This is a genomic window from Ancylobacter aquaticus (genome assembly GCF_004339465.1).
In the GTDB taxonomy this organism is placed as follows: Bacteria; Pseudomonadota; Alphaproteobacteria; order Rhizobiales; family Xanthobacteraceae; genus Ancylobacter; species Ancylobacter aquaticus.
Genome location: NZ_SMFY01000005.1, coordinates 226439 through 281314, shown reverse-complemented (window position 1 = coordinate 281314; position 54876 = coordinate 226439). Strand labels below are relative to the sequence as shown.

Here is a 54876-nt window from a genome sequence, read left to right as displayed (position 1 = left end):
GGCCTCTATGCCGGCGGGTCGGTCGGCTATGGCTTTGGTTCGGTCGACGGCACTATGACGCTGGCGGATGGCAGCTACGCCCCGCGCGCCTTCGCGGAATCAGCTGATGAAACCTTCAGCGGCGGAATCTGGGGCGGGCAGATCGGCTATAGCTACCAGTTCGCCAATGGCTTCGTGATCGGCGCCGAAGCGGACTATCTTCATGCCGGCATGGGAAGTTCGAGTGTCCTTGGCGCCACCGAGGGGGCAGCCCTGATCGCCAATCGCATGCAGGAAGCCCAGACCGACTATTCTTTCGACTGGATGACGACCATCCACCTGGAAGGGGCGCCCGCTTCTCAACACGGCCCAAATGATCCTGGCCATCTTCGCCGCGAGCGCGACCACGGCCGTGTTCATATGCGTTCGCGCGAGCAATCCGCGCAGCCATTCGCCGAGCAACGTCCGCCCCTTCGCCAGGGACGGCAAGGCCGCTCGCGCGCCGTGGATCAGCATCCGACGAAGATAGCCGTTGCCGCGCTTGCTGATCCCGAGAAGACGAGGTTTGCCGCCGGTTGTCATCTGGCGCGGTACGAGGCCGAGCCAGGCGGCAAGATCCCGGCCCCGGCCAAACGTCTCCGCTCTTCCCACCGAGGCCACGAAGGCAATCGCATTCAACGGGCCGACCCCCGGGATTGTCGAAAGGAGCTTCATTGCGGCATCCTCGCGCGCGATCGCAACGAACTCGGCATCGAAGGCGCCGATCCGCTCGTCAAGGGTGCGCCACTGGGCCCGCATGTCCTCGACCAGCAGTCTGATCCGACGGCTGATCGCCACCTCGCCAGCAAGGAGTTGATCCAGTCGAAGTTCGAGCTTGCGCCGTCCCTTCGCCATCACGATCCCGCGTTCGAGAAGGATCGCTCGCAACTGATTGATTAGCGTCGTGCGCTCGCCGACTAGCCGATCCCGCGCCCGATGCAGGCTCTGCATGTCGAGTTGCTCGTCGCTCTTGAGATCGACAAAGCGCATCGTCGGGCGGGTTGCCGCTTCCGCGATCGCCTCGGCGTCCCGATCGTCATTCTTCTGAGCCTTCACATACGGGCGAACATACTCTGGCGACATCAGCCGCACATCGTGACCCTGCTCGCGAAGCAGGCGGCCAAGATGATGCCCGGCACGGGCCGCAACGGCGAGCGGAACGGGCCCCTTGCCCCGTCCCAGCGTGTCCAGAAATGCCGGCAGAGCCTGCGGCGTGAGGGCTGCTTCGGCGATCGAGGTGCCGATCAACCGGCCTAGCGCCTTGGCCGCCGCTGCGTTCTGGCTGATGACGAGCCCCATGGGGTCGATCATCAGGAGCATCCGGCCGCCCTCAGGCAGGGGACAGTCGAGGTTGCGCAGTATCTCCGGCAGACATTCGAGATGGCAGGCCAGCTTTTCGATGCCGCCGGGATCGTCCAGCGACGCTTCTACGGCGTCGATATAATGCGCTTCGCCTCTGCTGCTTCCCATTTGCCCAGCACCATCAAAGCTCGCGATCAAACACCTAGCCCCCGAGGGTGGCCGCAGCGGAGTCCTGTCCACGCGGCCCCTGTCCTCGCCGGATGGAGATCGGGGCAATTCGATAAAGGCCGCCCTTCCGGGCGGCCTTTGCTGTTCGTGTGGCAGGAAGCTGCGCCGGCCGATCAGAGGATTGAGAAATCATCCGCATCGAGACGCGCCTTGGTCACGCCTTCCAGCAGCACCGTGTGATCGCCGCTGTCGTCGAGCTGGATCACCACCCCGTCTTCGCTGTCGATCATCGCCGCGAGAACGTCGTCGAAGGTCTCGAAGTCGAGGCCGGTGAACTCGATCGTGTCCTGCCCGGCCCGGAAGTCGACGATGACGTCGGTGCCGGAGTTCGCCGCGAACACGAAGGTGTCGCGGCCGAGGCCACCGCGCAGCATGTCGTCGCCGGCACCGCCGATGAGCCGGTCATTGCCCAGCCCACCGTCGAGATGGTCATCGCCGGCGCCGCCGTCGAGAACATCCTTGCCGATGCCGCCATCGAGCATGTCATCGCCCTCGCCGCCGTCCAGCTGGTCATCGCCGAAGCCGCCATTCAGCGTGTCGTCGCCGGCATCCCCCTTGAGGGTGTCGTTGCCGAAGCCGCCATGCAGCGCGTCGTTGCCCTCGCCGCCGTCCAGCCGGTCATTGCCGAAGCCACCATGCAGCGTGTCGTCGCCGGCATCCCCCTTGAGGATGTCGTTGCCGAAGCCGCCATGCAGCGTGTCCTCGCCCTCGCCGCCATCCAGCTGGTCGGCGCGCATGCCGCCCCGGATGACGTCGTCGCCGGCGTCGCCGTAGATCTTGTTGACCTTCAGCAGATCGCCACGCAGCGTGTCGTCCCCGGCCGTGCCGCGCGTCCAGCCCTCATGCGGGTCCGAGGACACCGGCTCGACCGTCACCTTCACGGTAGCTGTCGACGTGCCGCCCTCGCCGTCGGTGACGGTGTAGCTGAACGAGGCCTCGCCGGTGAAGCCTTGCGCCGGCGAGAACACCACCTTGCCGTCGACCAGCGCCACCGTGCCGCCAGTGCCCGAGGTCACAGACTGGATAGCGAGCGTGTCGGCATCGGCGTCGGTGTCGTTGGCGAGCAGCAGTGCAGCCGCCAGCGTGGCGGCGATTCCCGCCTTGGTGGAGAAACCGCTGTCATTAGCCGCGACCGGCGCCCGGTTCGGCCGGGCGTGCACCGCGACCGTCACCGTCGCCTTGTCCTGCCCGCCCTTGCCGTCGGAGACGGTGTAGCTGAAGGAGGCCTCGCCGGTGAAGCCGCTTGCCGGGGTGAACACCACCTTGCCGTCGACCAGCGCCACCGTGCCATGCGTCGCTTCCTGCACCGAGACGATGGACAGCGTGTCGTTGTCCGTGTCGCGGTCATTGGCCAGCAGGCTGGCGATCGAGGCGGTCACGGCCTTGTCCTGCAGCGCGTAGAGCCGGTCATTCTCCGCCGAGGGGGCGTGGTTAGGCGCGCCCGCGACCGTGATGCCGACCGTCGCGGTATCGCTGCCACCCTTGCCGTCGGAGACGGTGTAGGTGAAGGAGGCGGCGCCGGTGAAGCCGGCCGTCGGCACGAACAGCACATTGCCCGCATCGTCGAGCTTCACCGTGCCGCCCACCGCATTGCCGACCGAGAGGAGAGCGAGGGTGTCGCCGTTGGCATCGCTGTCATTGGCCAGCAGCAGCGCTGCGCTCAGGATCAGCGCCTCGCCGCCGGTGGCGGTGAAGCCGGTGTCGGCCACCGCGTCGGGGGCGGCATTGTCGCCCGGCTCGCCTGGCCCTTCTTCCGCCAGCGAGACCACCGTCACATTGTCGAAGGAAACGCCGGCGCTGTCCCAGGAGAACAGGCCGACCGTGCCCTTGCTCTGGGCATGGTCCTCGATGGCGTAGGCGAACAGCGCCTGGCCGTCGACCGTGGCCTGGATCTGCCCGTCCTTCACCTCGACGCGCAGGTCGAAGGCCTCGCCCGGCGTGTACTTGGCCGGGAACTGGTTGAGGTACTTCTCGACGCCGTCCTTGACCTGGATCAGCTGGAACAGGCTGCCAGCGCCATTGCTCGGGTTGCGGTCATAGTCGCCATTGGCGTCGAGTTCGAGCTTGTAATAATTGTTCGCGTCTTCGTAGTAGAACAGCAGGCCGAGAGCGCCATTGTCCGGGGTCTCGATGGTGGCCTCGACGGCGTAGTCGGTCCATTCCTTGGCCGCCGGATCGTTGTAGAGCGCATAGGTGCCCTTGCGCAGCACGTTGACGCCGTCGCCGAGCGGGCTCCAGCCGGTCTTCCACGGATCGGAGTTGGATGCCCCGTTCCAGGTGAGCTGGCGGCTCTTGATGTCGGTCAGCTGGACGAACTTGCCGTCCTGCAGCTCCCATTGCGAGGCAGTGCCATTTGGCCCGATGCCGCCGGATTCGCCCTCGTCGACGATGGTCCATTTGCCGAGCGAGGCATTGGAGGCGAAGTCTTCCGCCAGCAGCACCCGGTCGGATGCGACCGCGTCGACCCGCACCGTGTCGTTGGCAGTCTTGCCGCTGGAGTCGGTCACGGTCAGCTTCAGGGTCTGCGAACCGGTGCCGAGCGTAGCCTGCGCCGACTTGCCCTCTGCAACGACATTGCCTTGCGCGTCGGTCCAGACATAGCTGACGATGTCGGCGAGGCCGTAGCTGCCTTCCGCATCGAGCGCCACCGTGACATTGCCATCGGCATCGAGGTCGAGCACGCGGATGTCGTCGCCGGCATGGGCGGCGAGAATCACCTTGTTGACGGCGACATTGTCGAACTGCGAGCTGCGCTGGTTGTTCGAGTAGAGGCCGACCGTGCCACCGGCGAGCGGGGCGGCATCCACCACGGTGCCGAACACATTGTGCCCGTCGAGGAAGACGTTGATCTCGCCATCCACCACCGCCACCTTCAGGTGGAAGTCACGGCTCCACGGCGTACCGGCATGCTCGGTGGCGAGCACCGTCTCGGTGCCGCCGGAAACCTTGACGAGCGAGCGGGTGTTAGTTTCGGCGTTGAGCACGACCTTATAGTGGTTCTGCTCGTCCTGATAATAGAACACGACGCCGATGCCGTCATTGTCCGTGGTCTTGAGGGTCGCCTCGAATTCGTAGTTCGACCAGGACTTGGCCGCCGGCTCGCCCCAGAGGAGAAGATTTTCGGCGGTGTCGGACTGCTCGAAGACGCGGCCTTCCAGCGCGTCCTGCCCGTCGGCGACCGTGTCGCGCGAATTCACCGTGCCCTTGACGATGAAGCCGCCGACGCCGGCGCCGATGGTGGTGGCCGCCACCTGGGCATTGCCGAAATCATCGGTCATGGCCGGGGTGCTGAAGTCGATCTGCACCGAAAAGTCGGTCGGCGCCTCGCTGACGATACCGTCCGCCTTCACCCCGCCCAGCGCGGCGATTTCCTCGTCGGTGTAGAGCTTGTCGGTGAACAGGAAGTGCGAAACGTAGAGGTTCGAGGTCTCGCCGTCCTCATCGGTGAACAGCAGCACACCCTTGCTCAGGTCGATCGTGTAGCGGTCGTCATCCATGGACTGGGTGCCGACCTTCACGCCATCGATGTATTTCGAGATGGTGACGGTGTCGCCAGTGTCCTCGATCTTGAACACCACGCGCTGCCATTCGTCGTATTTGAACGCGCCGGTATAGACGCCGCCAATGCCGAGGCCGCCGGTGCCGTCATCGCTGCTGCGCACGAACAGGTCGCCGTCATTGGTGTTGGTGATGTCGGTCTGCAGGAACGAGGTGAAGCCGCTCGCGCCGTCCGAGGGGATCAGCACGTCATAGACCAGCGTGTAGCTCGACACGAGCGTACCGGCGGGAACCGGCGAGGTCGGGGTCAGCAGCAGGCCCTGGCTGCTGGCGAGCTTGGGGATATAGGTGACATCCGGCGCGCTGCCGCCGACGGCCGGCACCGCCGGAACGTCGAAATCCTCGACCGAGTCATAGCTGACGGCAAGATCGCCCTGCGGCGCCAGCGTGCCGGTGCCGAAGCTGGGGGTGGCGCTGCCGGCATTGAAGTCGAACTGCACCGAATTGGCGCTCGGCGCGGTGGCGACGATGCCGCCGGCCTTGGTGCCGCCGAGTTCGGCTACGTCCGCGGCGCTGAGCACCTTGTCGGTGACAAGCACGCTGGAGACATAGACCTCGCTGGTCTCGCCGTCATTGTCAGCGAACAGCACCAGGCCTTTTTCCGGGTCGAGCTTGTAGCGGTCGCCGCTCACCGTCTGGGTGCCGGCGAGCACGCCGTCGATATATTTCGACAGCGAGAGCGAGCCATCCTCGTTCTGGGAGTAGGTCACCGCCACGCGGTGCCAGGCATCATAGGTGAAGCTGCCCTTGTAGTCGCTGTTGGTGCCGAGGCCGGCGGCGTTGCCGCTCTTCTTCAGGAACAGCTCGGCATCCTCATTGGTGCCGCCACCGTCGATCTGTAGGAGCGCGGTGTAGGTGCCCGCGCCTTCGGCCGGGACATAGATGTCCATCACCACCGAATACGAGCCGATCAGCGTGCCGCTGGCGGTGTCGAAATCGGCGGTGAGCTTCAGGCCCTGGGTCGAGGAGGCCTTGGGGACACGGGCAAAATCCTCCGCCACCGCGCCCGCGCCCGGCAGGTCGGCAATGCCGAATTCGGCGGTCGTGCCGTTGGAGAAGCCTTCCGGCGTGCCGGGGCGGGTCCAGCCTTCGGCATTGCCGTCGTTGAAATTGTCGACCAGCAGTGTGTTCGGGTTGGAAACGACGATCAGCACGTCGTCCTTGGAGATATGGCCGGCGCTGTCGGTCACGGTCAGGGTCAGCGCATGGTGGCCGGCGCCAAGCTCCAGCGTGGGTGTCGCGGTGGTGGCGACGACATTGCCGTCGCGGTCGGTCCAGACATAGGTCAGCCCCTGGTCGTTGTTGGGGTTGAGCGTCCAGTCGCCGTCGAGCGTGACCTGCGCCTTGTCCTGGCCATTGCCGGCGGTGACGAACTGGTCGTTGCCGGCTTTGGCGATGGCGGGCACGTCGGGCGTGCCGAGCTCGACGCCGGTGACGGTTTCCTCATGGCCGCGATAGGGGCCGGTCAGACCGTCGCGATCGAGTTCGCCATCGCCGCGCACGCTGTCCATGTAGTCGTCCAGCGCGGAGAAGTAGGTCGAAGTGTAGACCGAGTTGTTATCGGGATCGATGGTGACAAGCCGGATGGCGCCATTGCCGCCGGCGCTGCCGGAACCCTGCCCGGCATCGCTGGTGATCTCGCCCGACACGCCGTTCTGGTAGTTCACCATCATCTGGTAGACAGGATTGCCGAACTGGTCATAGCTCACCAGCGTCTCGGCGGCGTCGCCGAAGATGTGGCCGGAGAAGGTGAAGGTGATGTTGGGGTATTTCTGCACCAGCTCGCGGTACATGGTCTCGCCGTCGGTGGCGCTCTCCGGCGAGTTGCCCAGGCCGTAATCATAGCCGGTGCCCTCGTCATAGAGCGGCGCGCCGGTGGCGTCGTGGCGGCCGGCCCAGGTCATGTAGGAATGGGTGGTAAGGATGACGCGGTGGTCGAGATTGTCCTCGATCACCTCGCCCGCCCAGCGCAGCACATCCTCGCGCGCGCCAAATTCGAGGTTCAGCACCAGCCACTTGGTGCCGTCGGCGCCGGTGAAGGTGGAATAGGTGTTGTTGGCCAGCGCGGCTTCCTGGTCATAGGTGCCGCCGAAATTCTCGCCATTGGCGTTCTTTAGGTCGTCGACCGAGAAATAGTCGTTGATCCGGCTCGCCTCGAAGCTTCCGGAAACGCCGTCATGATTGCCGAGCGTAAGCCCATAGGGAATTTTGCCGTCAAGGATGCCGAGCGCTTCCTTGGCATATTGCCAGTGGGTCGGGCTGTTCTCGGTGGTGATGTCGCCGACATGGGTGACGAAGGAGATGTTGAGGCTGTCCTTGTTGTCGACCAGCCACTGGGTCATGCCCTTGAAGGTCTCGACGCCGGCCGCGTTGGTGTAGTCCTGCGTGTCCGGCAGCACGGCGATGGTGTAGGCATTCTCGCCGGTGACGCGCACCCGGACACTGTCGGTGACGCTGGAACCGCCGGCATCGGTGGCGGTGATCTTCAGGTCGGTGTGGCTCAGCGTCTCCAGGAAATCGATGGTCAGCTTGCCGTTGGCGATGGTCACATTCGCCACCGAGGGGTCGCTGCTCTCGATCGTGTAGGTCAGGCCTTCGCCGGAAAACACCTCGTTCAGATCAATCACGCGGTCTTCCGAGCCGCGCTTGGACATGAAATCGAGAATGGGATTGGTGATGGTGACCATGAGCCTTGATTCCTGTTTTGCCGGCTAGTTTTCAGCTGGACGCCTGCGCCGCAACGCGGCCCGCACATGCCGAAAGCCACACCTTCAGCGGATGGGAGGCAGCAGTAAGCGGCGCACATGACAGGTTCTTAAAGCCGGGCCGGCGGCATCCATCTCAAATAACAATGCCCTGTATGGAGATAATCGACACGCGCGCCGCGCCTGTCCTGACGCCTGCGGAAAGGTTAGGGGGCCACCGATTGTCGGTAACAAGGCACCTGTCACAATTCAGAATCTTTTGCCGCGCTAAGCTGTCCTTCATCATGTGTTCCCGCGCCCACGATTCCCCCGTGCAGAACCGTCTGCCGATCTTCCGGACACCGCAGCTGCCGGCTTTTCGAGACAGGTTCTCATTCGCAGAAGGCTGCTGAGAAACATGTCGGTTACCCAGCTTCGCGCTTTCCATTTCGTGGCCGTCGCCGGCAGCTATTCCCAGGCCGCGCGCGGCATGGCGGTCAGCCAGTCGACCCTGTCTGGCCAGGTCCGCCAGCTAGAGGCGGCGTCCGGCATGGCGCTGTTCGAGCGCAAGGCGCGCGGCGTCACCCTCACCCCGGACGGGGAGGCGCTCTACAAGGTCACCTCGCGCCTGTTCGCAGCGCTGGCGGAGGCGCGCACCCTGCTCAAAAGCCGCACCAATGAGGGCGGGCGCCTGCGCATCGCCGCCGATGGCGTGGTGCACTCGTTGCCAATCCTGCGGGCGCTGAAGCAGCAGCGCCCGCGGCTGGTGTTCTCGCTCATCGTGCAGAATTCTGACAGCGTGATCGAGCAATTGCTGGAATATCGCGCCGATATCGGCATCACCGCGCAACTGCCCACCGATCCGCGGCTGCATGTGCGCCCGCTCTCCTCGATGAAGATCGGCATCTTCCTGCCCGAGCGGCACCCCTGGACCGCCCGCACAGAGCTGTGCCTTGCCGATCTCAGTGGCTGCCCCTTCGTGCTGCGCGAGCGCGGCTCGCGCACCCGCGAGGTGTTCGAGCAGAATCTGGCGCTTCAGGACATTTCGCTCGGGCCGATCCTCGAAGTCTCGACCCGCGAGGGGGTGCGCGAGGCGGTGGCCGCCGGCTTCGGCGCCGGGGTCGTGGCGGATCTGGAGTTCGGCTTCGATACGCGGCTGCGCTTCCTGCCGCTGCGAGACGCGCCACTCGCCATCGACGAATATCTCGTCTGCCTCGACGAGCGACGCCGGCTGCCCATCGTCACGGAGTTCTTCGCCTGCGCCGCCGCGACCTTCACTCCTCCCGCATCGCCCGCGCGATCTGGTCCCGAAGCGGCTTGACGAGGTAGCTCAGCGCCGTGCGCTCGCCGGTCTGCAGATGAACCTCGGCCGGCATGCCGGGCATCAGCTGCAGCCCGTTCAGCCGGGCGATTTCCTGCGCCGGCAGGGCGACCTGCGCGACATAGAAGCTGGTGCCAGCCTTCTCGTCCTTGGTGAGGTCGGCGGCGATGCGCGCCACCGTGCCGGCCAGTTCCGGTGTGGACTTCTGGCTAAAGGCGGAAAGCCGCACTATGGCCGGCTGGCCGATCAACACCTGGTCGATATCGGCCGGGTTGACATGGATCTCGACCACCAGACGGTCGTGCTCGGGCACGATCAGCATTGCCGTCTCGCCGGGGGCGATTACCCCGCCCACCGTGTGGGTGGCCAGCTCGTGCACCACGCCGGAAATCGGCGCGATCAGCTCCACGCGGGTCAGCTTGTCCTGCGCGGCGATGCGACGCTCCTGCAGCTCGGCCCATTTGCCCTCGATCTCGCGCAGTTCCTCGATCACCTCGGCGCGCATGTCCTGGCCGATCTGGATGATCTGCAGCTCGGTCTCGCTGGTGCGCCCGCGTGAGCGGGCCAACTCGGCCTGGAGCTGCCCGCGCTCGCCCTCGATGCGGACCTGCTCGCGCTGGAGCGAGCGCAGCCGCGTCAGCGGCGTCAGCCCCTTGCCGTGCAGCTCGGTGGCACCGGCGATCTCCTCGGCGATGTAGCCCAGTTCCGCGCTCTTCGCCGTGATCTGGGCGGACAGGCCGGCGGCCTCGTCGACCAGCTGCTCGATGCGGGCGCGCATTTGCAGCACCTGGCCTTCCAGTGCGGCACGGCGGGAATTGAACAGGCTGACCTCGCCTTCGATCGCCCGGCCCGCATTCTCCTCCGCGCGCCGCGCCAGCAGCGCGGCGGAGTAGTCGATGGTGCTCCGGGAATCGCGCTCGGCCTCCAGCCGGGCGCGGCGGGCAGCCAGCTCGACCAGCTGGGTATCGACCACGGCGAGATTGGCGCGGGTGACGGTGTCGTCGAGCCGCAGCAGAACGTCTGCCGCCGCCACCTTCTGGCCGTTTCGCACCCGGATCTCGCCGACCACGCCGCCCTCGGGATGCTGGATGCGCTTGGCGTGGCTCTCCACCACCACCGTGCCCGCCGCCAATACCGCGCCGTTGAGCGCGGCGGTGGCCGCCCAGCCGCCGCAGCCGACCACGAGGAAGAGCGCGACGATGAGGGCCAGCCACAGATGGCGGTTGACCCCGTCATCGGCCACGCTGGCCGCCGGAAGCAGGCGGGAGAGCCGCGCACGCAGGCGGGCGAACAGGGTGTCGGCGGCGAGAGTGTCGGTCATGCGGCCACCGGCGTCTTGAGAACCTTGCCCAGAACCTGCTCCTTCGGGCCGAAGGCCTGCTGCTGGCCGGCGCCCATCATCAGTACGAGATCGACCGCCGCCAGCGCGCTCGGCCGGTGGGCAATGACGACGACGACACGCTTGGCCTCGCGCGCCCACATGATCGCCCGCGTCAACGCCGCCTCGCCATCGGCGTCGAGATTGGAGTTGGGCTCGTCGAGCACGATGAGAAAGGGCTCGCCATAGAGCGCCCGCGCCAGTGCCACGCGCTGGCGCTCGCCGGCGGACAGCGCGATTCCGCCCTCTCCGAGGCGCGTGTCATAGCCGTCGGGCAGCTTCAGGATCAGCTCGTGCACCCCGGCGCGCTCGGCGGCGGCGATGATCGCGGCGGGCGCGGCATCGGCGCGGAAGCGGGCGATGTTTTCTGCCACGGTGCCGTCGAACAGCTCGATATCCTGCGGGAGATAGCCGATATGGGCGCCCAGCGCGTCGCGGTCCCACTGCTCGATCGCCGCGCCGTCGAGCCGCACGCCGCCCTTGGACGAGGGCCAGACGCCGACCAGCCCGCGTGCCAGCGTCGACTTGCCCGAGCCGCTATGGCCGATAACACCGACCGCGCTGCCCGCCTCCACGGCGAAGCTGAGGCCGGCAATGGTCGCCTTGGGCTGGCCCGGGGGCGCGACGGCGAGCGCGGCGACATCGAGCCGCGCCTTCGGGGCCGGCAGCGGCATCGTCTGGGGCGCGGGGGGAAACTCCGCCGACAGCGCCGACAGCCGTGCGTGTGCCTGCCGCGCCGCGATGAAGCCGCGCCAGTTGGAGATGGCCAACTCCACCGGCGCCAGTGCCCGTGACGACAGAATGGAGGAGGCGATCATCGCGCCGGACGAGGCCTCGCCCTCGATCACCAGCCAGGCGCCGGCCGCCAGCATCAGCGATTGCAGCAGGAAGCGGAACACCTTGCTCAGCGCAGAGAGGTCGCCCGCCACATTCACCGCGCGCTGGTTGTCGCCGAGATAGGCGGCATGGGCCTCGAACCAGCGCGCCCGCATGGTCGCGGTCAGGCCCATGGCGGTGATGGTCTCGGCATTGCGGCAATAGGTTTCCGCCAGCCCGTTGCGGGTGGAAGACCGGCGGGCGGCGATGCGGGTCGGCGCCCTTGTGGCGAATTCGGTGATCAGCATGAAGGCGCAGAGCACGAGGATGCCGGCAAGGCCGACCAGCCCGAACACCGGGTGGAACAGGAACAGCACGCCGAGATAGAGCGGCATCCAGGGCAGGTCGAAAATGGCGACCGGGCCCTGGCCCGAGAGGAACTGGCGTATCTGGTCGAGATCGCGCACCGGCTGCTGGCCGTTGCCATCGCGCCCACGCTTAAGCACCAGGGCGGACATGAGGTCGAAGGAAAGCGGGCGCAGCTTCGCATCGAGCCGCATGCCGAGCCCCACCAGCACGCGGGCACGCAGCAGGTCGAGCACGCCCTGAAACGCATAGAGCACCATGGCGAGCACCAGCAGCGCGACGAGGGTTGGCAGGCTCCGGCTCGCCAGCACGCGGTCATAGATCTGCAGCATGAAGAACGGGCCGGTCAGCATCAACAGATTGATGACGCAGCTCAGGGCGCCGATGCCGACCAGAACGCTTCGGCAGGAGGCGAAGGCGGCGGCGACGGGCGAGGCTGACGGGGAACCGCTCAGTATTTTCATGGCTGGCACTCTAGGGCTGGCGCTCTTTGGTCGACGGTTCGGACCGGCACGACGGCCGATCGAAGGCCGTGCTTAGTGCTGCGGGCTGACAGGTACGTGACGCGCGCCATTTCGGCCGGCCGGCGACAGGACTGGCGACCGGCAGGGGAAGACCCCACCGGCCGCCGGCCGCCGGTGGGGTCGCACGGGAACCGTTCGCGGCCGGTCAGAAGCGGGCGGCTCAGACGAAGGCGAAATCGTCGGCGCCGAGGCCGCTGCGGGTGGTGTGCTCGATGAGCACATAGTTGTTGCCGCTCGTATCCAGCTGGAGAACCACGCCCTCCTCCGTGTCGACCATGGCCGCCAACACCTGATCGAAGGTCTCGAAGTCGAGCCCCTGGAGCTCGATGCTGTCCTGGCCGGCACGGAAGTCGGTAATGATGTCACCACCCGAATTCGCTCCGAACACGAAGACATCGCGGCCAATGCCGCCCGAGAGAAAGTCGTCGCCCTCGCCGCCTTCGAGAAGGTCGCGGCCCAGGCCTCCCTTCAGCTCGTCGTCGCCGCTGCCGCCGTCGAGAGCATCATTGCCGATGCCGCCTTCGAGGACATCCTCGCCCTCCCCGCCGTCAAGCGTGTCGCTGCCGATGCCGCCGCGAAGCTCGTCGTCGCCTTCGCCGCCTTCGAGCCGGTCATTGCCGATCCCGCCCTCGAGAACGTCATCGCCGGTACCGCCGGCAAGCCGGTCATGCCCGATGCCGCCGCGCAGGAGGTCCGAGCCCTCGCCGCCATCGAGCTGGTCGTCGCGAAGGCCGCCGCGAATTGTGTCGTCGCCGGCGTCGCCGAAGATGCGGACGCTTGTCGTGGAGGGGCCGCCAAGCACGTCATCGCCCGTAGTGCCGTGCTGCCAGCCCTCATGGCCGGGCTCCTCCACCTCCGCCGCCTCGACGGTCAGCGAGACGGTTGCGGTCGAGGTGCCGCCCTGTCCGTCGGCGACGATGTAGGTGAACGAGGCCGGGCCCTCATAGCCTGCCGCCGCCGTGAACACAATCTCGCCGTCGACCAGCGCCACCGAGCCATAGGTCGCGCCCTGCACCGAGAGGATACTGAGCGTATCGGCGTCGGCATCGGTGTCGTTGACCAGCAGCGCCGCCGCCGCCAGTGAGAGGGCGAGGCCCGCCGTGACCGTGAAGCCGCCGTCATTCTGCGCCACTGGCGCGGCGTTCGGGCGCGGCTGGACGTTGACCACCACCTTCGCCGTGTCCTGGCCGCCCTTGCCGTCGGAGACGATGTAGGTGAACGAGGCGGCCCCGGTGAAGCCGTCGGCCGGGGTGAACACCACCTTGCCGTCGACCAGCGCGACCGCGCCGTTGGTCGCGCCCTGCACCGAGACAAGGGTAAGGATGTTTCCATCGGCGTCTGTGTCATTGGCGAGCAGGCTGGAGGCCGCCAGCGTCACCACCGCCTCTTCCAGGACATAGAGCCGGTCGTCGAGCGCGTCGGGGTTCCGGTTGGCTGCCGCCTCCACGTTAAGCGTGACGGTGGCCTTGTCCGTGCCGCCCTTGCCGTCGGAAACGGTGTAGCTGAACGACGCCGTTCCGGAGAAGCCTGCGGTCGCCTTGAACAGGACGTTTCCGGCATCGTCAAGCACCACCGTGCCGCCGACGGCCTCCTGCACCGAGACGATAGCGAGGTCATCGGCGTCGGCATCGCTATCATTGGCGAGCAGCAGAGCCGCGGCCAGCATCAGCGAGGAGCCTGCCGCCAGCGAGAAGCCGGTATCGTTCGCCGCCTCCGGCGCGGCATTGTCGCCGGGCTGCACCGGCACATCCGCTAGCGACACCACGCTCAGATTATCGAACGCGACGCCCGCGCTGCCCCAGGAATAGAGGCCGACCGTGCCGGCGTCGAGATTGTGGTCCTCAATGTCATAGGCGAAGACCGGCTCGCCATTGACATAGGCCTGCATCTTGCCGCCGGCCGTGTCGACGCGCAGATGGATCGGCTCGCCGCTGATATAGCGGCCCGGCACCTGGGCGAGGGTCTTCTCATAGCCATCGACCATGCTGCGCAACTGCCAGAGGCCGCCTTCGCGGTCGAGTTCCATCTTGTAGTAGTTCTGCGGGTCCTGGTAGTGCAGCAGGATGCCCAGGCCGTCATCGTCCGGGGTGACGATGGTGACTTCGACCGAATAGTCGCTCCACTCCGCAGCTTCGGGCGCGTTGTACAGGGCGTAGGTGCCCGTGCGCAGCGCGTTGTAGCCATCGCCCAGTGGGCTCCAGCCACGGTTCCACGGGTCGGGATCGGAGGCGTTGCCGTTCGAGATCAGCTGGCGGGAATGAATGTCCGACATCTGGAACAGCTTGCCGTCGCGCAGCTGCCAGTCGGAGGCGCCGCCCAGCGTACCCTCGTCGACAAGGGTCCAGCCGGCGAGCGTGCCGCCCGTGAAGCCCTCGCTCAGCAGCACCTTGTCGGCGCCCACGACATCGACCTTCACATAGTCGCTGGAGGTCTTGCCGGCGGCGTCGGTGACTTCGAGCGTCACCGCCTTGGTGCCCACGGGAAGAGAGAGGACAGCCTCCTTGCCGGTGCCGATTTCCTCGCCATCGAGCAGCCAGCGATAGGCCACGATGGCATCCGGCCCGAAGGAACCGGAGGCCGACAGCGCGACCGTGGCGAAGCCGTCGCCATCCTGGTCAATGCTGCGCATGTCGCCGGCGCCATGCGCGGCCAGCGCCACCTCGTTGACCGCCACATTGTCGAAGATCGCGCTCTTCTGGTTGCTGGAGAGCACGCCGATGGTGCCCCCGCCGAGCGGCGCGCTGTCGATCACCGGCCCGCCGAAGACGTTGACGTCGTCGAGCAGCACGGTGATCTCGCCATTCACCACGGCGATGCGCAGTTCCATCTCGTCATTGAACCGGTAGCCGCCCGTGGCCGAGGCCAGCACGGTCTCGACGCCGTCCTGCACCTTGATCAGCTGGCGTGTATAGCCCTCGCCGTCGAGTTCGAGCCGATAGTGATTGCTTTGATCGGCGTAGTAAAACGCCGCGCCGATCACATCGTCATCGGTGGAACGGATGGTGACGTCGAACACATAATTGTCCCACGCCAGTGCGGCAGGGTCGTTCCACACCAGAAGCTTGTCGGGATTGTCCTGCGAGTAGTAGAGTGCGCCTTCCGGGGCGTCGATCGACGCATCGTCATCCTTGCGCGAATGAACGCTGCCTTTCACCTTCCAGAAGCCGGTGTCGGATTCGTCCAGGAAGTCGAGCTGGGCATTGCCGAAGGTGGCGTCGAGGGTGCCGGAGAAGTCGAACTGCGTGGTGTTTTGATCCGGCGCCTGGGTGAAGATGCCGCCGGCCTTGGCGCCGCCGAGCGCCGCGATCTGCTCGGCCGAGAGCACGCCCTCGGTGAACGACACGCTGTTCACATAGGCGTCGGACATTTCACCGTCCTCGTCGGCGAACAGCAGGAAGCCCTTCTCGCCATCGAGCTTGAAGCGCTCGGCATCCACGACCCGCGAGCCGATGAGCGTGCCGTTCAGATATTTGGTGAGGGTGACGGTGCCGTCCGCGCCCTGGTCCACCACCAGCGCGATGCGCTGCCACTCGCCATAGGCGAAGGCGCCGTCATAGCCGCCGCCGCCGAGTTCGGCCATGCCGGTGCTGTTGTTGCGGCGGATGAAGACGTCGCCGTCGTTGCTGTTGCTCGGGTCGGTCTGGAGCAGCGAGATGTAGCGGCCCTGGCCGTCGGGAATTAGCACGTCCATGACGAGGCTGTAGTCGGTGATGACGTCGTCATCGCCGGCCGGAGTCACCACGAAGCCCTGCTTCTCCTTCGGCGCGGGGAAGAACATCACCTGGTCGTTACCGCCCGGCAGCTCGGGAATGCCGTAGGAAGCGGCCGTGCCGAAGGTGGTCAGCGACTCCAAGGCGTCGCCCTTCTTGTCGACGATGGTGATCGTGCCGGCGCCGAGGCTGGCGGCGATGTCGCCATTGAAGTCGAACTGCACCGTGCGCCCATCGCTCACCGCGGAGAGCGGGCCGGCGGCCTTGGCGCCGCCCATGTCGGCGATCTCGCTTGCGGTGAACACGCGGTCGGAGAACACGACGCTGTTGAGATGTCCGTAGCCGCTTTCGCCATTGTCGTCGGCGAGCAGGTAGAATCCGCCCTCGCCGTCGATCTTCAGGCGGTCCATCGCCACCACCTGCGAGCCGACGAAGGTGCCGTCGATATATTTGCTCAGCGTCGCGGTGGCGTCGTCGATCTTCTCGACCGTCAGCGCGATGCGGTGCCACTGGCCATAGGTGATGGTGCCGTGGGCGCCGCGGAGGATTTCAAGCGTGCCGGTGCCGTTGTTCTTGTTCTCGATGAAGATGACGCCGTCCTCGGCGTTTTCGAGGTCGTTCTGAAACAGCGAGAAATAGGCGCCCTGGCCGTCATAGACCATCAGGTCCATCATCAGCGTGTAGGATTCGAAGTCATCGCCGGCGGACGGCTCGAAGTCCGGCTGCACATGGTAGTACTGGCTGCCTTCGAGCGGGGGGAAAGAGAGCACGCCGGCATCGCCGCCCGCCAGCGCCGGGGCGCCGGCTTGCGAGGCGGTCTCGAGAATGGTCGTATTCGCCAGCAGCGGCCGCACCGTGGTCCAGCCGGCGGCGTCGCCATCGTTGAAATTGTCGACCAGCAGGGTTCGCTCGCCGCTGATGACGACGCGGATCTCGTCGCGCGTCACCACGCCGGCGCGGTCCTCGACCTCGAGGGTCAGCTTGTGGCTGCCGACCTCGAAGGAAACGGTCGGCTTCTGGCCGGTGGCGACCACCTGGCCGTCCTTGTCGAGCCAGCGATAGGCGACGATCGCGTCGCCCGGATTGCGCGAGCCGCTGGCATCGAGGACCACCGCGCCCTCGTCGGCCCCGGCGGTGACGGTGGCGAAGATGTCGTCGCCGGCATCGGCCAGCGCCTGCGGCGTCACCGGGCCGAGATCGAGCCCGTCGAGCACCTGTTCGTGCTCCTTGTAGTCGCCCTGCAGCTCGCCTTCGGTGCGCCCGCCGGTGAGGTAGCTGTCGAATTCGGTGAAATAGGTCTCGGTCGAGATGGTGCCGGCTTCCGGGTCGACCACGACCAGGCGGATGGCGCCATTGCCGCCGCGCCCGCCATTGATCTCGTTGGCGACGCCGTTCTGGTAGTTCACCAGCATCTGGTGAACCGGCTGGCCATACTGGTTGTAGCTGGTCACGGTTTCGGCGCCGTCGCCGAAGATGTGGCCGGAGAACGTCATCGCCACATTCGGGTACTTGCTGGCCAGCTCGCGCCAGATGGTCTCGCCATCATTGGGGTTTTCGAGCGTGTTGCCCATGCCGTAGTCGTAGCCGGTGCCCTCGTTGAACAGCGGCGAGCCGAGCGGGTCGTGGCGGCCGGCGAAGTTGGTCATCGAGTGGTTGGCGATGATGACGCGGTGATCGGCATGCGCCTCGATGACATCGCCGGCCCAGCGCAGCACGTCGTCGCGCACGCCGAATTCCATCGACATCACCAGCCACTTGGTGCCATCAGGCGCGGTGAAGGTATGGTAGTTGTTCTTGGAGCTTTCCGGCTCCTGGTCATAGACGCCGCCAAAGGTGGGGCTGGTGGCGGCCTGCTTCTCCGGCGAGAACAGGTCGTCGAGATAGACCGAGCTGTGGTCGTTGGCGCGGCCCTGGTCGCTCTGGTCGTGGTTTCCCGGCAGCAGCGAATAGGGGATCTTGCCGTCCAGCGTGCGCAGCGCCGCCTCGGCGATCGCCCAGTTTTCCGCCGTGTTGCGCTGGGTGATGTCGCCGACATGGATAGCGAACTCGATGCCCAGGCTTTCCTGGTGGTCGACCAGCCACTGGGTCATGTCGCCAAAGATGTGGTTGAGGTCGGGGTTGGACGTGTAGTCCTGCGTGTCGGGCATCACCGCGATGGTGAAGGCGCTCTCGCTGGCCACACGCACACGCACATTCTCCACCGCCGTGGCGCCGTCAGCATCGGTCGCGGAGATCTTGAGATCGGTGTAGCCAAGCGTGTCAAGAAAATCGATGGTCAGCGCGCTGCCCTCGATCCGGACTGCGGCGACCGAAGGATCACTGCTCGCGATCGTGTAGGCGAGGCCGTTGCCACCGAACACGTCATCCAGATCGATGACGCGATCTTCCGAGCCACGCTTCGCCATGAAATCGAGGATGGGGCTGACAATGCTGGTCATTGTTTTCAATTCCCATTGTATACGCGCCGGAGAGTGCGCATTGCATGGGCATTCGAAGTAGTTTTCCTACGTGACAGCTTGTTGAATAACTTGGGTTCCGCGCCATTCCTATAAACAATGGGCGGTATCGACATTCTCGATAAGACGCAGATTCTGCCGTTTCTTCAGTCGGCCTCGCCAGATGGACTGGTTGAAGAGGTCGCAACCCTCGGTTAACCGAGAGGCGTTGGCAGATCACGCAGGGTGGAATGGCGGCGCGGCCGGGGGACCCGCCGAGACCTCGTAGCAACATCGTTGCTACTCTCCCGCCGCACAGCTAGTATCGACATTGTTGCTACAGGAGGGTCGTAATGCGAGCTGTTGTGAAAAAATGGGGCAACAGTGCCTCGGTGAGAATTCCTGCCTCCTTGCTGGCTGAGGCAGGGCTGAGCTTGGACCAGACCGTTGATATCCGCTCTGACAATGGTGCCATCATCATCGAGCCGATCAAGAGCCTCGAATATGATCTCGATGAGCTGATCTCTGCTATCACTCCCGAGAACATGCACGAGGAAGTCGATTTCGGTGAGCCAGTCGGAAAAGAGGCACTTTAAGGTGGTGGCCTATGTTCCCGAAGCCGGCGATATCGTCTGGCTTCAATTCTCACCGCAAGCAGGACACGAGCAAGCGGGGCATCGCCCTGCCGTCGTGCTATCGCCCACATCCTATAATCGCCTCGGGCTGATGCTGTGTTGCCCCCTGACGACCAAGCGCAAGGGGTACCCATTTGAGGTACCGATTGAGGACGAGCGACAAGGCGCCGTTCTGGCAGATCAGGTAAAATCCCTGGACTGGCGGGTCCGAGCCGCCAGCTTCAAAGGGCGGATATCCGATTCAGAGCTCGCCCAAGTCCGGGCCAAAGCACGATCGTTGATCGGTCGACCCTGAGCTGCTGCAGCCCGAAGAACGAGTATCCCGCCATGTTGGCGCTCACCCGCCGTCATGACGGAACAACGCAGGCGTGAGGCTCCGCCTTTGCCTGTCATTCATCCGGGCGCCGCGATCAGCGGCGCGCCGCCTTCTTTCCGAACGCCTTGTCGAGAAACGCTCGGGCATCGCTCGCGCCGATCCGATCGGGATAGCCGCGCGGCGGCTTGGCCCCCTCCCCCACCAGCTTTGCGATCCACTCACGCTGCTTGGGCGATGCGAGATCCTTTCCGCCGGCAGACCGTGCAGCGTCGATCCATTTCGACAGAGCGGCCGCATCGAGCCGCGCCGCTTCAGGCAAGTCCATCCCGGTCTCCTGCGACAGCTTTTGAGCATAGGCGAACTGCTTTTCCGAAGGTCCCGCGCTCGCCAGCCGGCGCGGACCGAGGAAGGTGCGGCAGATCTCGGCATCGTCAGCGGCGCCACGCGGCAGGCGCGTGCCCTCACGCTTGGCCTTGTTCCTGGCGGCCGCCAGCATCGCGGCCGAAGGCGGCCGCTTGAAGGTCGGAGACGTCGCCGGTGCCACCTCCGAGAGGCGCGCCACCAGGCCGCCGGCGCGATCGGCTATCTCTCCGATCACCGTATCCGCATCGGCCGAGCCGGCGAGAACGTCATCGAGGCGGGCCTCCATGCGGGCGGTCGCGCCCGGGTCGACCAGTTCCGGAGCGCTTTCACAGAGCAGCTTGTAGAGCCAGAGCGCCAGATCGGTTGGAACCAGGTTCTTCTTCTCCAGGACCAGCATGCCCTGACGCTTCAACCCTTCCAGGATCGAATCCCGCGTCGCCGGGGTGCCGATGCCCTTGGCTTCCTTCAGGCGCTCGCGTTCCGCCTCGTCTTTCACAAACCGCCAGGCGTTGTGCATCGCGTCGATCAGGTCGCCCTCGGTATAGCGCTTGGGCGAGGTCGTCTGACGTGGGCGAGCCCTCACGGAGGTGCAAGAGACGGTGTCGCCGTTGGCGAACGCCGGCAGCACGGCGTCATCGCCCTGTTCCTCGTCCTCCCTATTCTCCTCGTCCTCAAGGACGGCCTTCCAGCCCGGGCGAGTGACGACGCGCCCTCGCGCCTGAAAGCGCACCACGTCGACCGAACCAGGCGCCGCCGGTACTTCGACAGCGAAAGACAGCGTGGTCTCGTCAAACTCATGGTCCGGCGAGATTGCGGCAATGAAGGCCCGCGCGATCGCATCGAACAGCGTCCGCTCATCATGATCCAGCGCCGCCACGGCGGCCGACATGTTCGGGGCGTTGACGTTCGGCATAAGGGCATGATGGCTGGCGCCGGCGATGCCGGCGTCAGACCAAAGACCGGACTTGCCCTTGCGAATGACCGGCACCGCCGGCAGCTGCGGCGCCAGCTCGCCAATACCGCGGAGCGCATCGAGCAGGTTGCCGGCGCTCGGCACCAGGTTCTCCGGCAGATAGCGGGTTTCCGCCTGGGGATAGGTGATCAGCTTGTGCCGCTCATAGAGCGCCTGGGCGACATCGAGCACCTTCTTTGCGCTCCATCCCCACTTGCCGGCATGCTTCTGCAGAGACGGCAGATCGAACGGGCGCGGCGGCACCGATTTCCGCGCCTCTCGTGCGACCTCGATCGGCCCGTGATAGCTCGCGGCCGCGAGCGCTATGCGGTCTGCCCTGTCCGGATCGAAGATCCGCGCGTCTCCGCGCGGGCGATACCACAGCGACCCCTCGCCGGCGGCGCCGGCGGCGCCGGCGACGACGGCCTCGATCTCGTAGAAATCGCGCGGCGTGAAGCCGCGTATCTCCAGCTCGCGCGCGCAGACCAGCCCCAGGGTGGGCGTGCGAACGCGGCCGATGCCGAGCGGCCCGCGCCAAGGCGCCGGGCATCAGAACCAGATCCGCTGCGTAAGACCGTCAATGGTCACATCGACATAATTCGGCTGTTCGCGCACCTCGGGGCGGGTGTGCGTGTAATCCATGCAGGCCGCTTTGCCGCCGCTGTGCACCAGCCGGGCAGTTTCGCTGGCTTCGCTGCCTCTGCACTTATCAAGTCGGACTTCCTGGCGGGCGACCGAGCGGCAGGTCAGGCTGTCAGAGCCCGTCTCGCCTTCGATCCGTGTCAATAGCGACCCGTCCTCGCACCGATAGGGCTCGAATCGCGGCGTGGAGGATGAAAAGCCCACGCCTGTGCAGGTCGGGATGCTCCCGCCGGACCGCAGAACGTCGTAAAGCTGGGCGATGGGCGGGACGCACGCCGCGTACTGCATCGGCCCGCCCGGGTTGGAAATGCACAGCAATACCTGGCAGCCCCAATCGCTCGCTGGCGCTGGAGCGGCAAAAAAAAACGTGCTGGCTACGGCGCACCCCACAAAAGTTGTAGTAAAGCCGACGCTGACACTTCTCCGCCCGCTTTTCTCGCGAAGCTCTCCACCCGCTCCCGATGATTCCTTCTCTTCGCTCATGCCCGCAAAACTAAACTGGTCAGTGCAAACACCACCCAGAGATTGTGCACGATGGCGCCCTCCGCTGTCAGGCACACCATTCTCCTCGCTCAACCCAGCCGTCTTCATGGACTTGGCGCCCCCGTGAAAAGCCGCTGGCTTTTGGGGCGACCACCCCGAAGCCCGCCTTTGAGGCAGATTCCTGCCTTTCATCGACCTATTTACAGCTTATATTAGGCAGCGGAGAATGCCATGCCAAGCCCCTATGCGGCCGATACCCCGCTTAAAACACTGATCTTCGTTGCCAAGTTAATGGACTGCATCGTCGAGGATGAGCGCGAGGGAGAGACGGCAAGCCATCGCTTGAAGCAAGCGGGCATAATGTCTTACATCTACATGATGCATTTAAACGGTGAGAAAATCACGGTATCAAAGCTTAAGGAACGCCTTAAAGCGCCGAGGCAGGTTATCGTAGAGCTCTTTAAGTCGTTGGAAGATCGTGGTTTGCTTACGCACTCGACCGAAACGCATGATGGAGGTCGAGGTCGCGTCTTTGTCTACGCGCTTGCGGATAAGGCGCTGTCTCTGTAAGGGCTGCCGATTGGCTGCATATGAGACGTATATGCCACACGTCTTCGCCGCCATATTGAACATATATACGGACAATAAATGATTGCCCCGGGATCCCGATCCCGCTTAGTGTTGCGCGCCAACCGCTCGAATCGCCCGACCAGCCCATAGAGTCGGCGTTCGATCGCATCTGCAACCAGGAAAAGCAGACGGACAAAAAGGAAAAGGCTCCGATGCGATCAACATCGAAGCCTTTCGGTCTCAGGGAATAGCCCTCGCCTGCGCGAAACTGAGCCAAAACCCCAGCAATTTATGGGTTTAGTTTCGCCGGGACGTGAATTCATGTCAAGCGAAAACGCCCCTCCCGGCGACGAACCCTTTTTGCCGTTTTCAGGAGAAAACGGTGTCAAATCATACCCATGGCCTAGATGCCATCGACGTCACCGAACAGGTCGGCGGCGGCCACCTCGCGTCTCTAGCGGCACTGGCCGCACCAGGCGGGAGCGATCGCTGATGGCGCCTCAGATGTTCGTCACGCCCTTCGGCCAACGATGCCTCGACCTGGGGCACGTCGCCTCCCAGCTCGTCGCCCAATCGGCGAAGCCTGACGCCATTGTTCACAAATGGCAGATCTTCAAGGCCATACGAGAGGCCAGGGAGCTGGTCGGCGCTACGGATCGCTCCCTCGCGATCCTCCACGCCCTGCTCTCCTTCCATCCGGAAACAGCCTTGTCGGGTGACGGCGAACACATCGTCTGGCCTTCAAACGACCACCTCGCGTCGCGGGCAAACGGCATGCCGGTGTCGACGCTGCGGCGGCACATTGCGGTGCTTGTTGATTGTGGGCTTATCATCCGGCGCGACAGCCCCAACGGCAAACGCTTTGCGCGGAAGGCTCAGGACGGGAAAACAGAGCAGGCGTTCGGCTTCGACCTCTCGCCCATCGTGGCGCGTGCTGACGAACTGCTGGGGCTGGCTCAGACCGTGCAGGCTGAAAAGAGAGCCCTGCGCAGCGCGAAAGAGCGACTGTCATTGTACCGGCGCGACATCACCAAGATGATCGAGACCGGCGTGCGAGAGGGTGTGCCGGCCGACTGGCCCGGACATCAGGCGGCCTATCAGAGCATCCTCGCGCGCCTTCCGCGCGGGGCCTGCCGAGAGATCATCGACGCTATCGATGCCGAGCTTGAGGTTGTCCACACGACGGTAAGGGACCTGTTGGCGACCTTCGTAAAAACAGAGATTTTGGATGCCAATGCCGCACAAGATGAGCGCCACATACAAGATACAGCCCCTAGTGACATCGTAGAGAGTCGAGATAATCAGAGTCGGTCTAACGACCGACACGCACATATGAGCGCCTTCGGCGAAGAGGCTTCCCCGGAAAAGCCTTGCGGCGGCGGCGGGGTCGAGCAAGACCGAAAAGCCGCGCGCAAGGCGGCTGACAGCGAGATTCTCAATATTACGCTGCCGCTTGTGAAGCAGGCGTGCCCCGACGTGGCAGGCGCGCTGCCGGACATCTTCGCATCATGGTCCAGCCTCCGCCGCGCCAATCAGCCGCTTTGCCGCATGGCCTACATTAACCCCCAGGTCTGGGAGGATGCTAAATCGCAGCTTGGCGATGACGTCGCGATCATCGCACTGGCTGTGACGGTGCAGCGCGCTTTCAATGGTGACGTCAAGAATGCTGGCGCCTATATGCGCGGGCTTGTGCAGCGGGGAGCCAAGGGCGAGCTCTTCATTTCGAGAAGCCTCTTTGCCATGGCTAAGAATACGCTCGGTGAGGCGAGTTAATGCAAGGGCGACAGCGGTTTGTTCCGAACGATGGGCCTCTTCCGAAGGTCCATCCACAAAAGTTGACCCCACTGTTTCTCGCGTCTGCGGTTGTGTCGAGCCCCATTGATGTCGGGCATCCCAAGATATCGATTCCTGTTCCCGTGACACGTCTACCCCTCGATCTTTATGTGCCCGAGCCGGCCCCGCAACCGGAGGTGATGTTGTACCTAATATCGAGCGGCGGGGTAGAGCTGCAAGCACGGATCGCGGGAAAGACGTTTCGCCGGTGCCTCAAGAGCGTGATTGCTGATGGCCCTATGCGCGAGGGTCAGTTCGCCGTGGTGCAGGGCCGCCTGACACCCAACGGGGCCATAGAGGAGGCCGGTTTGGCCTACGCTCCTAAGTCCCGGACTGATGCATGAGACTGCTTTGGCGGATACGGAAGCGCATGAGGTGGCTGCAGCTCGCTTTGCTCATTGGCCTGGGTCTCGTGGCGGTCGCTCAATATGACTGGTCCGGCAACGCCGGTCGAATGGGTGACGAGGCGGCGACGCCGGCCCCTATAGCCAACTCGCGCAATATCTCAGGTCGAGCGACAGTGATCGACGGCGACACCCTTGCGGTTGCGGGGCATCGCGCGCGGATCCGTTTGTTCGGTATAGATGCGCCCGAAAGCTCTCAGCCCTGTCTAGACGGAAAAGGTCGCCGCTACGATTGTGGGGGCCGGGCGACAGCGTCTCTTGCTCAGCTAATCGGCCGTGACGGCAATGTCGTTTGCCGAACCAAGGACGTTGATGCTTATCAGCGTCTGGTCGCTGAGTGCGGTACGGCGGCCGGCGTGTCCCTCAACCGCGAGATGGTGCGAGCTGGCTGGGCAATTGATTATGTCCGATACAGTGGTGGGAGATATTCGGTGGAACAACGCGACGCTCGGATTGCACGACGCGGTCTCTGGGCAGGCACGTTCGACGCACCCGCCGAGTGGCGTCAGCGGTCATTAAAGTGAGGCGCCTAAGGGAGCAGCTTTATACGGCATGTCGGTTGGATGCATCTTCTGGCTTTCTCGGCGCCTGGCGGTGACGTAGACCGGATCAAATTACCGAAAGGCCGGACGCTCTTGATAAAAGCGTCCAATCTTCGACATACAACATGTTGGCCCCATGGCTTAACGATCAAGCGTCCACAGCGCCGGTGAGAAACAGCGGTGGGGTCATTGAAGGGGGGTCGCGAGCCGGCTGCGAACTCTTGCTTGACTGTGTTTCTAACTGCACGGCGGCACGGGGAACGTGGTTACTGGCTCTCGGCTGGTTTCTTGTCCTCGCGGAATGGAGGAACCAATGTCTGCTCCCGACAGTGTCTTCCCTGACCGCCATTACAGCGGGACAACGCTGGTATGGGCTGTCAGAAGCCCAACCACAGTGGCGAAGATCCAGATGTGGGTCTCGGGCGTATTTTGCTGACAGACGCTTTCCGCTGGCAACTGTAAGCGACAGAACATGGGTAGGGTGATCAGGGCCACGGGATGGCTCAGAGCAAGCGGCTTCGGCTCCTCGACGGCCGCGTTCGAGATAGATCTTGGCTCCGCGCAAGCTACCGGGCGGGTTCAGTCCGAAGTAGCGATGATCATTGAGGTCATGGCCGCCGGGCGCGCCACCCTGGTCACTGAAGCCGGGCGCTGGATCGCCATTCGTCCCATAGAGCAAACGACCGACGGACTGACCTTCACCGTGCTGGATGACCCCGCCACTGTTGCAGGGTACTTTCCTTGACGTTTGTGCCCCTAGTGGACATTCGCCTCCGGCTGATCCTGTGGTAGCATTTTTCTTCTCCGGTGCTCCACGCGGTGGATGGGCGCCAATACCAGAGGAGAGCCCGCGTGAAGCGCACCGAAGAAACGGCCCGCGAACTCTGCGCCATTGATCTGCGCCAGCAGGGAATCGGCGAGGAGCGTATCCCCGAGCTGATGGAGCGCTTTTGGCCGGTCCTGGCCAACGAAATCCGCCAAGGCATAGTTGACGGCGAATGGTCATTCAGCCCGGGACACATTGAGGCATTCTCGTCCGAGTATCGGCTGCTTCTCGACGGTGGCTCAGTTCCAGAGGGAGATAGCGCCGGCAGGGCCGCGCCATCGATCTAACGAGTGCAGCACAGCCCCCGGCCATTCCTCCGAATATACGGCGCCGCCACGTCTGATCGTGGCGGTGAATCGGATGTCAAATGGCGGCCTTAGGCACGCTTTGGGTCTTGGGGTGCCCATGCGGATGCCCGCTCCGGCTTCGCCAGAACGGGCATCTAACAGTCATAGCGCACTACTTCTGCCCGCCCTTGCGGCCGGCTTCACTGGTGCGTTCGCGATCGTTTGCAAAATTGCCCGAGTTATCCGACGATCCGCCAGTCTGGCGCTGATCGCCGCTCGACTGACTGTGCTAGCCCGAGCGAGAATGTTCTCCGCCCTTACGACCCGCCTCACTTGCGCGTTCACGATCCTGGGCGAAATTGTTAGAACCGCCACTGTGCTGCTGGTTAGCCATGGGGAAATGTCCTTCTCAGTTTCTGCCCCCGCTCAAACGACCGGAAATAACTTCCAAAGTTGCCAGGTAAAATCCGGTGCATGCCGTTCCACTAAAGGTCAGACTTCGGGGGAATCAGTATGCTCTGGCAGTTGTTTCAACTAATCCTTGGTGAAGCGCGTAACGTCGTGCACATCGCCGTCCTCGTCTCGCATGAAGTCGAGATCCTGTATCGGAAGAGCGACCGGCTTGGCGCCGATTCCAAGGAAGCCGCCGACGTCGACAACGACGGTGGCGACTGGGCCGGCGCTATGAAGATGCGAGACACGCCCGATTTTTCGTCGCCGAGACCATAGATGGTTGCGCCGTCAAGGATAACCGTAATGGGCGAGGTGCAGAGTGCAACCGAGCCAATTGACGTCACCGACGCCGACTTAGCGACCGCCATCGAGGCATGCGGTGGACGCACGCGTGGCAATCAAGGCACTTCTGATCGGCGGACAATTCCTTGAGCGCGAACGCGACGAGGCGCGACAGGATGCCAGCCGGGTCATGTCCGAGCCGGGCTGGCGAGGGGCCGACGCAAGGGTGCCCGTGAGTTTACGACTTGGCGTAGAAATCGAAGGCTCGTCAGGCGCGCGCGCGCAAGGTAGTCACGCCCGGTTCATCGAAGACCCGCGACCCGCTCGAGTGCCCGCTGTGCCGCCTCCAGTCGCTCCCATGAGGCCCGGCTCATTTTCACGATGGTTAGCGCTCCTCAAGCGACAGCGCCGCCCGACGGGCCGTGTGGAGGGCATACGAATGGTCTTCGAGCGCCGCCTCCAGATCGGACAGCATTTCCCTGAGTGTGCTTTCTGCTTCAGTCATCGTGTCAAACGGCGTTGGAACGGGACCCCTGATAAGCGCGCAATAGGGGCTCTGACGCATATTTGGTGGTGAGGCGTCATGCTGGGGCGACGAGGCGTGCCTCCAGCAGATCGAGTTTCCCGCGCCCGTACATCTGGCGCTTCACCAGCTTGAGCTTGGTGATCTGGCCCTCGGCCTGTCCGTTCGACCAAGGGGATGTAATGGCTGCGGCGACTGCGGATTGATCCTTTCTTACGCCGCGAGCGAACGCAGCGACGAGGCTTGAGCTTGCGCGCTCCAGCCAGAGGCCGAGATCGGCAAGAGCCTTTTTGCGAATAATGCCTTGGAAGGCGGCGACGATCTCGCGAGCCTCGACAAGCGAGGGCACGCCGCTCTCAATCGCCGCGATCAGCACGGTTTCGGATCTGGAAAGCTTGTCCCGGGCGATTGTCATCAGTCGTGCAAGGGTTCGCGCCGACGGCGTCCGATTCAAAATGCCACCCTCGACCGTCTCGGCCCGCCGGCGGCGCGTGGCCCATTCCGTTACGACCCTCAGACTGCCGCGGAACCCCTGCTGTCCGAGCCGACGCCAGAGCTCGGCACTATTGCGCTGCCCGGCCGCCCATTGGGCATCGAGCCATGGCAGGAAAAGCTCAAGGGAGCTCTCGCGGGTGCGAAACACATCCGAGCGCTGCCCGCGCAAGACACGGCGGACCAGACCGCGGCTGTACCCGGTACGGCGAACGATCTCCTTGATCGTCATCCCCGCCTTTGCGAGTTCGAGAATGGCCACGTTGGTCTCCTCACGGTGCAGATATCCTTCATATTGAATGCGTTCGGCAGCGGTGAGTAGATCCGGGTTGATAATGGAAGCTCCGACGGCGGCACGGATCTGGCGCATGGATGTGCGAACGGCGGCGACGAAGGCCTGGCTCGCATTCTCCATGAGGTGCCAGCGATCGGCGACCTGTGTCGCGGCTGGAAGGGCCTTGGCTGCGGCCAGGGCATAGCCGCCGCCTCGGTCCCGGGCGATAATGGTGATCTGAGGCTGGGTCGTAAGCCACGCCTGCGCCGTTGCCGGCTCCCGGTCAGGCAATAGGGCGATGGTCTGGCGCCGTTCCAGATCGCAGATCAACGTTCCGTAGCGCTGATTGCGTCGCCAGGCCCAATCATCGATCCCGATCACTGTAGGTGGAATGAAAGTAGGTCGCCCTCGTCTGCGGATCACCCGGAGCAACGTGTCGTTGCTCGCCGGCAGCATCAACCGTAGCGCAAAGCGCGCAGCGGGGCGGCCACCCAAGGCGAGCCCCAGATGGTGGATGATGCAGTCGAGCCTCGCCGTGCGCCGGGACCAGGGCGCTAGAATCTCGGCGTCGAAGCGCTCCGCGAAGATGCGGCGCGGACACAGGACTCCATCGCAATGAAAGCGCCGCGCCCGAATGAGGAGATGGACCGGCCTGCCGGAAAGCGGCAGATCCGCCAGCCGCCGGGTATAGCGGCTGTGAACGCGCGTTGAGGTCGCCCCGCATCCAGGGCAGTAACTCCTCGTGCTGGATGCTCGGAGACAGATCCGGATGCCGGACTCCGCGTCGGCCACCTCATCGACAATAAAACCGTCCGGCACCAACTCTGAGACCCGCAAATGCTGACCCATGGCGTTGATCCTCCACGTGAACCAATGCCAGCCAGATCCTCAACTCCATCAAAAGTGATGTGTTGGAACGGCCCGATTGCGCCGCCTGCGCCTGGGATTAACCTCTCTGAATCCAGGCGTGCCAACATGAGGAGGACAGGATGCAATCGATCACGACTATCGGACTCGATCTCGCGAAGTCCGTGTTCCAGATTCACGGCGTGGACAGTGAGGGTGTCGTAGTTGTGCGGCGCGCCTTGCGCCGCTCGCAGGTTCTCGACTTCTTCCGCCAGCTTCCTCCTTGCCTGATCGGGCTGGAAGCCTGCGCAAGTTCGCATCACTGGGCGCGCGAGATTGCTTCTCTCGGACATGACACCAGAATGATACCCCCGGTCTACGTCAAAGCCTATGTGAAGCGCGGGAAGACTGATGCGGCAGATGCCGAAGCGATCTGTGAGGCGGTGACCCGCCCGACGATGCGCTTCGTGCCAATCAAAAGCGTTGACCAGCAGGCGGCAGGTATGTTGCTTCGCACGCGTGATCTTCTCATTCGCCAGCGCTCCCAGCTCGCCAACGCATTCCGCGCCCAGATGAGCGAACTTGGCGTCGTCACCGCACTCGGCATGGTTAGCGTCGCCAAGCTGGCCGACAAGGTCCGCGATCCATCCCTGTCGATGCCGGCCATTGCCCGATATGCCCTGCTGGAAATGACGGAGCAGATCGACATGTTGACTAGCCGCATAGAACGGCTCGATGAGCAAATCTTGGCCGGCGTCAAGGCGGACGAAACCGCGCGACGCCTGATCAGCATCCCCGGGGTCGGACCGTTAATTGCCGCAACCGTTCGCGCCAGCGTGAACGACATCTCTGCGTTCAAGAGTGGCCGCGACTTTTCCGCCTGGATGGGGCTCACGCCAAGGCTGCTCTCCAGCGGAGGGAAGGAAAAGCTTGGCTCAATATCCAAGCAAGGCAACCGGCAACTGAGGACGCTCCTAGTTGTCGGCGCCTCGTCGATCATCAAACAGGCCAAACGTGGCTCTAAGCTACCGGAATGGCTCGCGAGCCTGATGACCAGAAAGCCATACAAACTTGTTGCCGTGGCGCTCGCCAACAAGATGGCGCGCATTATCTGGGCGCTGCTGGCCAAGGGTGGTGTTTACAGGCCGCCGGCACAGATGGCTGCCGTAATCTGATCAATAGTTCCGGCGTAATTGCCGGTCCGCCGCACAGGTGCAAAGGGGTGATGACCGTAGGGGACACGATCCCGGCAGAGGATACGCCGTCTGACTCAATGCGCATCAAGCGCGGGAAAATGATAAGGCGACCTATCTGCCGCGGAATGCATCATGGCCAGCAGTCGCATGACCGCACCCAAAGGCCGGACATATGAACGCACCGTCCCGGATGGATCAGACCTCCAAAAACACCTTGCCTGTCGGGCCGTTCCACATATGAGTCAGAGCCCCGTTTGGACGCCGATACCCCCTAAAACGGGGGCCTTATTCCACGCCGATTCACAGCGGATCTAGCGGCAGCACGTTGAGGCTTGAGGTAAAGGTTCGAAGGAATAGCGCTTCGCCCGCCGCCTGCGCAAAGTTGCCAATCACTGTGACCTGTTGGTCGATCACCTCGTAGCCGTCACATATCGGGCAGAGCCGGATCAGCCCATCCCGTATGAGGTCTATAAGACCGGGAAGGGGCGGCTTGGCTTCCACGATCCCGGTCGCCAACATTATGGTGCGGGCCTCAACCCGTCCGAGGTCGGTATTGGCACGGAACAGCTCCCCGTTCGCGGCCAGGCCGATTACACGCCCCCGGACGGGGCGAGCGCCAAAGCGCACTGCCTGCTGCCCGAGGCGCTTAAGCAGCGCGTCGCCGCTGATTCCTTCCGGAAACCCCGGGTAATTTTGCGTGCTAGCAATAAGGGACGCCCGGCTGCCTCCGGCGTCGATCAACACTACCTTACGTCGAAAGCGCGCTAGATAAATGGCCGCTGTCAGCCCCGCCGGACCACCACCGATGATAAGACAGTCGGCGATCGGCGCCGTCGCATCCGTGTGAGAAGTGAGCATGGGATCCTCGGTCGTGACGGCGCCCTCCAAGCCGGAGTCGCGCTGCCCGCCACAACACAAGCTATCGAGAGGCATGGACGAAGCCGTGGCTAAAACCGGCTCGCATTCGAACTCTGGAGCAAGCCCGAAGGTGAACTATTGTTCCGGGTGCGCAGGCACATGCCGCGAGGCGCGATCCCAGGAACGTCTTGCTTACGGCGGCATTAGCTTTCGCTCGCCTGGCCATGGGCTCGGTGTGAGGCGCCAGCTTGCCGTACAAAGGTGTCCTACAGCTATAAAGCTGATCAATCGGGAACCTATGCAGCCGATGCGTGGGGTTGGCAGCTTGGCGGGCTACAGGCGTCCGTCATCGTGAAGCCGGACTCCAGACGCTAGGAGATCGACAGTGAGTGAAGCTAGCCTAAGGAAAGAGATCAGAGAGGTTCGAACGGTGCTAAGCTATGCGCTCGAACAATTCACGCATGTCGGCATAATGACTGAGAGTCTCCTGACCGTCGTGGCGGCGGTGCTGGATGATGCCCGCCCAGCGAATCCCCAGGTGGCCGACGAGTGGTTTGAACGACTGCGAGATGCCGCCGTCGCCAATGTCGAAATGCGTGCGGCAGCCATGCGCCTTGACGCGATCAGCAAAGGGCAAGCTAGTCCCGAGGAACTCGCGGCCGACGAGGACCATAAGCGGGCTATGATCGAAATGCTCGGAGCATATTTTAAGAGCATCGCGCGACCGGTGAAGGAAATGCCATGACTCCAAGCATGTCGAGGGTATCGTCGGCCATCAGTTCATGAGCGGGCGGGTCGCGCGTCACGCCCAACTGCAGCAGCGTGGCCAGCCGTGTCTCGCGGGTCATCTGTGAGCAGGCCCTCACGTGGAGCTAGCCGAGACGGTGATGAGGACGGCTCTGAGTCGCCGCCTTTAATCCGAGGAATTTCGTGATTTTAAGGATCCGCCGAGAAGGAGCCGGATCGTTCTTTGTCAGCCGACGCAGCCACTCACCGGGCGCGCGCGACCCACCGTGCACATTCCCTATTTCCGTCGGGCAGGTGCCTGCGAGGTGATCGCTGCCTCATGCAGGAACGCCTCGCGGAGTGTGGCCGTGTGCTGGTGCTCAGCTGTCGATGTTGGCCGGCTCCGAAGATCGCGCCGCCGCCATAGGAACTCGGCAGCGTAGCGAGCGCCAAGGCTCGATTCGAGAGAGGGGGCTGGCTGGCGCCTGCCCCACTCCAAACCTGAGTGTCAATCGGCGTGCAAGCTTTGGATGCTGTTTGACAAGAGCAATGCGGAGTGAGCCACATGGCGGCCGTAGAGGCGGCCGTAGAGGCGGCCGTAGAGGCGGCAATGACGCGGGCGCGCGTCTCTTCCCGGCTCAGGCTGTTGGTCCAGGCTTCCGACAGGACGAACAGGATCTCGGAAGCCATGCCGAGAAGCAGCCTCAACACGAACGACAGCAGAAGGAAGGGCAGCGCGGGAAAGTTCGCCAGCACCACGCCCGCCACGACGAGGGCCACCAGCACCAGGCGACGCATGCCGAAGGACGGAACAATGCGCGGCAGCAGCAGCGCCACGATGATGACGCCAGCCGCATGCATGGCGGCGTTGGCGCCGATCACCGCCTCCCCGAAGCCCTGGTCGGCGAGACTGATGGCGATGAGAGCGGCACTGAGGCTGTAGGTCAGCCCGAACATTCTCGCCGTCGCGATAACCGCCGCCTGCGAGAGCAAGGGGGAGCGTCCGGGCGTCGGGACGGTCACGGGGACACTCTCGCGCGGTTTGCCGGGCCCGCCAGGCCAAGGTGCCGGGCGAACCGCGCGAGACTCTGGAACCACGACACATCACGACGCTCGACGATCCGCGCCAGGGTGTGGGCGTAATCGAGCACGAGGCCGGGCGTCCAGGTGCCGACATTGGCCCGCGCACGGATCAGCGCGCCCAGCCATACATCGGGATTGGTCAGAAGCATAAGCAGCTGCAGCCAAGAGTAACGGTTCGCGAGCGAGCCTTCCAATGCCGCGTCGAGCGCCTGCGCCACCACGACTGAACAATTGCGGTTTGTGAGGTTGTAGGTGTCGTCCTGCTGGTAATGCGACCAGAACGCCTGAAGTTGCCGGGGGCTGTAATTGTGGAACTCCACCCGCCCGTCGGCCTCGCACCATCCCGCCGCTTCCTCCGCATAGGAAGGCTGGAAGTGACCGGGTACGTCATTGTCCGACGTACTGCGCAGCGCGCCAACGAAATCCCCGCCCGAGCGGTCCATTTCGACGGCCGGGTAGTGACTGATATAGAGCGAAGGGGGCATCTCCAGCGACGCGTGGCCGGTGGAAATCAGGCCGTCTGCATTTACGGCCGCAACGTAGCGATCGATCAGCAGGCGCCGATGCGGCACTTCTGCCGAGCCGACGGGGGTCCACACATGGACGATCATCGGATACGCGACCGTCGCAACGCCTGGGTCGGTCATGTCGGGAGAGCGTTCGTACCAGCCGCGCGAGGAGAACATCGGCAGATGGAGAATTGTCGCATCTTCGGGCAACTGGCGAAACAGAAGGCCAAGCCGCATCAGCAGCCAGCCGCGGAATGCGAAAATGAGCCCAACGCAAAGGGCGATGCTGCGTTCGAGCGGAATGGGCCATCCCGCCAGGAAGACAAGCGCGAAGGCGAGCTGGACGGACCCATACATGACGCGCCAACGCAGATCGGGCAGCCGAAGCAGCAGTCCGACGGCAATGCGCCCGACACCATCGACGATGAACACGATACAGAAAAGCGCTGCGAGCACATCTTCAGCGCGTGCGGGCCAATGGATCGCGACGGCGCCGGTGGCGAGGAAGCAAATCGCCCTCGCGAGAGCAATTATGCCGCGCACGCTGCGCATCTCACGCATGAACAGCAAGAGATTGCCGGCTCCCATAAAAAGGAAGACGACGCCGATAGCCCGGCCGGTGAGAACGACAAGACCCGCCGGCGCGTGGAAGGCCAGGAACAGGGCACCGGCCATCAGCAGGGCGCCGATGCCGCACAGCACATACCACTGCTTGCGGAAGGCGCGCGTGCCTATGAGCAGAAATGACAGCTTGAACATGGCTGGGATGTGTCTCTTGAACGCGGCGGCTGACACCGGCTGGATGCCGATGTGCGAGTGATATAATGATATTATCCTAGAGTTTTTTATCGGGCGGAGAGCCATCCGTGATGTTCAGGTCAACTTACATACTTCCTCGCAAACTCGTTGCGGCTGCCTTGTTGTCATTCGCCCTCCTGGGATCGTCCCAGCCGGCGGACGCGGCGAACTGGGAGAACTGTGTCGAGGCCATCGCCAAGACGCAGCATGAGTTAAAGGAATCGTCGGCAAAGAATCCGACCCAACCCAAGACGCAGGATCAAAGCATCGCCGCGCAGGATTCCCAACAGCCCACGCCGTCGTCTCTGGCAGCGGCCGGCCTGAAGGAGCCGGAATCCGGGCCGGCCGGCGCCTTGAACGAGGCGTTGAACCTGCAGGCGGAGGGCAATGAGGCCGGCTGCATGAAGGCCGTCGCCAAGGCCCGGTCACTGGCGGACCTGAAGTAAGCTCCTGCGCCCGCACCTCAGAAAGCCATGCTGAGGCTGCCGCCGAACGCCTGGTCGCTGCCCCCCTCGTACCAGGTGTCTTGGTAGAACAGCGAGGTGCGCAGCGACTGGGTCAGGTTCATGTGTAACGTGCCGCTGATCGTGTTCTGGACGGAATAGTTGCCGGCAATATAGTTCCGGTTCTCCGGGAGATAGGTGATCACTGCATAGATTGGCTCAAACGGATGAAACACCGCAGTCAATGACAAGCCACTGACGGCCTGGGGCTGGTAATACTGAGTTTTCGTTACGTCGGTCGATTTGTCAAAATCGCCGAAGGCGTAGCCGATCTGCAATTGCGGCAACCACGACGCTACCTTGAGGCTCACGCGTGGCTGGACCTGATAGAAGGTGCCGAGTTCGTATTTTTCCACGGTGAGATTGGCGCCGAGCGCGATCCTCTTTTCACCGGCGATGGTCAGCGGCAGTGTGTATTGGGGCGAGATGTAGGTGGCCCATTGGTAGGTATAGCGTGTGTGCACGCCCACGCCAGCCATCACGTTGACGCTGAAATCCTCGGTTGGCTGATAGCCGACGCCCCCGACAAAATTCCATAGTTCGATCGACGCCTGCTGCTGGTAGAGTTGCTGGCCGAGCAATGTCCATTGGTCCGACAGCTTATAGGCGAGCTGGGCGCTCTGCGTGTAGAGGTCTTCTTGCGGCGGGCCGCTGGTCCAAGTCTGCACGTTGCCGGAAATCGTGATGGGTAGCGGCCCACCTTGCCGGCTGAGGTTCACCTGCTCGCTGATCGCCTGGAGATAACGCGAATTACCGAAGAAGTTCGTCATGGGCTGGGCTGTCTGCGACGCCTGCGGCGACGCGCTGCCAGTATCCGTGCCGCAACTGCCGCATCCCTGCGCCCTGGCTTCCGGGGTGGCTGCCAGCCACAGCAGGGCTGCCAGCGCGCCCAAATAGTGCCCTCGCCAACCTCGCCCCCGCCTTGCCGTGCCCACCTGATAAGGCATGAGGCGGGGCCTAACGTTCACTCTTGGATGGGAAGTACCATTTGCCATCCTTGATTGGGAGGAACGAGCCGTCATCGACGCCGACCTCGGCCGCGATGAGGTCGTTGGCGACCTTGTTCAGCGCCAGCAGCAGTTCGCCGTTCTTGGCCGTGTCCATGGCGAGGTTGTTCATCTCGCCGGGATCTTCGTGCAGATCGTAGAGTTCGAGGTCGTTCTTGGCGACGAGGTCTTCCAGCGTGGTCGGCGTATTGAAGTCGGTCTGCCCGAAATAGCGCGAGAAGCGGTAGCGCCCGTCAAAGACCGAGCGGATGCCGACGCGTTCAGCGAAGTCCGGGTCGTTCTTCAGATAGGTCTGTATCTTCTCGCTGTTGCTGACATCACCGGAGAAGGTCATCTTCACGAAGTGCTCGGCCCATGTGACGTCCTGATAGGACAGCATGTTGTAGTTGAACAGCGAAGCCGGGCGGATCGCATCGACCTTCGCCGTCGTGGGCGCCTTCAGCAGGCGGGAGAAGTCGTGCCCCTTCAGCCCGTCGGAAGCCTTGGCCTGCGCCGCCGGATCCGCGCCGGTAAGGGCGATCAGCGTCGGGGCCAGGTCGAGCTGCGAGGTGATGGCCTCGCAGGTCACGCCGCCGGGATAGGCCGGGTGATAGACGATAAGCGGCACATGGTTCTGCTCCTTGTAGGTGCAGTTGCCCTTGCCGCGCATCTGGTGATGGCCGCCCATCTCTCCATGATCGGCGTTGAACACGACAATGGTGTTCTTGTGCATGTCATTGTCCTCAAGCGCCTTGAGGACATGGGCGATCTGCCGGTCGCAGTCGCGGATGCAGTTGTAGTAGTAGTTGCGCAGGACATGCCAGCGACGGTCCTCGTCGGGCCATTCGCCCACCATCATGTCCTGGATCTGCTGATAGACGGCGTGCGCCTTCGGGCGGCCGGGCGCGTCCAGCGCCTGGCTGCGGTTGAAGGGCAGCGGCAGGTCGTCCCAGCGTTCCTGATAAAGCCGATCGTCGGGCGTTGGGAAGATGTCGATCGCTGCACTCGTGCCCTGAACGACATGGCCGGGAAGGTCGGAATTGATGTACATGACGTCGTGGGGGTTGACGAAGTTCACCGCGAGGAACCAGGGCTGGCCCTTGGCCCGCAATTCCTCGCCTTCGCGCCGCATCCAGCTCGACACGCGGTCGGCGGTGAAGCCGTCGAAAGTGTAGCCGCCCAGCCCGCTGTCGATGAGATCGCCGACGCCGAAGAAACCATCGAAACCGTAGCTTTCGATAATCTTCTGGTAGTCCGCCATCGGCGCGTCGACCGCGACCTTGGTCTGGTCGAGATTGGCACTCATGTGCCACTTGCCCTGATAGGTCGAGTGATAGCCGAGTTCGCTCATGCGATGGCCGATCGTCTTGATCGAGGTCGAGAGGTCGGGCTGCCAGAGATAGTTCAGATTGTCGAACACGCCGGAATGCTGGATGTGCTGGCCGGTATAGATGACCGAGCGTGCCGGCGAGCACACGCAGGACGCGGCCTGATGATTGGCGAAAGTGATGCCCTTCTGCTTCAGCATCTCGCGCGCCGGCACCGGGAACGGCCATTTCGGGAAGAAGTGTTCCTGATCGACGAGAATGAACAGGATGTTGTAGCCGCCCGGCGGCGAGTCCGGCGTCTGCATCGGTTGCGCCGGCGCGGTCGCGGTCGCACCCTCCGTCGCGGCAGACGCAATGCCGGGCAACAGATTGGCGCCGAGGATCGTCGCCGTCCCCTTGCCGAGCAGATCGCGTCGGGAAATGCCGCCGGGCGTATCGTCTTGGGACATTGACGTGGGCCTTCTGATTGCTCGAGCAGGACGTTCGACAGGTAGTGGAGTTAAGCTGGCCGCCGTTTCACATCGATGCCAGCCATTCTAGCGCGGGCTCCGGGCCGCTTCACCAGAAACTGCACATGCGCTGCCAGTGGCGGTGCTCGCGCGGGACCCGGTTCGCATCGCAGTCTTTTCGCGCTTGGCCGTCCAGCGCCATCATGCAGGATTTTCCTTCCCGCAGATGCTGGCACCAGCCGCGATCCTCGCTGCTGTTAAAGGACATGAAGCAGGACTTGCCCTCGACATAGGCTTGGCAGAAAGAGCGCTCGCTACCGTCGAAGGTCATGAAGCAGTTTTTCTTGGTGCAGATGTCGGGCAGCGACTGGGCGAGGAGGGGAGCCGTCGCGACGCTGAGGAATAGGACCACAAGAGCGAGAAGACGTTTCATGCGAGGGCCTTTCAGATAACCTCTGCGGCAAAGCCGATAACGATCGTTGAGATGGAGTGAGGGGGACGCCGTGCGCGCCCCTCGTCTGCTTCGGGAGAGGCCTCACGCCTGATGCCGGATGGCCCCGTTCATCATGCCCAACTCGACCTTGGTCTTGTGGATCTCGTGCGGATCGATCTTCAGGATGTTCTGGTTGAGCACGATCAGATCGGCGCGTTTGCCCACCTCGATGGATCCAATTTCCCTGTCCATGCGGAGCTGGTAGGCCGCGCCCATCGTGTTGGCATGGATCGCCTCCTCCACCGTGAGGCGTTCGTCCGCCGGGCTCAGCACGGGGGCATCCTTCAGCCCGACGAGCTGCCGCGTGACGCCGACCTGGATCGACTTCAGCGGCTCATAGGTCGAGAAATAGCCTGCCGCCGGCCAGTCGGTGCCGAAGGAGACCCGGCCGCCCTGGTTGAGGATTGTCTTGGTCCGGTACAGCTTGTTGCCTCGCACCTCGCCATAGCGCGCCACCATGTTCTCCAGCGTATCGGGATCGGCCGATGACCAATAGGCCGAGAACTGGGCGGTCACGCCCAGCTTGGCGAAACGGGGGCTGTCGGCGTCGTCCACATAGACCAGATGCGCGATTGCATTGCGCCGGTCGCGCGGCGGGTTGGTCGCGATGGCCTTCTCGATTGAGTCGAGCGCGACCCGAGCCGTGCGCTCACCGCAGGCGTGGACGTGCACATCGAAGCCGGCGGCATCCACCATGCCGATCAACTGATGCCACTGATCTTCTGTGAAGGGTGAGCCGCCGGTCGAGTCGGGCATATCGGCATAGGGCTCAAGCAGCCAGGCCGTATAACCGCCCTGTGACCCGTCGCCGACAATCTTGACGATATCGACATGGACCAGCTCGGTCGCGATCCGCTTGTTGAGGTCCTTCATCGTCGCGACGGAATCGTCGATCGGCAGCGACTTCACCGAATAGGACGCGGATACACGGAACGGCAGTGCGCCGCGCTTCTCCGCATCGACGTAGAGCTCGATGATCGCACCCTGATCGCTTCCGACCGGAGGGACGCCTGCATCGAAGACGGTTGTGATGCCGGCCGCGGCCGCCTTGGGCAGCCAGGTCTCCAGCAACCGACCCATGGCCTGCGCGGTGATTGGCTCTACCGCGTTAACGACGCCGAGAACGGCGTTGACCTCGAGTACGTAACCCGTCGGATCGCCCTTCTGGTCGCGGGCGTAATAGCTGAAACGGGGGATCGGGTCGGGCGTGTCGCGGTTGACGCCGGCCATTTCCAGAGCTTTGGAATTTGCCCACAGGCTGTGCCCGTCAATGGCGAAGAAGAAAGCGGGCCGGTCCGGAAGGATGGCGTCGAGCTCGGCCCGGTTCGGGCCCTCGGGCGGAAACATGTCGACGCGCCAGCCAAAACCGCGAATGGGGCCCGTAGGATTCTCCTCGGCATAGGCCTTGATCGCGGCCAGGACCTCGGCGAGATTGGCGAGCTGGAGATCGAGGCCGGAAGTGAGGAACGCGCCGAGGAAGGGATGGGTATGGCCCTCGACAAAGCCGGGCAACAATAGCCGGCCCTTGAGGTCGACGAGCTGAGTGTTCGGACCTGCCATCTTCATCGCGGTGACAGCGTCGCCGACATGGACGATGGCGTTGCCGCGAACGGCTACTGCGTCTGCCCAGGGCGCGGTGCCCGCCACAGTGTAGATCGGGCCGTTATGGAAGACGAAATCGGCCGGACCGCCGATTGCCGCCTTGGCTTCTTCAGCGCGCGCATCCGTCGCAAAGAACCCCGGTGCCAGTGCCGTCGCAGCCGTCATTGCCGCACCCGCCCGCAGCACTGTACGCCGGCTCATTGTCCGGTTCCGTCCGAACGCCTCGAAATACGGCGCCCAATCACACGCAATACACATTTCTAATTCCCCCCCGACGTGCACACACGGCACGCGCCACACCACACCCGCCCTTGCCGCAGGCCAGACGTCTTAGATCGACGATGGTCGCGCCCGTCGTTACAACCATCCAGCCGTAAATTTCCCCTCAGCGCCAGTCAGAATCTCCTTGTCAGTAGGCATTTTGCAATATAAAGAAAATTGAGAAATTTATTCGCATATATATCGATCTAGTTGCTTGCTTCTAGCTTATCTATCTATCAAATATACTAATATAGGCAGAGAGTCGCCGCAAGGGTGCTCTATAGATATTCATTTTTACATATTTATGCCTCTTAATATTGAAAATACCCTTTCTCGCCATCGGAGAGCGGAGGTTCAGATTGCCAGGCTTGGGTGAGCGACGTCGGCAGCCACTCAATCGCCGGCGCCAAAGGTCAGATCTCCGTTTTCTCCGATAGGCTCAAGGCGTCGTCGACCTCGATGCCCAGGTGCCGCACTGTGCTTTCGAGCTTGGTACGGCCGAGCAGGAGTCGGCAGGCGCGCAGATTTCCTGTCTGCTTGTAGAGGGAACCAGCCGTAGCGATAGTCGCTGGCGAATTTCTGCTCCGCGCCGCCATTTCGGTCATTGATCTGGCAACGGCCGCGGCCCAAATGCGGACATTCGCGAGGTGGGAGAGGTCGGCACCTATGCGCCAGTTCTAGACGTTCGACGCGTGCCCGAAACCCGACATTCGCACCGCCTTGGTTCACGCGGCCCTGTATCCAGCGCGATCTCCCGCACGAAGTTCAAAAAGGCCCGGACCTTAGCTGGCGGAAGGTGGCGCGAGGGATGATAGGCGTAGAGTGGATAAAGCTCCTCCGACCAGCCCGGCAGGACCTGCACGAGGTCGCCGCGTGACAGAAGGGGCGCGAGACCGACGGCGAGGCTTTGGAAGATTCCCTGGCCCGCCACACACGCGGAGACCGCGACGGAGGGGTCGTCCAGCACCAGCCGGCTCGTGACCTTGACCTCGACGAACTCGCCGTCGCGGTGGAATTCCCAAGGGAACGGCAGACCGGTCTGCGGATCGCGAAGCTGCGTAGGCAGGGACGATCCCCTCCGACAACATGATGCGCAAAATCTCCGATATGGAAGTCACGCTCGGTGCCATCGAGGCGATGTTCGATGAAGAGCGGGGCTCCTAGGCGGGCCAACGCAGCATTCTGGCCGCGCATCTCGTTCTAGATGCGCATCGCCTGTGTGAGGTTAGCGAGCATTCTCTGTTTAGGTTGACGAGCTTGCGCTTGCCGCTGAGCCCTTTCGCCTCGACGGACGAGCCCGCACATAGCCCCGGCTTGCCTCCTTCCGCGCATCGACCAGCTCTCGCTCAAGGAACTGCCCCGCAACAAGAAGGGCTTTGATCGTGGTGCGTGGGTCACCGCCGCACGCATCGAGGGCAGTATCAACGTCGGCGTCGGTCACGTTGATCCGTGCTGCTTCGCCCTCCGCCCCGTCCATCATGGAAGCCCCTCGTGACCGGCTGGCCAGGCTTTACGCTCGCCGTCCATAGCGCCCTGCAACTGGCGATCCATCAGGATCAGTCCGCTATTGAGGCTCTCCAGCGCGACGTACGCCGGCTCCCCAATGGGCAGTTTCCCGGCCCATGTTCTCGTCACATGGTGAAACGCACGCAGCTCGCGCTGCATCTGCGCCGCCTCATGGGCAGATAGGCCTCTCTTACTTCGCTGGATCATTCCGACCTCCATTAGGCCGTTATCGATTCCATGAGAACAAAAAGAGAACAAGGGCAATTCCGCAGGCGGAACGATCAAGCGCGCGAGGCGCGCGCCCTACGGCGCAGAGGCTGGCATATCCAGGGGCGGCTTGGGCAAAAATCGGGAACTGCCTCGCGCCCTCTCGGGTTGACAGGGCACACCCACCGGAGTGCTCACGATGGATCACAGCAACCACACGCGGCTTCTGCCTTCCGAACTCACAACGGATATCCTTGACGGCGCGACCATCTATGGTCCCGGCGACGAAAAAATCGGGCATGTTTCGCATCTTCATGGCGCCGGCCCAGCCGCCACCGTCGTTGTCGACGTCGGCGGCTTCCTTGGCATGGGCGCCAAGCCGGTCGCTCTTCCGATCCAGGATCTCGACTTCATGCGGGATGAGGACGGCGATGTGCATGCCGTTACCCGCTTTGCGAAGGATCAGCTGAAGGAGTTGCCGGAGCATACGGATCGCCCGGAATTCCGAGCCTGATTTTGGAAAGCGCCTACCGCCCACGGCGGTGGGCGCTTTCCCGTGTCGAGCGGCGCCAAGGGCGCGCTCTGCGTCATCTCCCCCAGGGGTGCTTGCGAGTTGCGCGCGATTGGTCGCAGCGGCACTGAGATGCCCCATTTTCGCGCACCAAAGGTTGCAGAGGTCGGATTCATCGCGGAGAATGCTAGGAGACCTAGGGTCAGGCTGAGAAAGGAGACCTAGGATGTCGGGCAACTCTCTCACTGCCGCATGCACCAAATGCGAGGTTGCACTGCATGTCTATGATGCATCAGATGACGACGCCGATGTGATCTGCCCCAAGTGTCAAACAGTTTTCGGAAAATGGGGCGACGTTAAGCTCGAGATTGCGACGCTTCTCGTGGCGAAAGACAAAAGTCACCCGTCGATCAATGTACAAATGAATGATGCGCCGCAAGGCTAGTCATCGCGTGTTGCCGTCGAGACGCCACGGCGGTCGGCTGGGCGTGCATTGCAGTTGGGAGCGGACCATCGCAGCCCGCTTTCTCTTTACCACCGCATTCCTCGCGATTGCGGCGGGTGCGTCGGCGGAGGATGGTTGCTGAGATCCACTAGGACCGTTCGGGCTTGGGGGAAGCCTATCCGAAAACGCTCGCCGAGACGCTTACCCAATGGGGGGACCGAGCGCCGACGGCGTGATGGGCTATTTGCTGATGTGCGGACGCTCGCGGGTTGTTGCGGCAGGACGCCCCCTTCAGAAGCTCCGATAACTCGGCGGCGCCGCCGACATGCGCCGTAGCACATCGGCAGAGCCGTTACCGACGCTGCCCCGCGACCCGCCCAGTCGCTTGCCGCATCAGGCGGCTTGATTATCTCTGATTAAAATCAATCGCTGGCGTGCGTTGCCAACAAAGGCATGAGCCATATCATCCCGCCCGCCGGTTCCCCACGCAGAACGTATGAACGGGCGGCCTCATCCTAGGTGCCCGCGCTTTCTATTCCGCCAGCGGCTCTCGTTGCCGGACGAGATTGTCAAGAATTGCCTGCTGCTGCGCGATGCGGTCGGCCGCGCGTTCTTCATCGCCGGCACCTGAGAATGCAGCGGCCTGCTCGGTAAGCTCCGAGAGGTTTTGGCGCGCAATGGCAATTCGCTTGTCGAGTTCGATCAGTTCGGTTGCATCAACCATTTCATCGCCCCTCTTTGGCGGCCGCTGGTGTCAAAAAGCAAGCGGAGTTCGTGCGCTCTGGACGACGGATTGCCGGCCCTATCGCTTGCGGTCGCCTTGATCGCCCTCGCCGGGCTTCGCCTCGTGCTCTGCATGTTGCCGGCGATCCTGACGGAGCGAGCGTCCCACGTCGACGGATTCTTTGAACTGCCCCTGCTCATCCCGGCGCACATATCGCTTGTCCGTTCCGGTATCGATCAGTTCACGCTTCGACATTGCTGGCCTCCATAGGCGCGGCAGGCGCCGCAGTGTTTGGCCAACTGCCGAATCGGCGTGGCGGTTCCCTCCCGCCTGCCCCTAGCGGCCAAACGCTCTTGACGCCTCTCCAGCCCGCCCCACGTCCCTGCAATGGCTCTTGGAATGGCGATAGGCGCCGGCTTGGGCGCAGCGCTCGGTGCGGCGGTCTTTGACAACGTCGCGATTGGCGTAGCGATGGGCATCGCTGTTGGCGCCGCCGTCGGGCATTTTATGAAAGGCGAGCGATGACCGAAACAGAAAGCACGCTCAGGGAACTCCTATCCGATCTGGAGGCGGCGCTCGAAGACTATTCGTATTCCCTCCACACGGCCCGTCGGGCGGCGCTATCGCTTCAGGAGCGCCTCGCCATCGTCAGGATGAGCCGGGCCTCATGGGAACGGCTGGAGGCGGCACAGCGGGCGCTGGAACGGGTGGCGAAATAGACCCATTCATTAAGGGGGCACCGCAGCTTCTACAGGCGTTCTAGCCGAGCAACGCGCGGTATTCGACCGAGAGCGCTTCGATCTTATCGACGGGGTATGGCCAAGTGCCATCGGCGATCCCCTGGCGGATCTCATTGGCGAGGACGGGCCAGAAACGCTCTACCAGATGGGGAATGCGATCCTCATCGATTCCCCGCTGACGCAGATCAATGGCGCAGAGTTGGCGGGCAGTGTCTTCGGTGTGCTTCACGCGGCATTCCTCGGGCATCAATTCCGGCCCCAACGCCGAGGGCACCGGATACCCACAGCGCTAGCACGGGATCGATCCAGGTTATGTTCACTAGAGCACACAAAAAAACTGTCAAGAAAAGTACCTTGCCACCGTGGCGAGGTCGTCCAGCACCGTGAAGGACAGGCCATTGGCGGTTCGTCCCGTGGGACGAATGGCAACCCATCGGCCGCTTTCGGTGACGAGCGTCGCCCGCCCGGCGGCCATAGCCTCGACCACCATGGTCAATTCCGATTCGACTTGCCCACTTGCCGGACTGGTCGAAAGATCAATCTCGAACTTTGCCGTCGAAGAGCCGAAACCGCTCGCTCTGAGCCACCCCGTAGCCCTGATCATCCTGCCCATGTTCTGTCGCTCACAGTTGCCAGCAGAAGGCGCCCGTCGGCAAAATACGCCCGACAGCCACATCCGGATCTTCGCCACGGTGGTTGGAGCCCCAACACACCCGACCCAGGTGGGCGCGTTGCAAGGGCGATTGACGATGGCAATGTCGACAGCGGACATTGGTTCCTCCCATTTCCGCGCGGGGACAAGAGACCAACCGGCGGCTGGTAACCACGTTCCCCGTGTCGCCGTGCAGTTGGAAAACGCGGTTAAGCAACGGTTGCGCAGCCGGCTAGCGTTCCCCTCCGATGACGCCGCCGCCGCCTCTCACCGGCGCCGTTGACGCTTGATAATTACGCCATGGCGCCGACAGGTTGGATGTCGAAGATTGGGTGTTTTCATGAAGCCCTTGGCGCGTTCCGGCCGCTCCGGTGTTCGCATGCCATTGTGATGTGTCTGCCAGACGGCCGCGCGCGGTCATGCATCCGCAGGGGCCGAAGCGGGCCGATCCAGGAGATGGAGACTCATATAGTGGGCAGGCACGTCAGGCAGAGGAACGGAGAGAGAGACCGGTGCGTTGAGCTGGCACGTCGATAATGACGACAGGAGTTCCCCCATGTTCAAACCTATTGCCGCACTCCTTGCCGCATCCGTGATGCTTAGCGCCCCCGTCTTGGCGCAAGGCACTATCACTCAGACGGCCAACGTCCCGGTAGGCAAATCCGACGCGCTAGCATCCAATCTGGTCGGCCTCGACATCGACAATGCCGCAAATGAAGACGTGGGCGAGATCGAGGATCTCGTGCTCAACGGCTCGATGACCGTGACGGGCTTCGTTCTTTCAGTTGGTGGCTTTCTTGGTATGGGGGACCGCTATGTGGTTGTGCCGCCGGACGCCATCCAGGTGACTTTCGACAACACCGCGAATGAATGGAAAGGTATGACCAAGCTCACGCGCGACCAGCTGAAGGGCATGCCCGAGTTTAAATACGAAGGCAAATTCGACGACTGATCCGCGACCGGAGGGGCCCGCTCTCTTGATCGGGGGCGGCGCCCGGCGCTGGGGTGAGGGCGCCACGCAGCGGCCGTCACTTCTCCGGCACGGCAGACCGCCTTCAATCGCGTTTGCAGCGCCGAACCATTTCCAGTCGGGGCGTGGACGAAGCGAAGACCAACGTCCTCTTCATAAAGCAGGTTTCGTATCCTTCGGGGGCATCGATCTGGACCGTCACGGCCGGATCGCCTTTGGCATTGGCGATGTGAATCGCAATTGTCAGGCAGGCGACAAGAGCCGCCGATCCGCCAACAATGTAGAGCCGTGAGCGCATGGCATGATCCCGATGACGGGGGTCAACGGATGTTATTCGAATCCGTTCCAGAAATCTGGTCGACCCCATGCCCTGCATTAGCACGTCCTCCGCTGGTGATGTGACGGACGGAGGATTCTATCTGGAGCGCCCCACAGCCTTCTCTGAGGAGGCGATGCCGTGGCGGGGTGTTCCTCCCAGCACGAGCCGTTTCGAGAGCAGTACGCGCTCGCGCTGGAAGTGCGTGCGCAAGTCCGCCGATGAATGCCGGCCTCGCGTCGTGCGCCTGCACGTGAGGCCATCGATTTTGGAACAAGTGCCGCCCCGGCAAGGCGTACAAGGCCACCGTCGTCTGCGCAGACGTCCATCAGATCACGTCGCCCAACGGCATCTGGAAGCTAGCGACCTGTTGCGACCGCAGGCGAAGATGGTGGACGACGTCCAGCTTGGCTGATCCCGTCGCAGAATTCACCGGAGCTTGGCGATGCCTATGCCGTCGAGCTTCGCGCGGTGCTTGATGGATTCTTCGCTACGCGTCATCGTTTTTGAAATCGCCCTGAGCGCCATACCCTTCTTGGCTAGAGGCTTCAGCTTTTCCAACTCCTCATAGGTCCAGGGCTGACGGTGCCGTTCAAATCGTTCGGCCATGAGTGCTCCTATTTCGCCGGACCCGACCTCGGCGATTTGGCCAACTTATACCAGCCTTGGCAGCGAGCGTGCCGCGCGTGGCCCATGTGACCCTCCCATCCCACAACAGCACAACGCGCATGGATGCTCTGGGGTCGTGCATACGGCATGACAGATAGCGCTACCGGAAGTCACCCTCAGGAGGTTGCCAAATTCCACCGTCTGTCACTCAATGGCGACGAATCGAGCGGCTGCAAATCAGCAGCGACGCCGATAACCAGGAACCAAAACAGATTAACGCTGCCGGTCTGATAATGACGATGCAAACGAAAACGGACCCCGGCATCAGATTGAGGAATGCGCGTGACCGAGGAAGACCTCCCGGAAATCGAATATTCGCCGCTCAGCGGTAGCGTGTCGGACGAGACCGGCGAGACGGTCGAAATTGCAATTTATCGCATCGTCGGCAGCACCGATGGCTGGGCCCTGGAGGTTATCGACAGCGATGATGCCTCCACGGTTTGGGAGGATCTGTTTGCCACGGATCAGGACGCGCTTGACGAGTTCCGAAGCGTGGTGGAGGTCGCCGGCCTTGCCAGCTTCCGAGAAGCCCCGAGCGGAGAGATTGACATCGGGGCGGACATCAAGCCGAAGCATTAACGCCGTGATCCTGAGACGGAGGCTGCGGCAGTGGCCTGGCCCCGTGGCGGAACGCTGGCACCGTGGAGCGCGTACGGCCGCCTAGATCAGAGCCGGGTGAGCAGCTCAATCTTTTTAGCAGCGAACTCCTCATCCGACAGAATGCCCTTTGAGTGCAGCTCGGCAAGGCGCTCAATCATCGTGAAGATATCGTCGGAGCTACGCGCTCCGTCGTCGGCGGAAGCCGGGATGGCTGAGTTCGCAACAGGGACGAAGGATTGCTCGGAAGCGGGCACAAGGTCCGCCCATTGCGTCGGCGGGCTGTTGCTCGGGCTCTCATTCCACGACCCGTCGCCTATTATGCCGGTATCTTGCCCGGCGCCATCAATCCGGACCAAGTCGGCAAGCCTCACCGATCCGAATTGGCTGGAGAAGCTCAGAGACTGGTCGCTCCCCTGCTGCTGCGATACGCCGGCAATCACGTGCTCGCCGGTATCATAGATAGCTTGAGCACCAGCTTTCTCGATCACCAGGCGCCGCGCACTCGGGAAGAAGGCATAACTCAGGTCGTTTTGCGCGCCTGAGGAGCTCGGGTGGCCGAATTCCTTGGGCCACCCAGATCCCCTCCCGGAAAGACTGCCGCTAGATCCGTGCGTCCGTATCTCGGCCGTCAGCGCGGGGTTCTCCATCAGCGCGGCGGAAATCTCCGTGCACAGCGCGTCGATTCGGTACTTCAGACCTTGGTTGAACATGTCCCCGATCATGATCATGCCGCCGCGAGCCCACTGCCCCATGCCGCCAAGCTCGGGATGGCTAAACTGCGCCATTGTTCCGTTGCCTGCCGATACCGCAAGCACCAGGCTTTCCGCTGCACCGGTACTGAGGCCATGGCGCGCGGAGAACTCTTCGATAAAACGCTGCTTCATGCTCGCCCCAGATGGTCCACTCATGCGAGGTGTGCCGCACCGCTTGTGAGAATGGTCGGCGTCACCATCTTCTCTGTCGCCGCTACTGGTACCAGCAGTGCCTCCGCCAGCCGCCTCTTACCCTCACGCGGCGACAGACGCGACGACGACGGCGGCGGCGGGGAGCCACCCAATAGCGTCGTCCGTTTCTCCATACCCAGTATGTGCTGTCGGCTGGGGTGCCATCCGGAGCTACGCCATACGCCCCCTCCAGGCCCGACTCTTTGGGAGGCGCGGCGCTCTTCAGGGCATCTAGCGGAGTTGCTGCGGCGGGAGTTGATATCATCGGGATAAGTGCGGCTATCCCGGCCACGGTCGTCGCCGCCCCGCATAGCCCGAGTAAGAAAGACCTTCTGTTCATTGGCCTTCTCCACCTTTCGAGGATAGCTCTTCCTCGGGATCAAAGCATACGCCGGTCGTTGGGAAATGCATCAGCTTCAGAGGCCGTCGTCAGGCTTTTCTGACCAAGGCAACGACGTTCGCCGCCGGCATCGCGCCAATGAACTTAGCCCAGGCATCCATGAGCTTCCGCCGCTTCTCAAGCGCGTCGCCGCGACGGTACGCGCGCTCGACCTCATCGCCAACGACATGTGCCAGCGCCGCTTCGGCAATCTCGCGAGGGAATGTGGTGCGCTCGCCGGCCCAGTCACGGAAGGAAGAGCGAAAGCCATGCACCGTGATGCCTGGGCGATCCATTCGCCTCTGCAACAGGGCGAGCATCGCCATATTGGAATGAGGCTTCCCCTTTTTAGCGCCCGGAAAGATATATTCCCCTTCGGTCCTTAGAGCCGAAACTGCGCCGAGGATTTCGAGCGCGCGCGGCGTCAATGGAACGCGATGTTCTTTCCCGGCCTTCATGCGCTCCGCCGGCACGGTCCAAACCTTAGCGCCCAGATCCACCTCACCCCATTTCGCGCCGACCACCTCGCCGGTACGGCTCGCACAGAGGATCGCAAACTCAGCATCAATGCCGCCACCGCCTTGCGTTTCCGCAGCTCGGCAATAAATGCCGGCATGTCCGCATAGGGCAGCGCGTCATGGTGCCCACGCTGGAGCTTGTGACGCTTGGCGAGCAATGAATCGAGGTGACCCCGCCAGCGGGCGGGATTCTCCCCGCCGCGGTATCCCTTCGCTTTTGCCGCATCAAGCACCCGCTCAATCCTACCCCGCACGCGGGGGCGGCAGTTTCAGCCTTGACGGTCCAAATAGGCTGGAGCACCGCGAGCACGTCGGCAGTCTCCACCTCTGAAACGCGCTTAGCCCGGAGTGCTTGGCAATACCCACTGTCGACCAATTCGCCATCGTCGCCGCGTTCAACGGAAAGCGTCATGCGCCATTGGGCAATATGCTTTGCATTCCGCAGCCCGTGCGCAATGCCATCAATAACGCTTTCTGCCATCTCGGCAAAGGTCGGCACCGCCGGAGTTGCCGAGCGGCGCTCTTCTATCGGGTTGCGTCCGGTAGCCACCACGTTGCGGGCTATGGCGGCTGCGGCTCGCGCCTGCACCAGCGAGACGCCTAGAGCGCTCCCCAGGCCCATTTCCTTTAACTTGCCTTGCCAGCGAAACAGGAACACCCACCGCTTTGCACCCGACTTGTCGACTACGAGATAAAGGCCGCCACCGTCGCTATGACGCCCCGGCTCCTTAAGGGCGGCGATGCCGCGCACCGAAAGCCTGTTCATCTCGCGAGCCATGCCGCCCCACCCCAACATTCACCCCAACACGCGACTGTCATTCGCTGGCATCTAGCGCCGCGCCAGGGCGCGGTTAGAGCCACAAAGAGCCGTATTTGCTAGGTAGTTGGCGCATGCCGTCGCGTGTAGGCGAGATAGTTAGGCGGACACCCTCTCCGCCGTTTTATCGCCATAAGCGGCTGATTTTAAACAGTTTTTACAGGCCCTGTTAGCCGACCCGCATTTTACCCCACATTTTTAAGTTGCTGCACCCCAGATCGACCGTTGAGCGCACTCTAGGCCTGTCGACCAAGGGGGCTATCGCCATTCCTCGGGGCTGACCAACGACAGCTCACATAACTTCCTCGGCCTCCACCGTGCGTCTCTCCGTGCCGGTAGAACAGTTCCCAAAGGCGGCCGGAGGTGCGGTGTGGATAGAGCCTACGCCACCCACTGTCAGTCGCGGCTAGCCCGCACCGCCACTAATGTGCGGGCACCCCCTCGATCCACGTGCAGACCCTTTCGCTGGCGGCGCGCAGCGGCGAGTCGACCGGGGTGTAGGCGAAATAGCCGCGCGACGGCAGCGAGATCTGCGGAAAGGGCGTCACCAGCCGCCCCGCGCGCAGATCATCCTCGATCAGGGTGGACGGCGCCATTGCCACGCCCAGCCCGTCCACCGCCGCCTGGATCGAGAGGTAGAAATGGTCGAGCATCAGCGTCGCTGCCGGTTCGAGCGCGCCATGCCCGGCCTTCACCAGCCAGTCGCGCCACAGCCGGGGCATGCTGGCGACCTGCAAAAGCGTGTGCCGCGCGAGGTCACCCACCTCGTCCAGCGGCTGGCGCTGCAACAGCGACGGGCTGCAGGCGGGCAGCCGCCACTCCGGCAACAGCAGGCGCGCCTCGAAGCCGTCAAAGGCATCCGGCCCGCCGCGAATGATCAGGTCGTACTCACCGGCCAGCCCGTCCACCGGCGCGCTGCCGGTCGTGAGTTCGACCTCAATGTCGGGATGCGCCTCGCGCAGCTGGCCGAGCTTCGGCACCAGCCAGCGCAGGCTGAAGGTGGCGAGCGCATTTACCCTTAGGACCACCGTGCCGCTGGGCCTGCCGCCATGGGTCGACGCCGCTCGCGCGATGCGCTCCAGCGCGGGCTGGATATCGGCGAGTAGCGCCCGGCCCTCCATTGTAAGGGCGACACCGTGGCTCAGACGGCGAAACAGCGCCGGCGGTCCGAGCCATTCCTCCAGCAGCCTTATCTGCCGGCTGACCGCGCCATGGGTGACGCCGAGTTCCGCCGCAGCGTCCTTGAAGCTCAACCGGCGAGCGGCCGCCTCGAATGCCCGCACGGCGTTGAGCGGTGGCAATGGGCGTTCCTTCGAGGGGGCTGTCATGTGAGTTTATCTGACATCATCTGGTGAAATTAGTCGTTTGCGGCCCGCCGTCCAGCCGTCGCATATCGATGGGGTGACAAAAGCATCCTTACTTCCCCGCTCCGCCGCGTCGCCGGCGCCGTCCTGCCCGCCGGACACGCGCCGGCGCACGCTGGTCCTCTCCGGCCTCGCCCATGCGCTGCATGACGGCTACACCGACGCGATCTATGTGCTTCTTCCGGTCTGGCGGGCCGAGTTCGGGCTCGACTATGTCGCGCTCGCGCTGCTGCGCGGGCTCTACGCCGGGGCCATGGCCGCGCTGCAGGTGCCGGCGAGCTGGCTCGCCGATCACATGGGCGGGCGAGCGGTGCTGATCCTCGGCACGCTGATCGCCGCGGCCGGCTATGGGTTGGCCGGCTTCAGCGGCGGTGCACTGGGGCTCTGCGCGGCGCTGTTCCTCGCCGGGGCCGGCTCCAGCGTCCAGCATCCCATCGCCTCCAGCGCGGTATCCCGCGCCTATGGATCGGCGGCGCGCGGGCCGCTCGGCACCTATAATTTCAGCGGAGACCTCGGCAAGGCCATCATTCCGGCCGCGTTGTCCCTCGGCCTGTCGTTCGCGCCGTGGCGCCCCTCACTCTGGCTGCTGGCGCTGGCGGGGATCGTGGTCGCCGGCCTCATCGCCATCTCCATGCCGAAGATCGCGCCCGCCCCACCTCCTCCCGTCCAGCGTTCCGCGCCGCCGCGCGGCGGAAACGGCTTTCCGCTTCTGCTGGCGATCGGCGTGATCGACACCGGCGTGCGCATGGGCTTCCTCACCTTCCTGCCCTTCCTGTTGCAGCTGAAAGGGGCCTCGCAGCCGCTCATCGGCACAGCCCTCGCGCTGGTCTTCCTGGGCGGTGCGGCGGGCAAGCTGGCCTGCGGCTGGCTGGCCCAGCGCTGGGGCATTGTCGGCGTCACCCTGTGTACCGAGGGGCTCACCGCGCTGATGATCGCGCTTGCCGCCTTCCTGCCGCTCGCGGCGCTGCTGGTGCTCCTGCCGCTGCTCGGGCTGACGCTGAACGGCACGTCTTCGGTGCTGTACGGCACCGTGCCCGAACTGGCACCGGCCGATCGCACCGAGCGCGCCTTCGCCATTTTCTATACGGGCGTCATCGGCTCGGGGGCCTTGTCGCCGCTGCTGTTCGGAGCGATAGGCGATCAGGCCGGCCCCGTCATCGCGACACTGGGAACCGCCGTGGCGGCACTCGTCAATCTGCCGCTCGCCCTCGCCCTCGGGCCTAAGCTGGCTAGGCGGTGAGCGGGACAGGCCCATGCCGCGTGAGACATCGACAGGGAACGACATGGCAAGCGACATGAACATGCGATCTGGCCAGTGCCATTGTGGGGCGGTGCGCTTCACCGTGGCGCTCAGCGAGGGTCTCAACTCGATCCGGCGCTGTACCTGCTTCTACTGCCGCATGCGCGGCGCGGTGGTGGTTATCGCTGAAATAGGTGGAATCGACATTTTGCAGGGGGAAGAGGTACTGACCAGCTACCGTTTCCATACCGGTGCCGCGCAGCACTTCTTCTGTTCCCGCTGCGGGATCTACACCCACCATCAGCGCCGGTCCGACCAGCGCCTGTACGCCGTCAACGTCGCCTGCCTCGACGGCGTAAGCCCGTTCGATTTTCCCGAGGTGCCGGTCATGGACGGCATCAACCACACCAGCGACACCGGAAAGCCGACCCGCCGGGCCGGCACGCTGCGCTTCATTCCGGCAAGCTGACCGGCCGGGGGCCGGCGGCAGACTGTCCGCTATTGGGTGCGTCAAGCGAGAATCGGACATATCGCCGATGAATGTCGAGGGCAAGGACTAACCCGATGCGGAACGTTTTCAAGATCTGCTTTAAGGCCATCGGCTCGGCGATTGTCTGCCGTCATTCCGTCTACCTTTCGCCCAATTCCCCAGCCTGCTAGGTGCGGCGGAGAGAGCTCTGCTGGCCACATCGAGCTTGCTCGCGGCAAGCTGACTTTTTTTGCAGTAACCATTTGCAATCAGACACACAGCTTCGCGGTCACCGGCTTGTTGCGCCCGTCGGCTGCCCGGCGCAGAGTGCTTCTATAAATGCTCGAAACACGTTCTGAGAGTATGATGGCGCTGGTAAAATCGTCCAAAATTACTGCCGGTGCTGACAAGCACGGCGCGATCGTGTCGCCTCCGGCTATTACGAAAACGGTGGCAGCTCCTCGCGCCAAACGCACGGTCTCGCGCAATGACAAGGCCTCTGAACGGCTAGCCGCCGCCACGGAAGAACTGGCAGGCGGATTGGTCGAGGCGTCCGCTGCGGCGGAAGAGCTGCGCCGCTCTATGGAGCAGATCGCCGCCGGAGCTGAAGAAGCGGCGGGTGGAGCGCAGGAACAGCTGGCGGCCATCCAAGCCGTCGGTGCCAATCTGGTGATCGCCCGCTCGCAGGCGGATGCCGCGCGGCGACGCACCGAGGCGGTGCAGATCGTCGTGGCGGAGACCGCGATCCAGATCACTGCGTCGATCAGATCAATCGAGCGCAATGCCGAGCGCCAGCAGGCGTCGGTCGTCATGATTGGCGAGCTGGAGCGCCGGGCTCGCGATATTGGCGAAATCACGCAGACCGTCGGCAAAATCTCCGACCAGACCAACCTTCTTGCGCTCAACGCCGCCATCGAGGCTGCGCGCGCCGGCGACCATGGACGCGGTTTTGCTGTGGTTGCCGAAGAGGTCCGGGCTTTGGCCGAGGCCTCAGAAAAGAGCGCCACCGAAGTCCAGGGTCTCGCCGACACAGTCCAGGTTGAGGTCCGCACCGTGGCTGACGCGATCAAGGAAGCCTCCGAGCTCGCCCAGGCGCAGGCACGCTTCGGTGCCGAGGTCGTTGGCGGGCTCGAGACCATGCGTACCGACATGGTCCGCCTCACGGAGGGCAGCGACGAAATCCTCACGGCCGCCATGGAGGCCGAGAGCGCCTCTGTGGAAGCGCAGCGCGGCGCCGAACAGGTGGCTTCCGCCGCCGAAGAACAGGCGGCCGCCGCTGGCGAGGCGCAGTCCGCCATCCAGCAGCAGGCCGAGTCGCTCGAACAGGGACAGGTCGCCGCGCATGCTCTGGCGCGCGTGACCGACGCCCTGCGCAACAGCGATGCCGGGAGTTCCGAAGTCGAGCAGATCGCAAGCACCGCCGAGGAGCTCTCCGCCACCATCCAGGAACTGTCGAGCGCTGCCGCGCAGATCATGGCGGCGGTCGCGCAGATCGACCGCGGCGCCCAGCAGCAGGCGGCGGCGACGCAGCAGACCTCCGCCGCTTTGACCCAGATCGAATCCAGCGCCTTGATCGCGCAAGAAAATGCGAGCACCGCCAATGATCGCGTCGCCGCCATCGAAGCCGTGCTGAAGCAGAGCCGGGCCTCCATCGAGCAGCTGATGGAAGGCGTCGGCACCGCCCTGACGCGCACGCAGGCGAGCTTCGCCACGGTGTTGCAGCTGGAGACAATGGGCCGGCGCATCGAGAAGATCGTCGACAAAATTGCCCTCGTGGCGATCCAGACCACCATGCTGGCGGTGAGCGGCTCGGTGGAGGCCGCGCGCGCCGGCGACGCCGGGCGGGGCTTCGCGCTGGTGTCGGGCGACATACGCAGCCTCGCGCGCGATTCGTCCGAGAGCGTGGACCGCATCAAGGACACGGTGCGCGCCATCCTGGAGCAGATCGGC

At 63.6% G+C, this 54876-nt stretch carries 45 protein-coding genes and 6 pseudogenes (1 of these 51 running past the window's edge); 20 read left to right on the top strand and 31 right to left on the bottom strand.

Annotated elements, in window-relative coordinates:
- Nucleotides 1–321 precede the first annotated feature (321 nt).
- Together EV667_RS21235 and EV667_RS21230 are read right to left on the bottom strand one after the other, a co-directional pair.
- Nucleotides 322–1332, bottom strand: a pseudogene (locus EV667_RS21235) (IS110 family RNA-guided transposase); the annotation flags it as partial.
- Between the two features lie 329 nt (nucleotides 1333–1661).
- Complete coding sequence (locus EV667_RS21230; RefSeq protein ID WP_131837308.1) at nucleotides 1662–7793, bottom strand: cadherin-like domain-containing protein; 6132 nt, start codon at nucleotides 7791–7793, stop codon at nucleotides 1662–1664.
- A gap of 415 nt (nucleotides 7794–8208) precedes the next feature.
- Between EV667_RS21230 and EV667_RS21225 the strand changes: the two genes are divergently transcribed.
- Nucleotides 8209–9111 carry a LysR family transcriptional regulator gene (locus EV667_RS21225; protein ID WP_131837307.1) on the top strand — a complete coding sequence of 301 codons (903 nt, stop codon included), beginning with the start codon at nucleotides 8209–8211 and terminating at the stop codon, nucleotides 9109–9111.
- Here the strand turns inward: EV667_RS21225 and EV667_RS21220 are convergent.
- The 3 genes from EV667_RS21220 to EV667_RS21210 all read right to left on the bottom strand — a co-directional run bounded on the left by EV667_RS21220 (nucleotide 9065) and on the right by EV667_RS21210 (nucleotide 18343).
- Nucleotides 9065–10432: an HlyD family type I secretion periplasmic adaptor subunit gene (locus EV667_RS21220; RefSeq protein ID WP_131837306.1), complete on the bottom strand. Its 1368-nt coding sequence runs from the start codon at nucleotides 10430–10432 to the stop codon at nucleotides 9065–9067. The two genes, EV667_RS21225 and EV667_RS21220, sit on opposite strands and share 47 nt — an antisense overlap.
- Nucleotides 10429–12135, bottom strand: coding sequence for a type I secretion system permease/ATPase (locus EV667_RS21215; RefSeq protein WP_131837305.1), 1707 nt, complete (start codon nucleotides 12133–12135; stop codon nucleotides 10429–10431). Before EV667_RS21215 ends, EV667_RS21220 begins: the two co-directional genes overlap by 4 nt.
- 220 nt (nucleotides 12136–12355) lie before the next feature.
- A complete protein-coding gene (locus EV667_RS21210) occupies nucleotides 12356–18343 on the bottom strand; it encodes a cadherin-like domain-containing protein (RefSeq protein ID WP_131837304.1) in 5988 nt (1995 codons plus the stop codon).
- Between the two features lie 350 nt (nucleotides 18344–18693).
- Between EV667_RS21210 and EV667_RS21205 the strand changes: the two genes are divergently transcribed.
- Both EV667_RS21205 and mazF read left to right on the top strand, forming a co-directional pair.
- Entirely contained in the window at nucleotides 18694–18936 is a 243-nt protein-coding gene (locus tag EV667_RS21205) for an AbrB/MazE/SpoVT family DNA-binding domain-containing protein (RefSeq protein WP_131837303.1), read from the top strand.
- Nucleotides 18908–19270: an endoribonuclease MazF gene (mazF, locus tag EV667_RS21200; RefSeq protein WP_342636732.1), complete on the top strand. Its 363-nt coding sequence runs from the start codon at nucleotides 18908–18910 to the stop codon at nucleotides 19268–19270. The genes EV667_RS21205 and mazF overlap by 29 nt, the downstream gene beginning before the upstream one ends.
- A 115-nt stretch (nucleotides 19271–19385) precedes the next feature.
- On the opposite strand, the gene EV667_RS21195 is transcribed toward mazF, so the two are convergent.
- Together EV667_RS21195 and EV667_RS21190 are read right to left on the bottom strand one after the other, a co-directional pair.
- Entirely contained in the window at nucleotides 19386–21125 is a 1740-nt protein-coding gene (locus EV667_RS21195) for a DNA topoisomerase (protein WP_131837302.1), read from the bottom strand.
- Nucleotides 21126–21155: 30 nt separating this feature from the next.
- Nucleotides 21156–21731 (bottom strand): hypothetical protein, encoded by a 576-nt coding sequence (locus tag EV667_RS21190; protein ID WP_131837301.1) that lies wholly within the window; start codon nucleotides 21729–21731, stop codon nucleotides 21156–21158.
- A gap of 231 nt (nucleotides 21732–21962) precedes the next feature.
- Here EV667_RS21190 and EV667_RS21185 point away from each other — a divergent pair, with 231 nt between their 5' ends.
- The 5 genes from EV667_RS21185 to EV667_RS21165 all read left to right on the top strand — a co-directional run bounded on the left by EV667_RS21185 (nucleotide 21963) and on the right by EV667_RS21165 (nucleotide 26193).
- A complete protein-coding gene (locus tag EV667_RS21185; RefSeq protein WP_131837300.1) occupies nucleotides 21963–22301 on the top strand; it encodes a MarR family transcriptional regulator in 339 nt (112 codons plus the stop codon).
- Nucleotides 22302–22793: 492 nt separating this feature from the next.
- Complete coding sequence (gene repC, locus EV667_RS21180; protein WP_165901676.1) at nucleotides 22794–24074, top strand: plasmid replication protein RepC; 1281 nt, start codon at nucleotides 22794–22796, stop codon at nucleotides 24072–24074.
- Between the two features lie 400 nt (nucleotides 24075–24474).
- Complete coding sequence (locus tag EV667_RS23285) at nucleotides 24475–25062, top strand: thermonuclease family protein (protein ID WP_131837298.1); 588 nt, start codon at nucleotides 24475–24477, stop codon at nucleotides 25060–25062.
- Nucleotides 25063–25675: 613 nt separating this feature from the next.
- The gene (locus tag EV667_RS23025) at nucleotides 25676–25825 is read left to right on the top strand and encodes a hypothetical protein (protein WP_245516300.1); all 150 of its coding nucleotides are present in this window, start codon (nucleotides 25676–25678) and stop codon (nucleotides 25823–25825) included.
- 107 nt (nucleotides 25826–25932) lie between these two features.
- Entirely contained in the window at nucleotides 25933–26193 is a 261-nt protein-coding gene (locus tag EV667_RS21165) for a hypothetical protein (protein ID WP_131837296.1), read from the top strand.
- Nucleotides 26194–26365: 172 nt separating this feature from the next.
- Here the strand turns inward: EV667_RS21165 and EV667_RS23110 are convergent.
- The 4 genes and pseudogenes from EV667_RS23110 to EV667_RS21145 all read right to left on the bottom strand — a co-directional run.
- Nucleotides 26366–26425 (bottom strand): annotated as a pseudogene (locus EV667_RS23110) (KGG domain-containing protein); the annotation flags it as partial.
- 57 nt (nucleotides 26426–26482) lie between these two features.
- Nucleotides 26483–26587, bottom strand: coding sequence for a KGG domain-containing protein (locus EV667_RS22785; RefSeq protein ID WP_210234595.1), 105 nt, complete (start codon nucleotides 26585–26587; stop codon nucleotides 26483–26485).
- Between the two features lie 140 nt (nucleotides 26588–26727).
- Nucleotides 26728–26990 (bottom strand): annotated as a pseudogene (locus EV667_RS21155) (PRC-barrel domain-containing protein).
- Between the two features lie 519 nt (nucleotides 26991–27509).
- A complete protein-coding gene (locus tag EV667_RS21145; protein ID WP_131837294.1) occupies nucleotides 27510–29066 on the bottom strand; it encodes an ISL3 family transposase in 1557 nt (518 codons plus the stop codon).
- Between the two features lie 140 nt (nucleotides 29067–29206).
- Here EV667_RS21145 and EV667_RS21140 point away from each other — a divergent pair, with 140 nt between their 5' ends.
- On the top strand, nucleotides 29207–30238 hold the full coding sequence (locus EV667_RS21140) for an IS110 family RNA-guided transposase (protein WP_131837293.1): 1032 nt from the start codon (nucleotides 29207–29209) through the stop codon (nucleotides 30236–30238).
- A gap of 321 nt (nucleotides 30239–30559) precedes the next feature.
- Here EV667_RS21140 and EV667_RS21135 read toward each other — a convergent pair whose 3' ends face one another.
- Nucleotides 30560–31117, bottom strand: coding sequence for an NAD(P)/FAD-dependent oxidoreductase (locus EV667_RS21135; protein ID WP_165901674.1), 558 nt, complete (start codon nucleotides 31115–31117; stop codon nucleotides 30560–30562).
- 385 nt (nucleotides 31118–31502) lie between these two features.
- Here EV667_RS21135 and EV667_RS21130 point away from each other — a divergent pair, with 385 nt between their 5' ends.
- Entirely contained in the window at nucleotides 31503–31862 is a 360-nt protein-coding gene (locus EV667_RS21130) for a hypothetical protein (protein WP_131837291.1), read from the top strand.
- Between the two features lie 245 nt (nucleotides 31863–32107).
- Here the strand turns inward: EV667_RS21130 and EV667_RS23015 are convergent, their stop codons facing one another.
- Entirely contained in the window at nucleotides 32108–32800 is a 693-nt protein-coding gene (locus EV667_RS23015; protein ID WP_245516299.1) for an MFS transporter, read from the bottom strand.
- Nucleotides 32801–32862: 62 nt separating this feature from the next.
- Nucleotides 32863–34194: an HdeD family acid-resistance protein gene (locus tag EV667_RS21120; protein ID WP_131837290.1), complete on the bottom strand. Its 1332-nt coding sequence runs from the start codon at nucleotides 34192–34194 to the stop codon at nucleotides 32863–32865.
- Nucleotides 34195–34304: 110 nt separating this feature from the next.
- Here EV667_RS21120 and EV667_RS21115 point away from each other — a divergent pair, with 110 nt between their 5' ends.
- A complete protein-coding gene (locus EV667_RS21115) occupies nucleotides 34305–34679 on the top strand; it encodes a hypothetical protein (RefSeq protein WP_131837328.1) in 375 nt (124 codons plus the stop codon).
- Between the two features lie 17 nt (nucleotides 34680–34696).
- On the opposite strand, the gene EV667_RS21110 is transcribed toward EV667_RS21115, so the two are convergent.
- The 7 genes and pseudogenes from EV667_RS21110 to EV667_RS21075 all read right to left on the bottom strand — a co-directional run bounded on the left by EV667_RS21110 (nucleotide 34697) and on the right by EV667_RS21075 (nucleotide 41520).
- Nucleotides 34697–35629, bottom strand: a complete 933-nt coding sequence (locus EV667_RS21110) for a hypothetical protein (RefSeq protein ID WP_245516298.1) — start codon at nucleotides 35627–35629, stop codon at nucleotides 34697–34699.
- Nucleotides 35630–35693: 64 nt separating this feature from the next.
- A complete protein-coding gene (locus EV667_RS21105; protein WP_131837289.1) occupies nucleotides 35694–37499 on the bottom strand; it encodes a sulfatase family protein in 1806 nt (601 codons plus the stop codon).
- Nucleotides 37500–37608: 109 nt separating this feature from the next.
- The gene (locus EV667_RS21100; RefSeq protein ID WP_131837288.1) at nucleotides 37609–37932 is read right to left on the bottom strand and encodes a hypothetical protein; all 324 of its coding nucleotides are present in this window, start codon (nucleotides 37930–37932) and stop codon (nucleotides 37609–37611) included.
- Between the two features lie 102 nt (nucleotides 37933–38034).
- Entirely contained in the window at nucleotides 38035–39894 is a 1860-nt protein-coding gene (locus EV667_RS21095) for an amidohydrolase (RefSeq protein ID WP_245516297.1), read from the bottom strand.
- Nucleotides 39895–40268: 374 nt separating this feature from the next.
- A pseudogene (locus tag EV667_RS23010) lies at nucleotides 40269–40400 on the bottom strand (integrase); the annotation flags it as partial.
- Nucleotides 40401–40519: 119 nt separating this feature from the next.
- Nucleotides 40520–40888, bottom strand: a complete 369-nt coding sequence (locus EV667_RS21085) for a LysR substrate-binding domain-containing protein (RefSeq protein ID WP_245516307.1) — start codon at nucleotides 40886–40888, stop codon at nucleotides 40520–40522.
- Nucleotides 40889–41331: 443 nt separating this feature from the next.
- Entirely contained in the window at nucleotides 41332–41520 is a 189-nt protein-coding gene (locus EV667_RS21075) for a hypothetical protein (RefSeq protein WP_131837286.1), read from the bottom strand.
- 247 nt (nucleotides 41521–41767) lie between these two features.
- On the opposite strand from EV667_RS21075, the gene EV667_RS21070 reads away from it, so the two are divergent.
- On the top strand, nucleotides 41768–42082 hold the full coding sequence (locus tag EV667_RS21070; protein WP_131837324.1) for a PRC-barrel domain-containing protein: 315 nt from the start codon (nucleotides 41768–41770) through the stop codon (nucleotides 42080–42082).
- Between the two features lie 223 nt (nucleotides 42083–42305).
- A complete protein-coding gene (locus EV667_RS21065) occupies nucleotides 42306–42524 on the top strand; it encodes a hypothetical protein (RefSeq protein ID WP_131837285.1) in 219 nt (72 codons plus the stop codon).
- A 532-nt stretch (nucleotides 42525–43056) separates the two neighbouring features.
- Here the strand turns inward: EV667_RS21065 and EV667_RS21060 are convergent.
- Together EV667_RS21060 and EV667_RS21055 are read right to left on the bottom strand one after the other, a co-directional pair.
- Complete coding sequence (locus EV667_RS21060) at nucleotides 43057–43248, bottom strand: hypothetical protein (protein ID WP_131837284.1); 192 nt, start codon at nucleotides 43246–43248, stop codon at nucleotides 43057–43059.
- A 78-nt stretch (nucleotides 43249–43326) separates the two neighbouring features.
- Complete coding sequence (locus tag EV667_RS21055) at nucleotides 43327–43503, bottom strand: hypothetical protein (RefSeq protein ID WP_131837283.1); 177 nt, start codon at nucleotides 43501–43503, stop codon at nucleotides 43327–43329.
- Nucleotides 43504–43635: 132 nt separating this feature from the next.
- On the opposite strand from EV667_RS21055, the gene EV667_RS23325 reads away from it, so the two are divergent.
- Nucleotides 43636–43773, top strand: coding sequence for a glycine zipper domain-containing protein (locus tag EV667_RS23325; RefSeq protein WP_483458042.1), 138 nt, complete (start codon nucleotides 43636–43638; stop codon nucleotides 43771–43773).
- Complete coding sequence (locus EV667_RS21050; RefSeq protein ID WP_131837282.1) at nucleotides 43770–43967, top strand: hypothetical protein; 198 nt, start codon at nucleotides 43770–43772, stop codon at nucleotides 43965–43967. Before EV667_RS23325 ends, EV667_RS21050 begins: the two co-directional genes overlap by 4 nt.
- Nucleotides 43968–44007: 40 nt before the next feature.
- Here EV667_RS21050 and EV667_RS21045 read toward each other — a convergent pair whose 3' ends face one another.
- Both EV667_RS21045 and EV667_RS23005 read right to left on the bottom strand, forming a co-directional pair.
- Nucleotides 44008–44217: a hypothetical protein gene (locus EV667_RS21045; protein WP_131837281.1), complete on the bottom strand. Its 210-nt coding sequence runs from the start codon at nucleotides 44215–44217 to the stop codon at nucleotides 44008–44010.
- A 111-nt stretch (nucleotides 44218–44328) separates the two neighbouring features.
- Entirely contained in the window at nucleotides 44329–44760 is a 432-nt protein-coding gene (locus EV667_RS23005) for a hypothetical protein (RefSeq protein WP_245516296.1), read from the bottom strand.
- 436 nt (nucleotides 44761–45196) lie between these two features.
- Between EV667_RS23005 and EV667_RS21035 the strand changes: the two genes are divergently transcribed.
- On the top strand, nucleotides 45197–45592 hold the full coding sequence (locus tag EV667_RS21035) for a PRC-barrel domain-containing protein (RefSeq protein ID WP_131837280.1): 396 nt from the start codon (nucleotides 45197–45199) through the stop codon (nucleotides 45590–45592).
- Nucleotides 45593–45695: 103 nt separating this feature from the next.
- Here EV667_RS21035 and EV667_RS21030 read toward each other — a convergent pair whose 3' ends face one another.
- Nucleotides 45696–45908: a hypothetical protein gene (locus EV667_RS21030; RefSeq protein WP_131837279.1), complete on the bottom strand. Its 213-nt coding sequence runs from the start codon at nucleotides 45906–45908 to the stop codon at nucleotides 45696–45698.
- Nucleotides 45909–46355: 447 nt separating this feature from the next.
- A complete protein-coding gene (locus EV667_RS21025; RefSeq protein WP_131837278.1) occupies nucleotides 46356–46535 on the bottom strand; it encodes a hypothetical protein in 180 nt (59 codons plus the stop codon).
- Nucleotides 46536–46877: 342 nt separating this feature from the next.
- On the opposite strand from EV667_RS21025, the gene EV667_RS21020 reads away from it, so the two are divergent.
- Entirely contained in the window at nucleotides 46878–47174 is a 297-nt protein-coding gene (locus tag EV667_RS21020; protein WP_131837277.1) for a hypothetical protein, read from the top strand.
- Nucleotides 47175–47260: 86 nt separating this feature from the next.
- Here EV667_RS21020 and EV667_RS21015 read toward each other — a convergent pair whose 3' ends face one another.
- The 4 genes and pseudogenes from EV667_RS21015 to EV667_RS21000 all read right to left on the bottom strand — a co-directional run bounded on the left by EV667_RS21015 (nucleotide 47261) and on the right by EV667_RS21000 (nucleotide 51181).
- Nucleotides 47261–48079 carry an SHOCT domain-containing protein gene (locus EV667_RS21015; RefSeq protein WP_131837276.1) on the bottom strand — a complete coding sequence of 273 codons (819 nt, stop codon included), beginning with the start codon at nucleotides 48077–48079 and terminating at the stop codon, nucleotides 47261–47263.
- A gap of 489 nt (nucleotides 48080–48568) precedes the next feature.
- Nucleotides 48569–49814 (bottom strand): annotated as a pseudogene (locus EV667_RS21010) (tyrosine-type recombinase/integrase).
- Between the two features lie 275 nt (nucleotides 49815–50089).
- Nucleotides 50090–50251, bottom strand: a pseudogene (locus EV667_RS23280) (Imm27 family immunity protein); the annotation flags it as partial.
- A gap of 24 nt (nucleotides 50252–50275) precedes the next feature.
- Nucleotides 50276–51181: a LysR substrate-binding domain-containing protein gene (locus tag EV667_RS21000; RefSeq protein WP_131837275.1), complete on the bottom strand. Its 906-nt coding sequence runs from the start codon at nucleotides 51179–51181 to the stop codon at nucleotides 50276–50278.
- A 73-nt stretch (nucleotides 51182–51254) separates the two neighbouring features.
- On the opposite strand from EV667_RS21000, the gene EV667_RS20995 reads away from it, so the two are divergent.
- The 3 genes from EV667_RS20995 to EV667_RS20985 form a co-directional block, all read left to right on the top strand.
- Entirely contained in the window at nucleotides 51255–52457 is a 1203-nt protein-coding gene (locus EV667_RS20995; RefSeq protein ID WP_131837274.1) for an MFS transporter, read from the top strand.
- Between the two features lie 43 nt (nucleotides 52458–52500).
- Nucleotides 52501–52926: a GFA family protein gene (locus EV667_RS20990; RefSeq protein WP_131837273.1), complete on the top strand. Its 426-nt coding sequence runs from the start codon at nucleotides 52501–52503 to the stop codon at nucleotides 52924–52926.
- A 450-nt stretch (nucleotides 52927–53376) separates the two neighbouring features.
- Nucleotides 53377–54876: the 5' portion of a methyl-accepting chemotaxis protein gene (locus EV667_RS20985; protein WP_245516295.1), read on the top strand. Its footprint extends 339 nt past the window's final position; 1500 of the gene's 1839 nt are visible here — the first part of the coding sequence; the start codon lies at nucleotides 53377–53379; its stop codon lies off the right edge, out of view.

Coding starts and splice junctions, on each gene's coding strand:
- EV667_RS21230 (WP_131837308.1), bottom strand. CDS start 7,793: ATGGTCACCATCACCAATCCCATTCTCGATTTCATGTCCAAGCGCGGC.
- EV667_RS21225 (WP_131837307.1), top strand. CDS start 8,209: ATGTCGGTTACCCAGCTTCGCGCTTTCCATTTCGTGGCCGTCGCCGGC.
- EV667_RS21220 (WP_131837306.1), bottom strand. CDS start 10,432: ATGACCGACACTCTCGCCGCCGACACCCTGTTCGCCCGCCTGCGTGCG.
- EV667_RS21215 (WP_131837305.1), bottom strand. CDS start 12,135: ATGAAAATACTGAGCGGTTCCCCGTCAGCCTCGCCCGTCGCCGCCGCC.
- EV667_RS21210 (WP_131837304.1), bottom strand. CDS start 18,343: ATGACCAGCATTGTCAGCCCCATCCTCGATTTCATGGCGAAGCGTGGC.
- EV667_RS21205 (WP_131837303.1), top strand. CDS start 18,694: ATGCGAGCTGTTGTGAAAAAATGGGGCAACAGTGCCTCGGTGAGAATT.
- EV667_RS21190 (WP_131837301.1), bottom strand. CDS start 21,731: ATGAGCGAAGAGAAGGAATCATCGGGAGCGGGTGGAGAGCTTCGCGAG.
- EV667_RS21185 (WP_131837300.1), top strand. CDS start 21,963: ATGCCAAGCCCCTATGCGGCCGATACCCCGCTTAAAACACTGATCTTC.
- repC (WP_165901676.1), top strand. CDS start 22,794: ATGGCGCCTCAGATGTTCGTCACGCCCTTCGGCCAACGATGCCTCGAC.
- EV667_RS23285 (WP_131837298.1), top strand. CDS start 24,475: ATGAGACTGCTTTGGCGGATACGGAAGCGCATGAGGTGGCTGCAGCTC.
- EV667_RS23025 (WP_245516300.1), top strand. CDS start 25,676: ATGATCATTGAGGTCATGGCCGCCGGGCGCGCCACCCTGGTCACTGAA.
- EV667_RS22785 (WP_210234595.1), bottom strand. CDS start 26,587: ATGGCTAACCAGCAGCACAGTGGCGGTTCTAACAATTTCGCCCAGGAT.
- EV667_RS21145 (WP_131837294.1), bottom strand. CDS start 29,066: ATGGGTCAGCATTTGCGGGTCTCAGAGTTGGTGCCGGACGGTTTTATT.
- EV667_RS21140 (WP_131837293.1), top strand. CDS start 29,207: ATGCAATCGATCACGACTATCGGACTCGATCTCGCGAAGTCCGTGTTC.
- EV667_RS21135 (WP_165901674.1), bottom strand. CDS start 31,117: ATGCTCACTTCTCACACGGATGCGACGGCGCCGATCGCCGACTGTCTT.
- EV667_RS23015 (WP_245516299.1), bottom strand. CDS start 32,800: ATGTTCGGGCTGACCTACAGCCTCAGTGCCGCTCTCATCGCCATCAGT.
- EV667_RS21120 (WP_131837290.1), bottom strand. CDS start 34,194: ATGTTCAAGCTGTCATTTCTGCTCATAGGCACGCGCGCCTTCCGCAAG.
- EV667_RS21115 (WP_131837328.1), top strand. CDS start 34,305: ATGTTCAGGTCAACTTACATACTTCCTCGCAAACTCGTTGCGGCTGCC.
- EV667_RS21105 (WP_131837289.1), bottom strand. CDS start 37,499: ATGTCCCAAGACGATACGCCCGGCGGCATTTCCCGACGCGATCTGCTC.
- EV667_RS21100 (WP_131837288.1), bottom strand. CDS start 37,932: ATGAAACGTCTTCTCGCTCTTGTGGTCCTATTCCTCAGCGTCGCGACG.
- EV667_RS21075 (WP_131837286.1), bottom strand. CDS start 41,520: ATGCAGCGCGAGCTGCGTGCGTTTCACCATGTGACGAGAACATGGGCC.
- EV667_RS21070 (WP_131837324.1), top strand. CDS start 41,768: ATGGATCACAGCAACCACACGCGGCTTCTGCCTTCCGAACTCACAACG.
- EV667_RS21065 (WP_131837285.1), top strand. CDS start 42,306: ATGTCGGGCAACTCTCTCACTGCCGCATGCACCAAATGCGAGGTTGCA.
- EV667_RS21060 (WP_131837284.1), bottom strand. CDS start 43,248: ATGGTTGATGCAACCGAACTGATCGAACTCGACAAGCGAATTGCCATT.
- EV667_RS21055 (WP_131837283.1), bottom strand. CDS start 43,503: ATGTCGAAGCGTGAACTGATCGATACCGGAACGGACAAGCGATATGTG.
- EV667_RS23325 (WP_483458042.1), top strand. CDS start 43,636: ATGGCTCTTGGAATGGCGATAGGCGCCGGCTTGGGCGCAGCGCTCGGT.
- EV667_RS21050 (WP_131837282.1), top strand. CDS start 43,770: ATGACCGAAACAGAAAGCACGCTCAGGGAACTCCTATCCGATCTGGAG.
- EV667_RS23005 (WP_245516296.1), bottom strand. CDS start 44,760: ATGTCCGCTGTCGACATTGCCATCGTCAATCGCCCTTGCAACGCGCCC.
- EV667_RS21035 (WP_131837280.1), top strand. CDS start 45,197: ATGTTCAAACCTATTGCCGCACTCCTTGCCGCATCCGTGATGCTTAGC.
- EV667_RS21030 (WP_131837279.1), bottom strand. CDS start 45,908: ATGCGCTCACGGCTCTACATTGTTGGCGGATCGGCGGCTCTTGTCGCC.
- EV667_RS21025 (WP_131837278.1), bottom strand. CDS start 46,535: ATGGCCGAACGATTTGAACGGCACCGTCAGCCCTGGACCTATGAGGAG.
- EV667_RS21015 (WP_131837276.1), bottom strand. CDS start 48,079: ATGAAGCAGCGTTTTATCGAAGAGTTCTCCGCGCGCCATGGCCTCAGT.
- EV667_RS21000 (WP_131837275.1), bottom strand. CDS start 51,181: ATGACAGCCCCCTCGAAGGAACGCCCATTGCCACCGCTCAACGCCGTG.
- EV667_RS20990 (WP_131837273.1), top strand. CDS start 52,501: ATGGCAAGCGACATGAACATGCGATCTGGCCAGTGCCATTGTGGGGCG.